We start from the raw sequence: 57671 nt of genomic DNA on the forward strand, positions 1-57671 counted from the left end.
GCGACGCGCCATCCTCGATGGCGGCGCCAGACGCAGACAGAGCGCCTCGAAGGGCCGATCGAAGGCGTCCTTTCCAGCTTCTGCATCCTGTCGTGTGGCCGTGATCATGGCCTTTATCGGTCTGTACGTTTACTCGTTCGTCCCCAGCGTCGATTTTGCACTGGCCAGCGCCCTCTTCCTCTTTCTCTTCATCACACCTTTCTATATCGAAAAGGTGGCTCTCATTCCCCTGACACTGGTCGGCGCCGTCATCGCTTGCGTGCTCATCACACTACTGAGCCATCGGCCAACATCTCAGCAGTACGCCCTGGATCTGGTAGCTATCGCCACGCTTCTGACAGTCGCCACCATCGCCTGGTGGTTGCTGCGCCATTCGCCTAGCGAATGCAGGAAACTGCGCACCGTCGTGCTGGTCAGCATTGCCGTTCCCCTGGTGCTGGTACCGATCTTCCGTTTCTTCCTGCTGGTACCACTCCCGGTGGAAGGTCTGGTGATAGACACCATGCAAGCCCTCGTCAGCCACCTGACGGCCCAAGGTTAAGGAGACACTCGCATGGACTTTATCGCGCAGCTTTCGGTATTCGCGCACGCCATCTGGCAGATCCTTACCAACCCCGCCATGGTGGCGCTACTGCTGGGATCGAGCTTCCTGGGTATCATCTTCGGGGCGCTTCCGGGCCTGACCGCGACGCTCGGGGTCGCCCTGCTGACCACGCTGACCTATTCGATGGACCTTCAGACGGCACTGATCTCGCTGATCGCCATGTACGTGGGGGCGGTCTACGGTGGGTCCTACCCGGCCATTCTCATCAATATCCCCGGCACCGCGGCGGGCGCCGCCACCGCCATGGACGGCTACCCCATGGCCCAACGGGGGGAAGGCGGCAAGGCGCTCGGCATGACCACCACCGCGTCCTTTATCGGCACCCTGATCGGCATGGTCGCGCTGATCGCCTTGGCACCGCTGATCTCCGAGGCTGCACTGCAGTTCACGTCCTATGAATTCTTTCTTCTGGCGCTCTTCGGCATCATCATCAGCGGCACCCTGACGAGCAAGGACCTGGTCTACAAGGGATGGATCGCCGGACTGCTGGGCCTTGCGCTATCGACGATCGGTCGCGACCAGCTTCAGTTCTTCCCCAGGTTCACCTTCGGCCTGCCGGAGCTGGACGGTGGCATCGAGGTCGTTCCGGTGTTGATCGGCGCCTTTGCGATCCCGCAGATCATTCGCACCCTGCGCGACAGGGTAGCCCTCGGCAGTCCCCAGCCCGTCAAGCGCGTGCTGCCCGAATTCCGTGCGGTCTTCCGCAATCTGCGCCACGTCATCCGCTCGGCGTTCATCGGCGTGGGTATCGGTGCCGTCCCCGGCGTCGGCGAGGATATCGCCGGCTGGGTGTCCTACGGTACCGCCCAGAACTCCTCTGCCCACCCTGAACGCTTCGGCAAGGGCGAACCTGCCGGCCTGGTCTCGTCGGAAACGGCCAACAATGCCTGTATTGGTGGTGCGCTCATTCCTCTGACGACCCTCGGCATTCCAGGTAGCCCTCCGGCGGTGATGCTGCTTGGCGCGTTGATGCTGCACGGCCTGAACCCGGGTCCGATGATCGCCATCACCCAGCCCAACTTTCTGGTCGAGCTCACCGCCATCATCGCCCTCGCCTCCCTGGCCATGTGGATCAACGGCATGTTTCTGGCCAAGCACGTCATCAAGGTGCTGCGGGTACCCTCGTCAATCTTTCTGCCGATTGTCGCGGTGCTGTCGGTTATCGGGTCCTACGCGCTGGGCCTCAGCCTGCTGAATCTCTACCTGATGGTGCCGATCGGCATCGCCGCCTACGTCCTGGGAGAGATGGACTATCCGATTTCGCCTCTGGTCATCGGCGTCATTCTGGGCCCGATGGCGGACGAAAACCTGCGCCGCGCCCTGATGGTGTCCGAGGGCAGCCTGATGGGATTCTTCGAACGACCGGTGTCGCTACTGCTGATCGCCGTGATCGTGCTGACCATCGCGTCTCAGATCCCGGCCTGGAAGCGCTATCGCAGCCGCCTATGGAAAAAATTCAGAGGGCGTGCGCTAGCTGGCAAGCCAGCGCATGGCGCCGACGACCCTCAGTAGCGTCACATCGACAAGGAGACGGGTGTCGGCACCGAGCTGCCGACACCAACGCGCATCCGCCCCGCTCTCATCAGTCACCGCTCTCATCCAACCCAGACAGGAGACATTCACCGTGCACGCCGTCATCGTCAGTTTTACCCCGCAGCAAGGGTGTGCCGATCGCCTCGAGGCACTACTGCTACGCCAAGCCTCGGATAGCCTGGAAAAGGAACGTCACTGCCAGCGCTTCGATGTGGTTCGACTACGGAACGAGAACACCTTCGTCCTCTACGAGCTCTACCGGGACCAAGACGCCTTCAGATGGCATCTGGACACCGACCACTTTCATGCCTTCGATCAGAAGAGCGCACCGCTGGTGGCGGAGAAGAAGGTTCTTCAAGGAGACCTGCGCCAGGCTTGACGCAACCTGGATCTGCGAGCACACCAACCCTACAGCCACCCCATGGCCTGCATCGCCTGATTGGCAGGCACCAGCACGTAGCGTACGCACACAAACCCCACCAGGCTGAGTGCTAGGGTATAGGGGGCGGCCATCCACACCATGCGGCCGTAGGAAAGGCGAATCAGCGGTGCCACCGCCGAGGTCAGCAAAAACAGGAAGGCGGCCTGACCATTGGGCATCGCCACCGACGGCAGATTGGTTCCGCAGGCCACCGCCACGGCCAGCAGGTCGAACTGCTCGGCGCCGATGCGCGCAGCGCTTAAGGCAGAGTGGATTTCGCTGATGTAGACGGTGCCGACGAAGACGTTGTCCGAGACCATCGACAGCAGACCATTGGTCACGTACACCAGGCCCAGCTGCTCACTGCCTTGGCGTGACAGCACCAGCTCGATCACCGGTGCAAACAGATCCTGCTCGATGATCACCGCCACCACCGCGAAGAACACCACCAGCAAGGCGGTGAAGGGCAAGGCTTCCTCGAAGGCCTTGCCAAGGGCGTGCTCCTCGGTGACGCCGAGAAAGGCGCTGGCCAGCACGATGACGGCAAGCCCGATCAGCCCCACCGACGCCTCGTGGCGAGCCAGCGCCACCACCAGCCAGACCAGCACCGCCGCTTGCACCCATAGCCTGGCCACCTCGATCAGCGACTGGCCTGCCCGCTCCTGGCGATCGTGCTCGACCAGGATGGCGCGTACCTTGGCCGGCAGACGCTGGCCGTAGCCAAAACAGCGCAGGCTTTCCACCAGCAGGCAGGTGGCAAGGCCTGCGACCAGCACCGGCAGAGTGGCAGGCGCCATACGCAGCACAAATTCGCCAAAGCCCCAGCCAGCCTGCTCGGCGATGATCAGGTTCTGGGGCTCACCGACCATGGTCGTGACACCGCCAAGCGCGGTCCCCATGGCGGCGTGGAGCAGCAGCGAGCGCAGAAAGCGACGATAGTCGATCAGGTCCTGGTGGCTGACCTCGGGGAGCCCGCTATCATCGCTGTGGTCATGATCGTCGTGCTGCCCCTTCATCGACGCCACCCGATGATAGATGGCGTAGAAACCCACCGTCACGCTGATCACTACGGCGATCACCGTCAAGGCGTCCAGAAAGGCGGAGAGCGCTGCCGTCGTCACGCAGAAGCACAGCGACAGCAGACGCTTGGACGTGACGCCGATCAGCAGGCGTGTGAACGCCTTGAGCAACAGCTGCTTCATGAAGGTGATGCCCGCCACCATGAACACCAGCAACAGCAGGACATCCAGGTTGAGCGCCACCTCGTGCATCACACTGTCGGGGCCGGTCATGCCGATGGCCACCGCTTCCAGTGCCAGCAGCCCACCAGGCTGCAACGGATAGCACTTCAGCGCCATGGTCAGGGTGAAGATGAATTCGACCAGCAACAGCCATCCCGCGACGAATCCCCCCGACCAGGCATAGACCAGGGGATTGATCACAAGGCAGATCAGGATGGCGGTCTTGTACCAGTCCGGCGAGGGACCGATAAAGTTGCGAAAGAAGGCCTGGGGCAGCGTCGTCACCATCGACCGGCTCCTTGTCGATACGGCGGCGTTTCAGTATGCCGGTGAAAAGCGGCGCAATCCGCGTGACTGCGTCAACAAACCGCCCTGAACCAACGGAGTATCGGCTTGTCACGCCTACCACGCCGGGCTAGCGTGAAAGACGCCACCACACCGATGAGGAATCGCCTGTGAAATGGGCTCGCACCAGCCGTGACAAGATGCACCATCACGCCGATACCATCGGCAACCTGCTCGTGGAAGGCTTTCACTACCTGGGGCTCTTCGTCATCGGCGGGATGATCGCCTGGGCCTCGGTGGTCGCCTTCCTCGACATGCTGACCAGTGGCCACGCCAGCGTCGACGACATCCTGCTGCTGTTCATCTATCTTGAGCTGGGCGCCATGGTAGGCATCTACTTCAAGACCAATCACCTGCCGATTCGCTTCCTGTTGTACGTCGCCATCACCGCCCTGACCCGCTACCTGATCGGTGACATTTCCCACCACCCCAAGCCCGACGCCGGTCTCTTGTACCTGTGCGGCGGCATCTTCCTGCTGGCCCTGTCCGTGCTGGCGGTGCGCTTCGCCTCCTACAAGTACCCCTCCAGCAAGCCCATCGACGCCCTCGGTAAGGTGGTCAACAAGACCAACAGCGATCTGTAGGGCGCCCGGGGCCAGCGCCCCTGCCTTCGCCTACGTTCACGTTCACGTTCAGGTTCACAACTACAGCGACAACAACAGCCCCCGCCAGCCAGCATCGAAAGATACCGGTTGACGGGGGCTGGGTGTTTACGCGAAGGCTGAAGACCGGAACCAAGTTCCCGTCAGGACTTTATCAGGGCTCTATCAGGACTTGTCGGGGGCACCCCGGACCACGTCCCACTGGGGCTGACCCTGCTCGATCAGCACACGCTCGCCATCGGGGGCCTGCTCCAGACGCGCCACCTGACGCACGCCGTCATACTCCCAGGCCACGTCGTAGCCCAGGGTCTTTTCACGGGTGTCGTTGACGGTGTGGCACCGCTGTTCGGTGGTGGTATAGGTCTGGCCGGCCTCGACCCGACGCTGCACTTCGCGTCCGGCGAAGCCACCGCCGATGGCACCGGCCACGGTGGCGATCTTGCGGCCGCTGCCACCGCCGATCTGGTTGCCCACCAGGCCACCGACCACCGCACCGGCAGCGCTGCCCAGAATGCTGTGCGGATCCCGGGTCGGCGCCTGGCGTGTCACCTGAACGTTCTCGCAGACCTCTCGCGGCGTGGAGACGGTCTCGGTGACCGGCGTGACGGCGGTAATATCGGCGAACTGCGGCCCCTGGGGCGCCTGCTGCACCTGCCAGGCGCCAAATGCCAGGCCACCAAGGCCAAAGACCGCGAGGGTGGAACCGACGATGATCGACTTGCTCATGCTGTTCTCCTTGCTCCGCCGGGGTGCTCGCTTAGGGCTTGTCTGAAAAGTGCCTGCGCTCGGTAATACGGCGTTAAAAATCGGATCAACATGCTCATTTACACCCCGTAAACTGCGCTGTCTCACCGATTTTTGCCTTGTCTAACCTTCGCTCGTCGACTTTTCGGCCAGAGCCTAGCGCGCGAGAGGCGCCACGGCAGATGTCTTGGCGATGTGATAACCCTATCCTAGCCGTTATCGAACAGCGTTCGAAGAACCATGGAGCCACTTGCAAGTTGTTTGTGAGGCTGTCGCAACTCACCGACAAAGGTGCCCCCGATCGGCGACGACGGGCGCTGCTGCCCTCGCCTCTCATGCCATTGGCACACTTCTGCCCACACATCACAACGCCTCGCTGCCGGAGGCAGCGAGGCGTTGGGGGAGACGTGCTAATGGGGCTCACAAGCCGGGAGCGCGGGTCACGGAGCGATCCCGCTGCCCGCACTATCAGTGACACCGCCCTGTGGCAGCGGCCTGTGGCAATGCCCCGTGACACCGACCAGCGGCTAGATGCCCAGCTTGTCCCGGGTCTGGTAGTACCAGGCGCCGATGGCGGACAGCGGCACCCTGAGCATGCGGCCGCCAGGGAACGGCAGATGCGGCAGGCCGGCGAAGGCATCGAAGCGCTCGTCACGGCCGGTCATCACCTCGCTGATCAGGCGACCGGCCAGGTGGGTGCAGGTCACGCCATGACCGGAGTAGCCCTGGGCGTAGTAGACGTTGTCATTGATCACCCCGAACTGGGGCAGTCGGTTGAGGGTCATCAGGAAGGTCCCGCTCCAGGCGTAGTCCACCTTGACCGTCTTGAGCATCGGGAAGGTCTTTTCCATCTTGGGACGAATGACCGCCTCGATGTCCTGGGGGTCCTCGCCGCCGTAGTTGACTCCCCCGCCGTAGATCAGGCGGTTGTCGCGGGTCAGGCGGAAATAGTCGAGCAGATAGTTGCAGTCTTCCACCGCCATGTTGTTGGGCAGAAGCTCCCGGGCCAGGTCCTCGCCGAGCGGCTCGGTGGTGATGATCTGGGTGCCGCAGGGCATCGACTTGGCCTCGAGCTCCGGCATCACGCCGCTCATGTAGGCGTTACCCGCCATCACCACACGCTCGGCGCGAACGCTGCCGTTGCGGCTCTTCAGTACCACCGGCTGGCCGTGTACCAGCGACTCCACCGGGCTCTGCTCGAAGATCACACCGCCCAGGGATTCCAGCGCCGCCGCCTGGCCCAGTACCAGGTTCAGCGGATGCAGGTGGCCGCCGGAGTGGTCCACCAGGGCGCCGGTATAGCGATCGCTGCCCACCTCGCGGCGACAGGCGTCGCCTTCCAACAGCTCCAGCCCGTCGTGGCCGTAGCGCTGCCACAGCGCCTGATGCTCGCGCAGCCCCTTGAGCTGGCGCTCGTTGCAGGCGGCGAACAGGTTGCCTTCACGCAGGTCGCACTGGATGTCGTAGCGGGCGATGCGCTCACGGATGATGCGATTGCCCTCGAAGGCCATGTCGCCGAGGGCACGCGCGGTGTCGGCGCCGTACTTGTCCTCGATCACGTCCATGTCGCGGCTGTAGCTGTTGACGATCTGACCGCCGTTGCGCCCCGAGGCGCCGTAACCGACCCTGGCCGCCTCCAGTACCACCACCTTGAGCCCCTGCTCCGCCAGATGGAGCGCGGCGGAGATGCCGGTGAAGCCGGCCCCGACCACGCAGACATCACAGCTCACCTCTCCCTCGAGGGCCGGGCGCTGGGGTGAGGCATTGGCCGAGGCGGCATACCAGGACGCGGCATGCTGGACCTCGGCGGCCCCTCCACGGGGATCGGTAGCGGTGGAACGGCTGGACATGACGGACTCCCAAAGTGGTTATTTTATTCAACACCAGATCGCATTCTACGCGGCGAAAGGAGATATCTTCAAGATAAAGACATGGAATAATCACCACCACGCACCGACGCCATAGCCCCACAACGCAGCGAGCCAGGCACCTGGCCTGGCTCGCTGATGGTGCCTCATGCCACCGTCTCGGGCTTGCGCCACCTTCTCAGGCCTACGCCACTCTCTGAGCTTCGCGCCACCTTCTCAGGCTTGCGCCACCCCGGGACGTCCTCCAAAGCGGCGGCTCACACCCGCAACAGCAGGTGCTCACGCTCCCAGGACGAAATCACCTGAAAGTACTCACGGTGCTCGGCCCGCTTTACCGCCAGGTAGCTGTTGGTAAAGCGCTCGCCGAGGATACCCGCCAGGGCGTCACACTCGTGCAGCAGGTCCAGCGCCGGTCCGATATCGTCGGGCAGCTTGTTGCCGCCGGACCAGGCCGAGCCGACCATGGGCGGGCGGGGCTCCACCTGGCCGAGCATGCCGAGGTAGCCACAGGCGAGTGACGCCGCCATGACCAGGTAAGGATTGGCGTCGGCACCGGCCAGTCGGTTCTCGACCCGGGTGGCCTCGGGCCCGGAGACCGGCACGCGCAGGCCCACGGTACGGTTGTCCATGCCCCACTCGACGTTGATCGGCGCCGAGCCCGAGGTCTCGGTACGCAGCAGCCGCCGGTAGGAGTTGACGTTGGGGGCCAGCAGCGGCATCGCCGAGGGCAGGTAGCGCTGCAGGCCGCCGATGAAGTGGTGGAACAGACGGCTGGGCTGGCCATCCTCGCCGGCAAACAGATTTCGTCCGCTGGCCGGGTCAATCAGGCTCTGGTGAATGTGCATCGAGCTGCCCGGCTCATTGGCCATGGGCTTGGCCATGAAGGTGCCGTACATGCCGTGGCGCAATGCGGTCTCGCGCAGCACCCGCTTGAACAGCACCACCTGGTCGGCCAGCGCCAGCGGATCACCGTGCTGGAAGTTGACCTCCATCTGCCCGGCGCCCTCTTCGTGGATCAGGGTATCCAGATCCAGGTTCATCGCCTCGCAGTAGTCGTACATCTCCTCGAACAGCGGATCGAACTCGTTGACCGCATCGATGGAGAAACTCTGGCGGCTGCTTTCCTGGCGACCGGTGCGCCCCACCGGCGGCTCCAGCGGGTAGTCGGAGTCGGTGTTGGTCTTGACCAGGAAGAACTCCACCTCCGGTGCCACCACCGGGACCCAGCCACGTGCCTGGTACAGCTCCAGCACCCGCTTGAGCACATAGCGCGGCGCCAGCTCCACCGGCTCTCCGCTCAGATAGTGGCAGTCGTGGATGATCTGGGCGGTAGGATCGTCGGCCCAAGGCACCAGGAAGACGGCGTTGGGGTCAGGCACCAGCTCCATGTCCCGCTCGGCAGGATTCCAGAAGCGGATGTCGTCATCGTCGGGATAGCCCCCGGTGACGGTCTGGATAAAGATGGAGTCCGGCAGGCGCGGTCGTCCGCCGTTGAGGTACTTGCCCGCGGGCATGATCTTGCCCTTGAGGATGCCGGTAAGGTCGGTGACCAGGCACTCGACCTCGGTGATGCCGTACTGCTTGAACCAGTCGCTGAGCGCTGGGCTTTCCTGGCGGTTACTCATGAGAGTGTTCCGTTACGTGAGTGTCTCACTCGGTGGCCGAGCCCCGACGTCGCCGGGGCTCTTTCCTTGCAGGGCGGCCCCGGGCGCATCAACGCCCCTGGGCCAATCCCTTCACCGAGCCTTTACCTCTGACCACAGTTGCTGAAAGGTCTGCAGTTGCTGACCGGACAGGCTGGGGGTGAAGACAAGCCGCGCCATGTCCTCTTCGCTGGGCTGGGTCGGCGGCTGGGTCAGCACCTCGTCGAGATGCGGGCGCGCCGCCTCGTTGGGGCTGGCGTAGTAGTTGTAGTTCGACAGCTGGGCACCGATCTCGGCGTCCAGGATGAAGTCGATGAACTTGTGCGCGAGCTCCGGGTTGGGTGCCTCGGAGGGGATGACCATGGAGTCGACCCACATCTCGGCGCCTTCGTCGGGAATCACGAAGTCCAGATGTTCGAAGGTCTCCGGGTCCTCATCCTTGAAGTACAGGTAGTCGCCGTTGAAGGACATGCCCACGTGGGTGACGCCCCGGGCCAGCTGCTGCAGGGTCGGTGTGCCGTCGGTGAAGCCCGAGAAGTTGTCGCGATTCTTGGTCTCGATCAGCAGTCTGGCGGCATTCTTCAGGTCATCCAGGCCGCTGCAGTCGAAGCTCGCGCCCAGATAGGCGCAGGCGCTGCCGGTGGCGACCTGGCCGTCCTGGATCATCGAGAACGGATAGTCGCCGTTGACCTCGGGGTCGAACAGCAACGACCAGCTCTTGGGCGCATCGGGGAAGGTCTCGGTGTTGTAGACAAGGCCCGTGGTGCCCCACTGGTAGGCAGCGGAGTACTCGGCACCGGGATCAAAGCTCGGATCCTTGAACTGCGCCATCAGGTTGTCGAAGTTCGGAATCTGCGAGCGGTCGAGCTTCTGGATCAGGCCGGTCTCGATCATCCGCGGAATGTAGTAGTTCGACGGCACCACGATGTCGTACTGGGAGGTGCCACCGGCATTGAGCTTGGCGATCATCTCCGGGTTCGAGTTGAAGTAGTTGGTCACCACCTCGACGTCATACTTTTCCTCGAAGGCCTCGATGATCTCGGGGTCCATGTACTCGGTCCAGTTGAACAGGTACAGCTTGCCCTCTTCAGCCTGGGCGACGCCTGCGAGCATGGCGGCGGCCACGGCGAGGCCCAGGGCGCTGCGAGTCTTGTTGAGCATCGTTGCTTTCTCCTTGTATTGCTTGGTCTTGTCTGGGTACGTCAGGTGTTGATCGATCTGTTCCGAGATCGCCTCTGTGTCCGCCGATGGCACAGGCATCAGGCCTTGCGCCGATTGACGACGAGGCTTGCCAGGGCGGCCAGCGCCACCGCCGCGATCATCAGTGTGGCGATGGCGTTGATCTCAGGTGACACCCCCTTCTTGATCGCGCCCCAGATATAGATCGGCAGGGTCGCGCTCTCCGGGCCCGAGGTGAAGAAGCTGATGACGAAGTCATCCACCGACAGGGTAAAGGAGAGAAAGAAGGCCGATATCAACGCCGGCTTGATAGTCGGCAGCATGAAGTGCACCACCCGCTTCAAGGGCGAGGCATAAAGGTCCTTGGCCGCCTCGAACAAAGACGGATCCAGGCCGACGAAGCGCGAATAGACGATCAGCGCGACGAACGGAATCTGGAAGGTAACGTGGGCAATGATCATGGTGCCCAGCCCCGGCCCCAGGAGCCCGGTCAGCTCGTGTACCTTGACGAAGAAGGCCATCTCCGAGATACCGAAGACGATATCCGGCAGCACGATCGGCAGATAGATCAGCACGATCAGCCAGCCCAGCTTGCGGTGACGGTGGCGATACATGCCATAACCGATCAAGCAGCCGATCACCAGGGCGATCAGCGAGGACGTCAGCGCCAGCACCAGGGTGTTGCCGAAGGCGCTCATGATCTGGTCATTGGCGAACAGCTGGTGGTACCAGCGCAGTGACAGTCCGGTCATGCTGGCCGCGCTGTTGGCGGCGTTGAAGGAGAACAGCACCACCACCGCCAGCGGCAGGTAAAGAAACACCAGGGTCAGCCACCAGAAGGCACTCAGACCTCGCTTGAGTGTGCGCTTTCTCATATCACCACCTCCTCACCGCCGCCGAGTCGCTTGCCGATCCGGCGCATGGCATAGAGTCCGGCGAAGGTCGCCAGCAGCATCAGGATGGCGCCGGCGGCGCCCAGCGGCCAGTTCGACCCACCGGAGAACTGGTTGGCCACCAGATTGCCGAGCATCAGCGCCTTGCCGCCGCCCAGCAGTTCCGGAATCACGTACATGCCGAAGGCCGGAATCGCCACCAGCACGATCCCGGCGAGCAGACCCGGCAAGGTCTGGGGAAAGACCGCGTGCCAGAACGCCTTCACCGGGGTGGCGTAGAGGTCCTGGGCGGCCTCCACCTGGGCGGTGTCGAGCTTCTCGAAGGCGGCGTACAGCGGCAGCACCATGAACGGCAGGAAGTTGTAGACCAGCCCCAGGGTCACCGCGAAGTTGGACGGATACAGCCCCATGTTGGGGGCGATCAGCCCCAGCGACTCGGCGACGCTGGAAAGCGGCGTCCCCGGCGCCAGCAGGTTCATCCAGCCGAAGGTACGGATGACCTGATTGGTCCAGGACGGCACCACCACCAGCAGCAGCATGATCGGCCGCCATTTCGCCCGGCAGGTGGTGATGTAGTAGGCGATCGGATAGGCCACGATAACCACCAGGCCGGTCGCCACCAGGGTCTGCCACAGCGACCTCAACAGGGTGTAGAGGTTGCCCGGGCTCCAGCCCAGAAAACCGAAGCCGGCAAGCTGCTTGAACGAATCGAGCGACAGCGGCATCTGCGGCAGGCCATAGGGCCCGTTGGTCATGAAGGCCACGCCCATCAGGTAGGCGCTGGGCAGCACCAGAAAGACGATGATCCAGGCCGCGCCGGGTGTCACGGTAAAGAGAAGATGGCGCGCTTCTCTGACCATGCCCTGGCTGCGTCCGAGGACAGCGGTATCGGTCATGACATGCCCCCTCAGTTGGCCACGGTGACGAGGTCTTCCGGGGCGACCACCAGGGTCACCTCGTCGCCGACCTCGGGCAGTCGGCGCCCGCGATTGTTGATGGTGGCCTGCAGGGTGGTGTCACCGACCGCGAGACGGAACTCGGCGTGGCTACCACGATAGAGCCGTTCGGTGATCCGCCCGACCAGGTGGTTCACCCCCTGATGACGACCCAGACGCACGTCCAGCGTCTCGGGGCGAATCAGCAACAGCTCACCGCCTCCCTGCTGTGGCGTGTCGAGATCGGGCTCGAGCTCCAGCTCGCCAAGCTCGGTGGTCACGCGCTGGCCCTGTCGGGCGCTGATCGGATAGAGGTTGGCATGGCCCATGAAACGGGCGACGAAGGCATTGACCGGGCGCTCGTAGACCTCCCGAGGAGGCCCCACCTGCTGGATGGTCCCGCCATTGAGCACGGCGATGCGGTCGGACATCACCATGGCCTCGTCCTGATCATGGGTCACGAAGACGAAGGTCATGCCCAGGCGCTTCTGTACCCTCAGCAATTCGACCTGTAGCTGGCTGCGAAGGCCGGCGTCGAGCGCCGACAGCGGCTCGTCCAGCAGCAGCACGTCGGGCTCGCAGACCAGCGCCCGGGCCAGCGCGATGCGCTGACGCTGTCCGCCGGAGAGCTGATCGATGCGCCGATCGATCAGATCGCCCAACTGGATGAACTCGGCGATGCGCTCGACCCGTGCCTCGCGCTCGGCACGATCGACACCGCGCATCTTGAGGCCGAAGGCCAGGTTGTCGCGCACCGACAGATGGGGAAACAGCGCGTAGGACTGAAACACGGTATTGACGCTGCGATGGTGCGGCGCCACCTCGGTGACGTCGCGCTCACCGATGGTCAGGCGTCCCTGGTCGGCGTCTTCCAGACCCGCCAGGATGCGCAGCAGCGTGGTCTTGCCACAGCCCGATGGGCCCAGCAGGGTAAAGAACTCGCCGGCCTCGATGGTCAGGTCGACGCCATCGAGTGCCACCGTACTGGCGCCGAAGCGCTTGTGCAGGCCCTGCATATGGATCGCGGAGGCGGTCCGCTCGGAGCCGGCGGCAGCGACGCCCGGGCGTGCGCCATCATGGGGTTCATCCCGGCACTGTGAGTGACGCTCGGCGGTGGAGGTCTCGGTCATAGGGGCATTCCTCGTCGTTGTCGGCAGCTCACAGCCGATCGCGAAGCTTGTAGAAGTGGGTGGCCAGCAGCAACAGCGGTGTTCTCAACAGGCGACCACCGGGGAAGCGACGATGGGGCATGGCGGCAAAGACGTCGAAGCGCTCGCTCTGCCCGGCGATGGTCTCGGCCAGCAACTTGCCGGCCAGTCCCGCCATGGCCATGCCATGACCGGAGTAGCCTTGCGCATAGTAGAGGTTGGCGGCCAGTCTGCCGAAGTCCGGGGCGCGATTGAGCGTGATGGCCACGTCACCGCCCCAACGGTAGGCGATCTCGACATCGTCGAGCACCTTGAACAGGCGCCGGATCTTGCCGTCGATGCGCGCCTCGAGCCCCTTGGGCGGGCGCCCGTCGTAGCTGACTTCACCGCCATAGATCAAGCGTCGATCCGCCGACAGCCGATAGTAGTCGAGCACAAAATTGGCATCGGCCAGGGCGTCATTCTTCGGCAGCACCTGGGCCGCCTGCTGCTCGCTCATCGGCTCGGTGGCGATCATGTAGTTGGCACAGCGCATGATGCGCCCGCGCATCTCCGGCAACAGGTCGATGCCGTAGGCGTTGGTCGCCACCACCACGCTATCGGCGGTGACCTCTCCGCCGGCGGTCTTCACCCGTGCAGGCTCGCCTTTGGTCACCGCGGTGACCGGGCTGTGCGAGTGGAAGATAGCCCCCGCCTGCTGGGCGGCCCTGGCCAGGCCGAGGGTATAGTTGAGCGGATGCAGATGCCCGCCCTCGGCCTCCCACAGGGCCGCCGGGTAGGCGTCGGTGACCACATGTTCGCGCAGCGACTGCCCTTCGCGCCATTCCAGCGCCTGGTAGTCGTACTTGTGCGCCATGGTCTCCTGGAAGGCGCGCAACTCGCGCACATGGCGCGGCTTGACCGCCGCATGCAGGTAGCCCCAGGCAAGGTCGCAGGGAATGGCGTGACGCTCGACCAGCTGTGCAGTCAGGCGCACCGCTTCGCGGCTCATTTCCCAGATATCGCGGGCCGCCGACAGGCCAAGCGCCTGTTCCACGGTGTCCATGTCGGTACCGAGCCCGGGCAGGATCTGGCCGCCGCTGCGACCGGAGGCGCCATGGCCGACGTCATGGGCTTCCAGCACCACCACCTTGTAGCCTTGCTCGGCCAGATGCAGCGCCGCCGAACAGCCCGTCACCCCGGCCCCGATCACACAGACGTCAGCGCGAACGTCGCCCTCGAGCCTGGATGTCGGCAACAGCTCGACCCGGACGGAATCGCGGTACCAGGAGGCGGCCTCGGACGTGGAGGAATCTGTCATAGAGAGTCCGTATTGGTTGCGCAATGCGCTTGTTGTTATTGAATCTCGCACCTTCGCATGAAGGTGACACCGACAGTGTGCCACTTTCTCGCCACCAGGCGTCAAGTATCCAATAACACTAAATTCCTGACTTCAACGTCAGCGATTCGATACGCATCGCCTTTAACAGCAAGGCAAGCTGAACGTGCCCCTCTTGCGCTCGACGCACAGGCGCGCCAAGCCGCCGCCCGGCACCGACCAGATCAGGTCGGGTCAGAGGTGGGCCGGACAGGCTCCGGCAGGGACTGTCGAGTATATGCGAGACCGCTGGGGCAAGAAATGTCGGGCAGGAGCGGCGGACGCCCGTTCAAGGGCGCCCTCTCCCGCCACAAGGAAGGGATTTCAGGACAGTTGCCAGGCTGGGTCTAAGATACCGTCGAGCGCAGACATCTTTCAGGCAAGCCTAGGCGCTGTCCGAAAAGTCGACGAGCGAAGGTTAGACAAGGCAAAAATCGGTGAGAAAGCGCAGTTTACGGGGTGTAAATGAGCATTTTGATCCGATTTTTAACGCCGTATTACCGAGCGCAGGCACTTTTCAGACAAGCCCTAGAGTGAAGATCGCTCACTCCGGAGCCCGCCCGTCATCTGACGCATCCGCGCCAGAACATCAACGCCAAGCTGCCGGTAGACATCCAGCAGGTCGACCAGCACCCAGTTCTCACGAATCAGGGCATCCTCGCAACGCCAGAAATCCAGACTCCGCAGACGCACCTGCTGACCGCCCGGAGCGATACCCAGCCAGCCGTCGCCGCTGATGGTCGCCTCCAGCGCTGGCCAACCGCACAGCGCTACATAGTCCCCTTCACTGAACACCACATGATGGCCATCGTTGCGACGATCCGGCATTCCCGCCAGGAAGGGCCGCTGATGCCACTGGCGAAAGCCGGAGACGCGCCGGCCTGAACCGATGCCAGCCGGGCCATACCACATCATGCGCGGATGCCAGTAGCGCTCGAGTTCCATGGCCGCCACACCCCCTTCGGCGTAGCGGCCGAGCCCCTCGAGCATGCGGTTGACCAGATCGAGACTGGCCGCCGCCCTGGACACCCGGCCTTCGGGTTCGATGCCGAGTCCGGGATGAATACCGTCCTGGGTCGCAGGCCCCGGCACCAGCATCTCGCATCCCAGGCTCGGCACCATGGGCCAGGCGTCAGCGCCCAGCATCACCTCGGGGATATCCCACAGCGCCCGCATCTCGACGATGCGACCGGCATCGATGCGAAAGAACTCTGCGTAGCGCAGGGTCATGATATGGCCGGTGGCGGGAATATCCAGCCAGGGTGTCTCGAACACCCCGGTATAGAAGCCGGCGCAACCGACCCAGTGCGCTGTGCTCGGCGGGCCGCCGATGCCCTCGTACGCCGCGCCTGAAATCACGATATAGTCACGACGCTCGAGGTCCGGTACCGCCGCCAGCAGCGGGCGATAGATGCTCTCCAGCAGTTCCTGCGGCCCGACGCTCTCGCCAAGGGGGTACGCAAAATGGCAGTGACATTCGTCGTGCATCAGCTCGGCAAGCGCGCACTCAAGCTCCCCGTCGTCGAAGCCATGCACCTTGTCGTACCACAGCGCGCACCAGCGATCGATCACCTCTCGGCAACACATCATCGATCTCCCTCCTTGGCCAGTGGATGCTCTCCCTCATCACGCTCACCGGTCCGCAGCGCTCGCCGGTGGCTGTCGAATCGTTCCCAGCCATGCCCATCGAACGGGTCCACACCCAGCTGCTGCATTACGTAGGGAAAGTCGACCATCACCCAGTTGTCGACGACCTTGCCGTCCACCACCTTCCAGAAGTCCATGTAACGGATCTCCACCCGTTTACCGGTGGCGGGAATGCCCATGAACTCCCCGCTGTGAACCGCCTCCTGGCGACCGAAGGCGGCACACCACTGCCCTTGCACGACGCGAGCCTCATCGATGCAGACCTTATCGGAAAAGGCATGCTGAAACGGCATCTGCCAATGCCGCTGGAACTGGTCGAGGCCCATCTTGACGCCGCATCCCGCATTGCCAAGCCAGCGAAATTCCTCGTCGAAGAAGCGCCCCATACCCTCGATATCGTGATCATTGAGGCCATCGACCATGGCATCGATCGCGGCCTCGGTCTCGGCGGTTCTCGACAGATCGTTGTCCCGCGTCAACTGGCCCTGCTCGGGTCTCGCTCCGGCCATGTCTGTCTCCTCGCTACGGTGTAGTTGGCTGTGCCCAGTCTCGGCAGCGAGCCAGCACGTCGACGCCCTGCTGGTCGAGCCAGTGGGGCAGATCGATCAACACCCAGTTCTCGGCCAATCGCTCACCCTCACGCCGGTAGACATCGACCACCCGCATGTCGACCCTGCGTTCGCAGGCGGGCAAACCGAGAAAGCCGCCCACAGGCTGATGGGTAAGGTTGGGCCAGCCAAAGAAGGCGGCGTAGTCGCCTTCGGCGAAACGTGCCATATGGCCATTAAAGACCTTGTTCGTGAGGCCACGACGAAACGGCATCTGGTGCTGGGCTTGATAGCGCTCAATGGTGAGCGTGGAACCAATGCCTGCGGGGCCGTACCAGGCCATGTCGTGATGCCAGAAACGCGCCAGTCGCTGTGGCGGGCAGTCATCCGAGCCACTGGCGTTGAGACGCGAAAGATCGTCGACCATGGCCTCGACCAGCGCCAGGGTCTGCGCGCCCTGTTGTGGCGGGCGGTCCTCGAACAGCAGACCATCGTGGTAGCGAGGCCCGGGGACTAGCCCTGCCGCTCCCTGCTGATGGGGCAAGGGGTCGAAGCCCGCCTGTCGCATCACGTCGATCAGGTCGAAGAACAGTGACATGGCGGTAATTCGGCCCGCCTCCACACGGTAGAACTCGGCGTAACGCAGCGCACTCAACTTGCCGTTTGCCGGGATGCCGAGCCAGGGTGCGTCACGCAGCCCGACCAGATGCCCCATGCTGACCACCCATTCTTGCCCATCGGCACCATGGCGGCCGCCAAAGAAGACGTCCTGGCGGCGCTGGACATGTCGCCAGGCGGTCTTGAAGGGTTGCCAGAATCGCCCAGCGACGTCCTCGATACCGGACAACTCACCGAAGGGGTGGACCCCGTACCAGCGCAGATTCGATGAACAGTACCGGGACAACACCTGGCCGACCGTGCTGGCATCGGCCGCATCCAGCGCTGCCTGGAAGGCCCGTACCGACTGTTTTGGGGAAGGATCATTGACCATGCTGCCTCCTTGCGTGACAAGGGAATCCAATAGCAAAGAAGGCCAGGAGGGCTGCCGCCCACGCCGGTGGCTCATCCTCGCTGCGAGGATTTCCACTGGCGCGGACGGCGGCCCCCTGGCCTGTCATCCTCCTGGGTATCGATCAGGCAGAAGCCTCCTGCAGCTTTTTCTTCTCCTTGCGTGAGCGCGTACGGTCGCCGAAGTAGACCTCCAGTACTTCGGTGCTCTGCCTGGGCGCCAGGCGACTGCCGAGAATGCAGGCCAGCGCCGACAACACGAACGACCAGACGAAGGGATGAATACCGAACAGGCTGGTACTTCCCACGGTCACGTACTGCAGCACGAAGGACAGGAATCCCACCAGCATGCCGAGCAGACAGCCCATGCGGTTCATGCGTGGCCAGAAAATGGCGAAAATCGTCGGCCAGGCAAAGGTGGCCCCGAGACCGGCCCCGGCGAAGACCACGATCAACTGCAGCAGCTTGGGGGGATTGAAGGCCAGGATCACCCCCACGATGGTGACGCTGAAGGTCATCAGATGGGTCAGCTTCCTGGCCTTCTCGCCGCTCATGTTGGGCTCGAAGCTATGCTGATAGATGTCGCGCACCAGGGCACCGGCGGTCACCAGCAGGAAGGAGCTAAGCGACGACATGATGGCCGACACTGGTGCTGCGATGATGAAGCCGGCGATCGCGGCCGGAAGTGCCATCATGACGGTCGCGGTCAGGGCATGGTCCGGCGACTCCAGTTCGGGAATCAGCACCCGTCCTGTTACCCCTACCAGCATGATCAACGGGTACATGATAGCGACGTAGAGTCCGGTCATCAGCGCCGCCCGCTTGAGCACGGCAGAGTCGTTGAAGGTCAGAAAACGGCTGACCAGTGCCGGCTGGCCCAGCTGCGACAGCGGCATCAGCACGAAGAACGATACGGCAGCAACGAGTGGCAGGAAGTCCTTGGGTCCCGGCCCGGACACCAGCTCCGGCGACTGTTCGATCAGTCCCGCCTGAATCGCCTCGAGTCCCCCTGCCATCTTGACCGCGAAGTACGCCGTCAGCATGACCCCGAACAGCATGACAATGGCCTGGAAACTATCGGTCCACGCCACCGCCCGAAAGCCGCCGTAGGCGGTATAGAGCGCGACGGATACCGCGAAACCGATCACGCCCCACTGGTAGGGAATACCGACAACGGCTTCCAGCACTCGGGCGCCTGCAGCGTACTGGGCCACCATGAAGGCCAGGTACAGAATCACGATCATGACTGCAGACAGCACGCCGATCATCGGGCTTTCAAACCGATCACGCAGCAGATCCGGGAAGGTCAGCGCGCCGGTCTTGCGCCCGATCTGACCAATTCGCTTGCCAAGAATGCCGAACCCTGTGGTGATGACTACCATGAAACCAGCGATCCACAGAAAGACGATCCAGCCATAGGTATGCAACAGGCCAGGCACGCCGATAAAGGTGCCTCCACTGGCCATGGTGGCGATCCAGGTCAGGCCCAGCACCCAGGGGCCGGTCTGGCGTCCACCGACAAAATACTCCTCCATGAATTCGCCCTTGCTGGTCTTGCGACCGCTGACGAAGGCAAAGATAAAGGTGACTGCCAGATACAAGGCGATCACCAGCGCAACACTCGTTGAATTTTCTGAATACATGGATCAGCGCCTCGAAGCCATCTTGTAGATTGTCATGTTCGGCTCTCGCTACTCGGGATCATCCTGGAGATAGAAGAAGGCATAGATACTGTTCGTCAGCGCGGCGGCGTAGAACGGCACAAGCACTCCCCAGAAGATCCAGGTGGGTATTCCCATGGTTGTCGAAAGGTCGTTGTTGCGGTATCCGAGGATGTAGGACACCCCCACGGTCCAGACCAGAAACACGACCCAGATAATGCCGGCCACCATGGCTTCCCGGCGCGTACGCATGTAGTAGGCACGGCCCATCTTGCTGTCGGATGATTCACTCATTGCACTCTCCTCGATTGTTTTTCTCAGATACAAGTGCCGTGAATTGAACGTAGGGAGAGCCATCTTTCGTCATTCTCTCCCGTCGATGAACTTCGCAAGGCTTTACCGGCGCTTCCCGAACCCTGAACCGCGATAGGTCTCCCTCCTCTCAAGATTTCTACTCAGAATCATTGCGCAAGCGTCGCGCTCACGATCTGCTTCCACACCGCGACTTCATCGACCATGACCCATTCCATGGTGACCCGGCCGCCTGTCAGATGGGCGTGGCTGATCCCCATCACGTACACCGGCGCCCCGGTCGGCTCACCGAAGGCGCCCCATCCCGAATGACTGCCGCGCAAGGACCAGCGCATGGCGATGCGAACGGGCTGTTCCGGCTCGCGATTGATCATCAGGTGTTCGACGCGGAACTCCGCGTCCGGAAAAGAGGCCAGGTAGCCGAGCAGGAAGCGGTCGATATCGGCATGGCCGTTGCGCGATTCCCCACCGGGGGCATGCAGACAAGCGCCCGGATGATAGAGATGCTGGAGCGCCGAGATCTCCTTGCCCCCCCAGATGCGTGTCCAGCCGTCGGCGTAGGCGCGTGCGGTGGAGTCCTCGGCGATAAAGGGACGATAGGTGCCGGCAACGTCCTGCGCCGGGGTAAAGAAGCGCGGCTCGCCGAACTGGCGCATATCACTGTCGACCTGGCGCCGGGCAAGTTCCCGCGGCGAAAGGCCAAGACATCGGGCGAAGGCGGCCTGGTCACGTACCAGCCACTCCTCCTTGACCTGGTTTTCCCGCACCACGCAGTCGGCAATGATGCGCGAGCGAACCAGGCGACCGCTGGCCTCGCCGTAGGCGCCGCCTCCGGTATGGCGCATCACCGAGATCAATCGATGGGACGAGACATGTTCACTGTCGTCATCGCTACGCCAGATCACATCCTCACCCACCAGTTGACGGTCCGGAAACTCGTTGAGGGTCGCCAGGGTGGCGGCGGTGACACCGCTATTGTCGGTAAGGATGCCGCTGGGCGCCCTGACCAGCACGTCATCGGCGTAGTAGCGCTTGAGCGCCGCACCTACGCCACGCTCCTCCCAGATTTCATGGGTGATTCCATGGATGAAATCCGGGAACGTCTCGTAGTCGTCATTGAAACCTTTCATCAGGGGTCCTTGTTGCTCTATCTGCTTTTTTATCAACGGGTCTCGCTATCTGGCGCCTGGATGGGATAGCGCCTGCGTGCGCCACATCGCCAAACCTTTTGCTGCCATCGAGCCAGAGCGGGCGACTACCGCCAGGCAGGGCTATCGGAGCCGCTAGACGCGGCGCTTCTCGAATGCTGCCCAGGCATCCATCAGTCCCTGAAGGTCGAAACCGGGACGACGTATGCGCTCCAGAAGTTCCTGCTCGGCGCCGACGATGCGATCGATGGCCTCGGGCAGTGCCCTGGCCTCATCCGGTGTCAGCCGTACCGCGCCATGGCGGTCGGCGTGGATCAGGTCCCCCGGTGTCACCTCGAGGCCGAATACCGTCACCGGCGTGTCCACCGCGGTGACGCGCACATAGGCGTGGGACGGACCGACACGGCCGCCCAGCACCGTAAATCCCGGCTCAAGGTCATCGAGGTCACGAATTACCCCGTTGGTCAGGACACCGAGCAGACCGAAGCGGTGGTGGAGGCAAGTGTTGACCTCTCCCCAGAAGGCACTGACGGCTTCATCACCATCTTCATCCTCGATCACCATCAGGCTGTCGGCGGGACTTTCGGCGATGTAGCGGTAGTAGGCCATGCGCCGCTCGCGGATGGCCTCGGCAGGCTCATCGGGCGGCGTCAGCCCCCTGATTCGCGCGCACCGTGCGTATCCCACCAGTGGAGGGCGTGACGGATCGGCCGCCACCACCGGGGTGCGGGTAAATCCTTCGGCACTGCGGGTGCCACGCACCAGATCCAGCGCATTTGCGATGGTCGGCGTATCGAATCGACGAAGCTGTTCGAGCAGGTCAGGGATCATGATCATGGGTCTCGTTGTTGTGGTCAGGAAGACGCCTTGGCCGGAGCGGCGTCCTCGCCTGTGGGACGTCTGAGCCACTGCATCAGGGCGTGGTTGACGGCTAGGGGAGCCTGCAGGGTACTGAGGTGCCCTACTCCCTCGAGCACAACCAGCTGGGCATCCGGAATGTGGTCCGCCAGCCAGGTATGCCGGGATACCGGGCATAGCCTGTCGCCGTCACCACACAGCACCAGCGTCGGTTGCCGAACGGAGCCAAGCCACTGGCTGGCGTCGGCACGATCACGCAGCGCCAGGGACTGGCGGCGAAAGGTCTCAAGGCCTTGCCCCCTCGCCATCTTCACTACCAGCTCGGTGTGTTCCGGCGATGGTTCTTGTCCCTGCGCCGGATACAGCGGTGCCAGGACTTCCCGGGCGTAGCGCTCGAGCCCCATCTCCTCGGCCTGGTGGATATCCGCTGCACGCTGAATGCGGCGCTCCTCCACCTCGGCGAAAGGATTGGTATTAAAAAGCGCCAGGCGCTCGATACGCTCACTGGCCTGGCGCACCATCGACATGGCCAGAATGCCACCCATGGACAGGCCCGCCAGGTTGAAGCGAGGCCAGGGGGCCTGATCCAGCAGGTCCCGGGCCAGGGCGTCCATGTCATCGCTGGCGCCGAGGCGAGGCACGTAGGTGTCCACCTCGTGCCCCAGCGCCTCGATCTGAGGACTCCACAGACGTGCATCGCACAGGGTCCCGGGCACCAGCATCAGCGGCAGACGGTTACCGTCGCTGCCTTCTGCCGCCATCGAGCCATTCATGCCGCCACCACCGGTCCGCGCGGCGCCTCGGTGCCTCGGGCCACCACCACTTCGGCGTCCTGATCGGCCATCAGCCGATGGGTCCAGCCCTGGGGCGAGGTAAATGTATCGCCGGGCCCAAGATCGATGGTTCCCTGGTCACTCTTCACCTTGACGCTGCCCCGCTGAACGAACAGCACCTCCGGCTCGTGGCAGTGATAGCCGGGCGTCGCTGCGCCTTTTTGCATACGTAGTACTCGCAGCTGGAAGCCGTGGGGCCACCAGCCCACGATAGGCCCGGGAGAGAAGCCGTCTCCACTGGCCTGAGGGACAATCACCGGGCACTCCTCCACCCCCGGCCCCGCCAGCGCCGCCTGAGGATTGGCGCGCAGTTCATTGCGGCGAACCACGCACTCGGCCAGGCGCTGCGGCGTCGGGGTAATCAAGCGTGCGAGTTCCTCGGCATCCGGCGCGGCTTCGAGTTCGGCACCTTCCGGCACGGATTCTCCGGCGGCCACATCGACCAGACGCCCGCCCTTGAGCAGCACCAGGCCGTGCTCCTTGGCCAGATCGAACACGCTGGGTGCCCACTTGACGCGGCCAGGGTCGTCGCCACCCAGCAGGACGAACAGGAAGCCGATACCTTCGTCGATCTTCTCGAACCCCCGGAACATATGAATCGGTACACTGGCGACATCGCCCGGGCCGACCTCGAGATCACCGTCCTGACCTTCAGGCCCGAAGATCAGGCGCCAGCGGCCACTGTGCACGACAAATACCTCGGCGCTTTCGTGGGAATGCTGGGAGTTCAGGCAGCCCCCCGGCTGTCGCGCCCCGCCCACGTTGAAACCGTGGGGTTCGCTGATGTGCACATGCTGATGGGGGTTCTCTGCGACCCCGGGGCCAATGATGGTGAAGTTTTCCTTGCGATCCGAGCCCGGCGAGCGGGTATCGACGAAGGCGTTGCGGCAGGGAATCAGCTCGTCGTAGCGCACACGGCGTGCCTCGAGGGCGTCCAGGGTCCAGCTCATGTTGTTTCCTCAGCGTTGTTGATGGGCGATCTGGGCATGAATGGCGATCTCGTCGAGCAAGTGCCATTCACGCAGGACCTGACCTCGGACGATTTCGGCGTGGGTGATACCCAGCAGCACCACCTCGGCGCCGCTCGGCTGGCCGAAACGACCTGCTCCCAGATGGCGCGTGTGCAACGACCAGCGCAGCGCCACCCGCCGGGGCATCCCCGGTTCTTCTCGATCCAGATAGTGATGTATGCGATAGCACCCCGCGGGGAAGGCAGCCTTCATCTCGAACCAGAATGACTCGAGCTGGGTCAATCCACGCAGATGTCGCCCGCCCGGCACCTTGGCGTCGATCGCACGCGAATAGCTTTGCCTGAGCCGGTCGAGACAGGCGTCCTGCCACAGATCGCGGTAGCGCTGCGCCACTTCACCCAGGCTGTCAATATCAAGGTCGCCCTGGGCTCCCCGCCAGCGCTCCACCAGAGCCTCGGCATCGGGCCAATCGGCCGTTGTCGCCAGCGCCTGCCCCAGTGTCATCGGGGACGCCCCTAGCTGAAGCGCCAGGCCGGACTGGTCCCTGACCAGCCACTCATCCACGATCCGGTTGTTCTGGCACAGACAGTCAGCGATGGTCATCACCTCGGCGCTGCGCCAGGTGGGCGAGCCGAACTGCCCTTCTCCCATATGTGTCATCTGAGACAGGATGCGATGGGAGGAGTAGTAGCAACCGGACACCGGCCCGCGCTCGATCACGTCTTCACCGAGCAGGGTCCGATCGGGAAACTCCTGAAGCGTGGCCAGGGTGCCCTGAACGACCTTTTCCACCCCGCGAAAGGCTCCGGCTGGCGTTTTCACCGGACAGTCCTCGCTGTAGTAGTGACGAATGAGATCGATACCCCGCCCTTCCCAGATTTCCTCGGTGATCGTCAGGATATAGTCGCGAAGGTCGCAGAAACGCTTGTCGAATCCCTGCAGTCCCATCGATGCGTCTCCTTGTTCCAGGCATTTCATTGATACCATCGCTGCGCGCGGGAAAGACCGTGCGCTCAATGGGCGGTCCAGCCGCCATCCACCATCAGCGCGCTGCCGGAGACCAGCGCCGAGGCCGCAGAGGCAAGAAAGACCAGCGGGCCCATGATGTCTTCCACCTGCCCCAGACGGCCCAGCGGGATCTTGGCCAGCACCTCATCACGAAATCCCGGACGCTCGAAGAAGGGACGCGTCATGGGGGTCTCGACAAAGGTGGGACAGAGGGTATTGGCACGAATCCCCACCGGCCCGAGCTCCACCGCCATGGCTTTGGTCATGCCCTCCATCGCCGCCTTGGAGGCGCAATAGAGGGTCCGGTTGGCCGCGCCCACATGCCCCATCTGCGACGACATATTGATGATCGAGCCGCCGGCCGGCATCCGCCGGGCCACCGTCTGAGCCAGAAAGTAGGCAGCGCGGACGTTGAGGTTCATGACGCTGTCGTAGTCGTCGAAGCTGATCTCGTCGAGCGGCTTGGGACGATTGGTACCGGCATTGTTGACCAGGATGTCGAACGCCTGGGTCGCCAGGGCACGCTGTACGGCGTCGAGGTCGGTGACGTCCAGCGCCAGGCAGTCGACCCGATAACCGGCGTCGGACATTGCCGCGCGCACCCGCTCGAGCTCATCGGCCTGGCGGGCCACCAGGGTCACCGTGGCCCCCGCCTGGGCCAGGGCACAGGCGCAGGCCAACCCAAGCCCCTTGCTGGCCCCGGTGACCAGGGCCCGCTTGCCTTCCAGACGAAAACTCGGCGTCGAGGGCAGAGAAAGCTCGCTCACGGTGCCACCTGTCCGGCGTAGGGAACCTCTTGATGACCGTAGCGCCGGACTCGCTCGTTGGCCTGCTCGCCGTGTCCGGCAAAGCCCTCCAGGGCGCACAACCGTGAACAGTAGCTACCGATGCGTGCCGATGCCTCGTCGCTGACCACGCGCTGGTAGGTGCAGGTCTTCAAGAACTTGCCGACCCACAGGCCGCCGGTATAGCGCGCCGCCTTCTTGGTCGGCAGGGTGTGATTGGTGCCGATGACCTTGTCGCCATAGGCCACGTTGGTCCGCGGCCCCAGGAACAGCGCCCCGTAGTTGGTCATGTTGTCGAGGTACCAGTCGGCGTTCTCTGTCATCACCTGGACGTGCTCGTAGGCCATGTCATTGGCCACCTCGAGCATCTCCTCATGGCTGTCGCAGACGATGATCTCGCCGTAGCTGTCCCAGGCCTGACGGGCGATATCGGCGGTCGGCAGTTTCTCGAGCAGCGTCGCGATGGCCGCTTCGGTGTCGCGAGCCAGAGTCTCGGAGTTGGTCAGCAGCGCCGCCGGCGAGGTCGGTCCATGCTCGGCCTGACCCAGCAGATCGGTGGCGCACAACAGTCCGTCGACGCTGTCGTCGGCGATGACCAGGGTTTCGGTGGGACCGGCGAACAGATCGATGCCGACCCGGCCGAACAGTTGGCGCTTGGCCTCGGCCACGAAGGCGTTGCCCGGCCCGACCAGCATGTCGACGGGGTCGATGGTCTCGGTGCCGATCGCCATCGCCCCCACCGCCTGGACCCCGCCCAGTACCAGGATCTCGTCGGCGCCGGCCAGGTGCATGGCGGCAACGATGGCGGGATGCGGCTTGCCCTTGTGAGGCGGCGCCGCCGCTACCACTCGCTTGACCCCGGCGACCTTGGCGGTCAGCACACTCATGTGGGCAGACGCCACCATCGGATAGGCGCCGCCCGGCACATAGCAGCCGACGGCGTTGAGCGGCAGATGCTTGTGACCCAGGATCACGCCGGGACTGTTCTCGACCTCGACCGGCTGCATCGAGGCCAACTGGGCCTCGGCAAAGTTCCTCACCTGGGCCTGGGCGAACCGGATGTCCTCGAGCGCCTGGGCCGAGACCTCGGCCATGGCAGCCTGGATGTCGTCATCGCTCAGGCGAAAGCTTGTCGGCGACCAGTTGTCGAAGCGCTCGGACAACTCGCGCACGGCGGCGTCGCCGTTGGCTTCGATCGATGCCAGGGTGGTTTCCACCACCTCCCTCACCTTGCGATCGGCTTCGGCGCGGGCTTCCTGGCTGGTGGCGTTCTTCAGATGTCGAATCATGGGGGCTCCGGTCAAGGCGTGTTGTGGATTGTTGTGGGTTACTGTCGGGTGTGACGCGATACGCGGATCGGGATCGCCGATAAAGGGCGGCCAGGGGCAGAGTTGCTCGACCAACGCGATCACTTGCATGTCATTTGATGTTTCTTAGACTGGTCCTTTTTGCATACGAATGCAAATAAGGCATCCCCCGACTTTGGTGGAATGTGACGGCGTGGCATACAGCAGCCAAACCCATAGCCGAACACACCCCGCCGAGGGCGTGATCCTTAAGCTGACAGCACCGCCAGACATCCAATGGTGATGAAGAAGAAGACAATCAACAGCCACGCCGGCGAGTCCACCTTGCCGGGCAGCAGCGACCAGCCGCCCTCGGTGATCGGCCACCCTTCCCGGGCAAACAGCGCCCGCTGGCCTTTCACGGTGTAGGGGGAATATTCTGACTGGCGACCGTCGAGCAGGCGGCTGGCCCCCAGCGACACCACCACATTGACAAAGGCGCCGATGGCGCAATACCAGGGCCAGCTGATGTCGGTCCAGACGGCGACCGCCCACACCGCGACGAAGCCGGCAGCAACGCCAACCAGTAGCCCGCGTTCGGTGGTGTCCCGGGAGAAGAAGCCAAGCGCGTACATGCTGAGCTTGGCGCCGACGAAGAAGGACCCCGCCTTGGTCAGAAGCTCCAGCACCGAACCCTGATTGCCGGCGAAGGCGATGGCCGGACCGACGATCAGCACCGCCCACAGCACCGTGAACCAGCGCGATGCCTTGAGATAGTGCTCGCCGCTGGCACCAGGACGCAGATACTTCTCGTAGAAGTCCACCGTGGTGACCGTGGCCAGGGAGTTGAGGGCGGAATCGAGGCTCGACATCGACGCCGCCACCACCGCCGCAGCGACGATGCCAAGCAGCCCCGGCATGCCGTACTCGGCGGCGAACTCAAGCACGATGGTATTGCTGTTGTCGAACTCGCGACCGCCGTAGTAGCTGTAGAACAGCACCCCCATCATCAGGAACATGAAGTAGATAAAGAAGGCCCCGAACCCCATCAGCATGAACGACTTCTTGGCATCGCCAATATTTCTGGCCGCCAGCGCCCGCTGCACGACCATCTGGTTCGCGCCGTAGACGGTGGTGTGATAGAGCGTCATGGCGATCACCCCGGACCACACGGTGGCGGTGACCTTGGTGTCCAGCGACCAGTCGAGGATATTGAGCTTGTCCTGGTCGCGCAGCGCATCAAGCGTCAGCGACAGCGATTCGGGCATCCTGTCGATCAAGGCAAACAGGATGATGATGGCGCCGACCAGCAGGATCAGCGCCTGCAGCACGTCGGTCCAGATGACCGCGGTGATCCCCCCCATCATGGTGTAGACCAGAGCGATGAGGGAGATGGCGATGATGGCGTGCACCACGTCAAAGCCGGTCATGTAGCTCAGAACCAGCGCGGTGGCGTAGAGCACCGCGGCCGAGGACAGCGTCTGGGTCATCATGAAGATGATCGACATGACCGCCCTGGCCTTCTTGCCGAAGCGACGCTCCTGGTACTCGTAGATGGAGACCACGCCACTGTTGTAGAAGAACGGCAGGAAGAAGGTGATGACCAGAAACACCACGAGGGGATAGTTGATCTGGATCATCATCACCCCCAGACCGCTCTGGTACGACCAGGCCGGCCCGCCCAGAAAGGACATGGCGCTGACATAGGTGGCCATCACCGAGAGCCCGATGGCCCACCAGGGAGTGGTCTTCTGGCCGACATAATAGTCTTCGGCGGTGTGGATCTTCTTGCTCAGCATGGACCCCATCACCAGGTTGACGACCAGGTACAGGATCACGATGGACCAGTTCAACGCTCCCAGATTTTCCATGGCGGTTACCGTCGTTGTTGTTGTGCTTGTTGCTGTGCTTGTCGTTGCCGGCAGCGTCGGGACAGAGATCGATCAGCCGCCGGTGCCTACGTCTGAGGCTGGCATTAATTGCATACGCATGCAATGCGTCAAAGACAGCATCTTCTAGAGATATCTCTGAGCTGCAGTGCAACAGAAACGCAGGCAAGCCAGGGCTCACCATGATCAATGGCCGGCTATTCAGAGAACGGTAGTTTGGGGAAAGCCAATTCGGGGAAAGGGAACTCGGAGGAAGACAGCAACGTGAATATCGCCAAACGACGGCACAACCTGCAGGGGCTAGCGGTAAGCTCCCTATAGGCCTCGCGCGGCGATCAGGACAGAACGCAGCGACGCATCTCACACCACGGGGCTAGCCGGGCTCCTGCGCAAGGACTGGCATCGCAATCAGGCCGAGTCGGGCCGCCGGGCGGTCTCGCGCAGTACTGGAATAACCGGCAGTACACGGCTCTCGGCTCCTCCGCCCTCATGAATCTGACGCATGAGCAGCGAGGTCGCCACCTCGATCATCTGGTCGATGGGCTGGCGAACGGTGGTCAGCGAATAGCTCGGCCAGGCTGAGACCGGGGTATCGTCGAAGCCGATCACCGACACGTCCTCCGGAACTCGCTTGCCGAGCTCATGGCGCAGGGTCTCGAGCACCGCCACCGCCATATGGTCGCTGGCGGCGAAGATGGCGTCGGGCACGACGGTTTCAGCGAACAATCGACGGGTCTGCTGGCGTGCCATCTCGAAGTCGTAGTCGCCGTGAACAACCGCGTGGGGCTTGAGCCCGTGGGCTGCGAGGCCGTCGACGAAGCCTTCGAAGCGACGCCGGCTGGTCGAGGAACGCTCGACACCGGCGACAAAGGCGATATTCCGGTGCCCACCCATGGCCAGATAGCTGCCAGCCCAGTAACCGCCGTGATAGTTATCACTGTAGACCTGGCCAATTCCTTCGATGTCGACGCTACGGTTGAGCAGCACCAGCGGCACGCCGGCGTTCACGCACTCTCTGGCAAGGCTCGAGGTCAACAGCGCCGACAGCATCAGGATTCCGTCCACCTGGCTCTGCAGGATACGGTCCATAACCCCCGGGAAATCATCGCTTTCCGGAACCACGAACAGCAGCAGATGGTAGCCCTCATCCTGGAACCGTTGAGACGCCATCTGCACCGCCATTGGGTAGAACATGTTGTCCAGCGAGGACAGCACCAGGGCGATCGTCCGTGTCGATCGCATGATCAGCGAGCGCGCCACGGTATTGGGCCGATAGCCCAGCTCCTGGGCCGCGCGCAATACCTTTTCCCGGGTCTTCTCGGAAATACTTGCATTGGGGGAGAAACACCGACTTACGGCGGACTGAGAGACCCCCGCCAGCCTTGCCACTTCCTTCGAGGTTACCGCCGGCCTTTGTTTCATCGTTGACGACTCAATCATTTCTGCATACGTACTCAGACTAACAGCATCGAGACCTCGAGGCGCGTCTCAATGCTCCCCCAGCGCCGCCAGGAAGGCTTCCAGCACCCGATGGGGGCGGCGGTCACGGCGGGTGATGGCGACGAACGGCGTCTCGTAGGCGGCACTCTCGGAGCACAGCTCGCGCAGCCTACCCTGCGCGACCCAGAGATTGGCGTGGTGATCCGGCAGATAGCCGATGTAGGCCCCGGTCAGGATAAGAAAGGCCGCGCCTTCCCGGTCGGACGCGGTGGCGCTGGGCTTGAGCCCGACATGGCGCTCACGGCCGGCTTCCGACAGCGGATAGGACGGTACCACGGCGTCCCACTGCCCCAGCGCCTGCCACCCGCCCAGCGCCTCCAGCGCCGTCGATGGCTCGGCAAACAGCGGATGCCCCCGGCCACAGTAAAGCCCGGAGCGTTCGCTGTAGAGCGCCTGGCTATCGACGCTGGCAGGCAGGTTGACCGCCGGAACGACACCGACATGCAGGCGTCCGTCGAGCACCCCCCGGGCGATCTCGCCGGGAGGATCCATGTGCATGTTGATGCGCACCTCTGGGCCCTGGGCCTTGAGGCTTGCCAAGGCATGGGTGATACGCATCTCGGGTGAGCTGACCAGGGTATCGGTGATGCCGATATTGAGTTCGCCGCGCAGGCTGTGGTGCAGCGCATTGACCTCGGTGCGAAAGGCTTCCAGTCCCGACAGCAGACGCCGGGCCCCTTCCAGCACCTCCCGTCCTTCCTCGGTCAGGGCGAAGCCGCCCCGCCCCCGCCGACAAAGCTTGAGCCCCAGGCGCTTTTCCAGGTCGCCCATATGCAGGCTGATGGCCGAACGACTGATGCCAAGCTCGTTCTCGGCGGCGGAAAATCCACCACACTCGGCCACCGCCTTGAACACCCGCAATAGACGAATATCGAAGTCGGTGACCGGGCTCTGCCGGCTCACGCGCTTGCTCCGCCGGACCGCCCCCGGTCTGCGCAGGCAGGACAGCGTGGATCGCGCCCCAGCCGATAGTGACGCCACTCGCCACTCAGGCCGTCGAAGGTGGCAAGCCCCCGGTGGGGCCTGCCGGCCCCGGACAACAGCTTGACCGCCTCCAGCGCCTGGAAGCAGCCGATCAGCCCCACCAGCGGCGAGATGACGCCACTCTCGGCGCAGGACAGGGCCTCGTCGCCCTGGTCATCCGGCGGATACAGGCAGGCGTAGCAGGGACTCGTCTCATCGCGTGGGTCGAACACCGCCAACTGCCCGGAAAAGCGGATCGCAGCGCCGGAGACCAGCGGCACCCCGGCGGCGACGCTGGCCGCATTGATGGCGTAGCGGCTGGAAAAGCGATCGGTGCAGTCGAGGATGACGTCGGCCTCCCGCGACGCCTGGACCAGCTCTTCGGCGTCCAGATGGCGCTCGATGGCGCTGACCCGGCAGCCTGCATTGAGGGCGATGGCAGAGTCGGCGGCCGACAGGGCCTTGTTGCGTCCCAGGTCCTGCTCCTGGTGGGCGATCTGGCGCTGCAGGTTGGAGATCTCGACCACATCGGCGTCGGCAATGGTCAGCTGTCCGACTCCCGCGGCGGCCAGGTACAGCGCCACCGGCGAGCCCAGGCCACCGGCACCGACGATCAGTGCGCGCGACGACAGCAAGCGCTCCTGGCCTTCGATGTCCACCTGGGGAAGCATGATCTGGCGGCTGTAGCGCAGCAGGTCCTGGTCATTCATGAAAACTCACTTGTCCTCGAACTCTTCGATATCCGGCACGTGCAGGGCAAAATCTTCCTTCACTTCTTCCATCACCACGTAGCTCTTGGATTCCTTGACCCCGGGCAGGGTCAGCACCACGTCGCCAAGCAGCTGACGATAGGCGGACATCTCGGGAATTCTGCACTTGAGAATATAGTCGAACTGCCCGGACACCAGGTGGCACTCCTGGATCTGCGGCAGCTTCGACACGGCTCGACGGAACTCGTCGAACACCGCCGGAGACTGGGTCTCCAGACTGATCTCGACGAACACCAGTAGATTGGCCTTGAGCATGCGCGGGTTGAGGATCGCCTTGTAGCCACGGATCACCCCGGAGCGCTCGAGGCGCTTGACGCGTTCCAGACACGGCGTGGTGGACAAGCCCACCTGGGCGGCGAGATCCACATAGGACACCCGGGCGTTTTCCTGCAGGCAACGCAGAATCTTCAGATCGATACGGTCGAGGGAGCGGTTCTTGGTTTTCATTGTGGTCCTGAACGCTGGTCTGACGGCGAGGGGCACGCAAGGAAAGAATCGACCAAAAAGGCCTGGTCGCAAAGCATTTCACGACAATCTCTCGCGCCCAATCGCTTGGTGGCAAAACATTTTACTGATAATCAGTATCACATGCCCCCAACAGACTCCAGTCCCGGCTTCAACGTTGCATGCCCCACTGCCCCAGCGTCACCCGAGGGTGCCCCCCCAGGTCATGCACGCTGTCGCAGCGAACATAGCCCAGCGCTTCAAGATGCTCTCGCACCCGCTCAGCCTGCTCGTAGCCGTGTTCCATCAACAGCCAGCCGCCCGGCCGGAGGAAGCTCCGGGCGCGCTCGGCGATGGCAAACAGATCGGCCAGGCCATGGTCGGCGGCCACCAGCGCCGAGCTTGGCTCGAAGCGCACATCGCCCTGCCCCAGGTGAGGATCCTGCGGGTCGATATAGGGCGGGTTGGCCACGATCAGGTCGAAGCGCTCGTCATCGAGCGCATCGAACCAGTCGCTCTGGCGAAATCGTACCGCCAGACCATGTCGCTCGGCGTTGCGCCGCGCCAGCGCCACCGCCTCAGGGGACAGATCGACGCCCTCGACCCGCCAGCCGGGGCGCTCGCTGGCAAACGCCAGGGCGATGGCACCGGTGCCGGTGCCCAGATCGAGCAAGGCGCCGGGATTGGCATCGGCCCGGGCCAGCGCGGCCTCCACCAGGGTCTCGGTATCGGGCCGGGGAATCAGGGTGCTGGGCGAGGTCGCCAGGGCCAGCCCCCAGAATTCGCGTTCACCGGTCAGGTAGGCCACCGGCATGCCCTGGGCACGCGCCGCCACCCAGGCCTCGAAGCGGGCCCGGGCCAGCGTCGCCATGGGCTTGTCGCCCCAGGTGTAGAGCCAGGTGCGGTCGACCTTCATCGCCGCCATGGCCAGCACCTCGGCGTCGAGTCGCGGCGTCGGGCTGCCAGCGGCCTCGAGGCGGCGGGTCGCCCGGGCGATCAGCACATCACAGCGCATCAGCCGTCCTGTTGCAGAGCGGCGAGCTGCTCCGCCTGATACTCGTGGATCAGCGGGTCGATGACCTCGTCGAGGCCGTCGCCGGTGACCACTTCGTTGAGCTTGTACAGGGTCAGGTTGATGCGGTGATCGGTGACTCGCCCCTGGGGGAAGTTGTAGGTACGAATGCGCTCGCTGCGATCACCGGAGCCCACCAGCGAGCGACGGGCGTCGGCCTGCTCCTGGCGCTGACTGTCCTGGGCCGACTGCTTGAGCCGCGCCGCCAGCAGCGACATCGCCTTGGCCCGGTTCTTGTGCTGACTGCGCTCCTCCTGACACTCCACCACCACACCGCTGGGCAGGTGGGTGATGCGGATCGCCGAGTCGGTGGTGTTGACGTGCTGACCGCCGGCGCCGCTGGAGCGAAAGGTGTCCACCCGCAGGTCGGCCGGATTGATGTCGATGTCGCTGACCTCGTCGGCCTCGGGCATCACCGCCACGGTGCAGGCCGAGGTATGGATGCGGCCCTGGGATTCGGTGGCGGGAACCCGCTGAACGCGATGGGCACCGGACTCGAACTTGAGCCGGGCGTAGACGCCCTCGCCCTTCACCCGAGAGATGATCTCCTTGTAGCCGCCCTGCTCGCCGTGGCTGGCACTGACCACCTCGACCTTCCAGCCCTGGTTCTCGGCGTAGCGCGAGTACATGCGAAACAGGTCGCCGGCGAACAGCGCCGCTTCGTCACCGCCGGTTCCCGCGCGCACCTCGAGAAAGACGTTACGCCCATCATCGGGATCCTTGGGCACCAGCAGACGCTTGAGTTCGGCCTCCAGCTCCTCGAGCTTGGCCACGCCCTCCTCGCGCTCCATCTGGGCGAGCTCGCGCATGTCGGCGTCGGCGTCCTCGGCCATCTGCTCTGCGGTGGCCACGTCTTCCTCGACGCCACGATAGCGGCGCCAGGCGTCGACCAGCGACTCGAGCTCGGCGTATTCGCGGGAGTAGTCGCGAAAACGTGGCTGATCGCTGATCACGTCGGGCTCCGACAACAGGGAAGAGAGTTCCTCGAAGCGGTCGACGAAGGCATCGAGGCGCTCACGCAGAGAAGCTTTCATCGGCAAATCCTTGAAATCATGTAAGAAGGCGCATTGCGGTCAAGCCAGGCCCGGCTAGTTCCGGGACTCGGGCTCGCCCAGCAGCAGTTCGACGGCAGCCTCGAGCAGGTCCTGGCGCTCATCGGCGGCGGCACCCCGCAGGGCCAGGGTGGGCTGATGCATCAGGCGGTTGGTCAACTGGTGGGCCAGGCGACGCACCACGGCCTCGGGATCCTCACCCTTGGCCAGGCGCTCCAGCGCCTGGGTCTGGGCCTCGTCACGCAGCCGTTCACCCTTGGCACGCACGTCGCGGATCACCTCGCCGGCCCCGCGCACCCGGCGTTCCTTGTGCCAGTGGGCCACGCCGTGCTCGATCAGCGCCTCGGCCTGGTCCGCCGCCACCTGGCGGTGACGTCGGTTTTCCTCGATGACCTCGTGCAGGTCATCGACGGTATAAAGGAAGATGTCGCTGAGCTCGCCGACCTCTGGCTCGATGTCGCGCGGCACGGCGATATCGACCATGAACACCGGACGGTGGCGGCGACGCTTGAGCGCCCGCTCGACCATGCCCTTGCCAAGAATCGGCAAGGGCGCCGCGGTGGACGAAATGACGATGTCGGCCTTTTCCAGGGCGACGGGGATCTCATCGAGGCTGATGGCCTGACCGCCCAGGCTGCCGGCCAGAGCACTGGCCCGCTCGCGGGTGCGGTTGGCCACCGTCAACTGGTGCACCCCGGCTTCATGCAGGTGGCGCGCCACCAGCTCGATGGTCTCGCCAGCACCGATCAACAGCGCCCTGGCGCGCGAGAAATCGTCGAAGATTCGACTGGCCAGACTGACCGCCGCGTAGGCCACCGAGACAGGGTTCTCGCCGATGGCGGTCTCGGTGCGCACCTGCTTGGCCACCGCGAAGGTATGCTGGAAGAGCCGCTCCAGCTCCCCGCCGAGCCCGCTGGCGTCCCTGGCCGCCTGGTAAGCATCCTTGAGCTGGCCCAGGATCTGGGGTTCACCCAGCACCATGGAATCGAGACCCACGGCGACGCGCATCAGATGGCGCGCGGCGTCGCCTTCCAGATAGTGGTAGGCGCAGTGCAGCAGGTCCTCGCGGGGCAATGCATGAAACCGGCTCAACCAGTCGAGCACCTCGTTCTCCCCGCTCGACTCGGTCACGCAATAAAGCTCGGTGCGATTGCAGGTCGACAGCACCGCAGCCTCATGCACACTCGGCAGCGCGCGCAGCTCGGAGAGCGCCCGGGTGAGTTGCGAGGGGCCAAAGGCCACCTTTTCGCGCACCTCGACGGCCGCGGTTCGATGGTTGATGCCAAGGGCAAGCAGGGTCATGCGTTCGACGTCTTCATCAGATGATGTCCGGAGCGGCCAACCAGGCCGCTCCTGCAAGGCGCATATCCTACCATAGGCAGCTCTGACCTCGCTCCCCCGGGCATTGACCTTTGCCAAGACTCTCCAAGCCGTTATGCTGAGAATTCTCATGGAGAAGATGACGCCTCAATGCCCCCGAACGCGCGCCACGGAAAGCTGACCTGCACTCTGGCCACCCTGTCACTGACGGCGTGGCTCGCCGGCTGTCAGAGCTTTTCCTACAGCCCAGGCAGCGCGTCACAGGCTGACCCCATGGCCGGTGCTCCACCGATCACCCGTGGACTCGATGCCGACGGCCTGTCGACGCTGCTGATTGCCGAAATGGCCGGTCAGCGGGGCGACTATCGACGCGCCACCGAAGGCTACCTCAAGGCAGCCGAGCGCTATCACTCCGCTGCCCTGGTCGAACGCGCCACCCTGGCTTCACGCTTCACCGATGACACCACCCTGATCGAACGCGCCGCTCGACGCTGGCAGGAGCTGGCGCCCGAGGCGCCGGTGGCCGCCCAGATCCTGGGCAACCTCGCCGGTGGTCGCGGCAACTGGGACGAAGCCCTGAAACAGCGGCTGATCGCCGCCGATGACGGCACCGACATCACTCGCTTCGTCGATACCGCCCTGTCCAGTGGCGGCGATCCGGTGGCGCTCGCCGCCACCCTCGAACAGGCGCTCGACGAGCCCACACTCCCAGAGTCGAGGAAAGACGACCTGCGCCTGGCGCTGGCCCTGACCGACTCGGCCCAGGGGGATCATGAGGGCGCCCAGCGACGAATTGCCGCACTGGGAAACGACAGTCGCGATAACCCCCAGCGGATTCTCGCCGAATCACGCATCGCCCTGGACGCCGGCAAGTACCACCAGGCCCGCCTGGCGGCCAAACGCGGCCTCAACCTCTCTCCCGGCGACCCCCGCTTTCTGTTGCTGATGGCGCGGGCCGACATTCGCCTGGGCAACCTGGTGTCGGCCGAGAGCAGCACCGACACCCTGCTCGAGACCCGTGGCGACAACCCCCTCTTGCGGGTCGGCCTGGCCCAGCTCTATCTGGAAGAAGGCCACCACGACCCGGCGCGCCGGCTGCTGCTGCCGCTGGTCGATGATCCCCAGGCACCCAGCGCCCTCTATCTATTGCTTGGCAGCATCGCCGAGCAGGAAGACGAGGTCGACAACGCCCTGCTCTACTATCGCCGGGTACCGCCGGGCCCTGACTTCCTGCTGTCGCGACAGCGCGCGGCCAGCATGCTGATCGAGGCCGACCGACTGCTGGACGCCCGGGCCTTTCTGCGGGTAGAGCGGCTGCGTCACGACGACGCCTATACCGGCCTGGTCATCACCGAAGTGCAACTGCTCGACCAGCAAGGTCTCGAGCCCGAGGCCGAGGCGCTGCTCAACCGTGAGCTGGCGCGCAGCCCCGAGGATGGCGACCTGCGCTACTTCCGCGCTATGCGTGCCTGGAGCGAAGGCGACCTGGACACCTCCGAACAGGATCTGCGCACCCTGGTCGAACAGCAGCCGGACAACGCCGTGGCGCTCAATGCCCTCGGCTACACCCTGGCCGATGCCGGCGATCCGGATGATCTTGACGAGGCCAGGCGACTGATCCAGCGGGCCTACGAGCTCTCGCCGGACAACCCCGCCATCCTCGACAGCCTGGGCTGGGTCGCCTACCGTGAGGGCAAACCGGAGGTTGCGCTACCCTGGATCGAGCGCGCCTGGCGCGAGATCGCCGACCAGGAGGTCGCCGCCCACCTGATCGAGGTGCTGTGGGACCTGGGCCAGAAGCAGCGCGCACGCGAGCTGTTGCAAGAAGCCCAGCAACGTTTCCCCGAACGCCCGCTGATCGTCGATCTCCTCGATCGGCGCCCCGAAATCAGGCCTGAGCCAACGGCAACAGCGCCTTGACCGCCCCGACACCACGACCACTACCCGCAAGGACCCCGCGATGATGTCTTGTTTTCGCCTGACCGCCGCCGCCCTGGGGCTCGGCCTGCTGGCCGGCTGCGCCACCTCCCAGAGCGTCACCGAGCCGCGCCAGGAGCGCCAGGCCGGTGACTGGGAAGCCCAGACCGAACAGGTGGAAGCCTTCACCTCCTGGAACCTGACCGGAAAGGTGGGCCTGCGCACTCCCCAGGAATCCACCAGCGCCAACCTCGACTGGCGCCAGACCCCCTACCACTATCGCCTGCTGGTCACCGGCCCCATGGGCGCCGGCCGCAGTACCCTGGAAGGACGCGACGGTCGCGTCTCGCTGACCACCAGCGAGGGTCGCTTCGAGGCCGACAGCCCCGAAGCCCTGATGGAACAGCGCCTGGGCTGGTCGCTGCCGGTCTCGAGCCTCACCGACTGGGTGCGCGGCCTGCCCGCCGACGACAGTGACTTCGAGATGACCGACGACGAGCTCGGCTTCCCCGCTTCACTGGAACAGGACGGCTGGGAGATCGACTATCGCGGCTGGAAGGATGTGAACGGTACCTGGCTACCCAACCGGCTGGTGATGACCTATGACGACCTGCGCGCCACCCTGGTGGTGAACCAGTGGCAGCCACTGGAACAGTAGTCGCGCCGGCTCCCGCCCCGGGTGGCGGGAGCCTGTCTCCCGGGTAAAATGAAGCACCATCGCCCTCTGCCTCCTGTCGACGTGCTCCTTGCAGCAAGCTCCCTATAGAGAGAAGCAACGAGAGCCATCATCGATCCCGGTCGCCGATGGCAGGCGCCGCCCCCAGTCACCGATCGCCATCACTTCGGTCAGTCGATCCCTGGACAGCACCCTTTATAGACTCCCCCATGCCCGACACCTCTTTCTCTTCCGATGCCAGCGCGCAGCAGACCCTGACGTTGCCGGCGCCGGCCAAGCTCAATCGCATGCTGCATATCGTCGGCCGTCGCGACGACGGCTACCACGAGCTGCAGACGCTGTTCCAGTTCCTCGACCACGGTGACGATATCCACCTGCGCCTGCGCCTGGACGGTGAGATAACCCTGACCGACCGTCTCGAGGGCGTACCCCGCGAGGCCAACCTGCTATGGCGGGCCGCCGACCTGCTCAAGCGCGAGACCGGCTGCGCGCTCGGTGCCGATCTTGGCGTCACCAAGCGCCTGCCCATGGGTGGTGGCCTGGGCGGTGGCAGCAGCGACGCCGCCAGCGTGCTGGTCGGGCTGAATCATCTGTGGGGCCTGGAACTGACGACCCGGCGTCTGGCCGAACTGGGCCTGACGCTGGGCGCCGATGTGCCGGTATTCGTCCACGGCCAGGCCGCCTGGGCGGAAGGCGTCGGCGAGCGCCTTGTCGCGGTGGCACTCGACACCCCCTGGTTCGTGGTCGTGCACCCGGGTGTGGCGGTCTCCACCCCTGCCGTGTTCACTGCGCCGGAATTGACACGGGACACCCCCGCCATTACCATGGCGCGCGCACTCAAGGGGGGAGCGTCAAGTTGGCGCAACGATTGCGAGGACACCGTCAGGCAAGCCTATGCTGAGGTGGCTCGTGCCCTGGACTGGCTCAACGCCCGGGCGCCGTCAATGTTGACGGGTACCGGCGCGTGCGTTTTTGCCCGTCTGGAGTCGGAGGCCGAGGCCGTCCAGTTGCTGGACGATGTCCGATGCCAACAGCCGACCTGGCACGCCTTCAAGGCCCTGGGCCTGAATCGATCGCCTCTCCTCGACGCCCTGCCCGCGTGAGGCAGGACGTATGCTGGGGTATAGCCAAGCGGTAAGGCAGCGGTTTTTGGTATCGCCATGCGGAGGTTCGAATCCTCCTACCCCAGCCAACTTCCTTCTGAGTCCTGGACTCACTCCCCCAGGCTCACACTGAAGACCCAACACAGCAAAGGTGGCTGCGCGTGTCAAAATTGATGGTTTTCGCCGGGAACGCCAACCCCGAACTCGCCCGTAAGGTCGCCGAGAGCCTGGACAGCCGACTGGGTAATGCCACGGTCGGCCAGTTCAGCGATGGCGAGGTCGCGGTCGAGATCAACGAGAACGTGCGCGGCAAGGATGTCTTTATCCTGCAGTCCACCTGTGCACCGACCAACGACAACCTGATGGAACTGATCCTGATGGTTGACGCCCTGCGCCGGGCCTCGGCCACCCGTATCACTGCGGTGGTGCCCTACTTCGGCTACGCCCGCCAGGATCGCCGCGTGCGCTCCGCCCGGGTGCCGATCTCGGCCAAGATCGTGGCCGACATGATGGTCAAGGCCGGAGTCGACCGGGTCATGACCATGGACCTGCACGCCGACCAGATCCAGGGCTTCTTCGACGTGCCCGTGGACAACGTCTACGGCTCGCCGATCCTGCTCGACGACATCGAGCGTCAGAACTACGACGACCTGGTCGTGGTCTCCCCCGATGTCGGCGGCGTGGTCCGTGCCCGTGCCATCGCCAAGCAGCTCAACGCTGACCTGGCGATCATCGACAAGCGTCGCCCCCAGGCCAACCAGGCCCAGGTGATGCACATCATCGGTGATATCCAGGACCGCACCTGCGTGGTGGTGGACGACATGATCGACACCGCCGGCACCCTGTGCAAGGCGGGCGAAGCGCTCAAGGAACACGGCGCCAAGCGCGTGGTCGCCTACGCCACCCACCCGATCCTGTCGGGCCCTGCGGTGGACAACATCTCCGAGTCGGTGCTGGACGAAGTGGTGGTGGCCGACACCATCCCGCTGTCCGACACCGCGCGTCGCAGCGGACGTATCCGCCAGCTCAGCGTGGCCGGCCTGATCGCCGAAGCGATCCGCCGCGTCAGCAACGAGGAATCCGTCAGCGCGATGTTCCACTAAGCGACATATCGCGCGGGAAACGCGCCCCGACAACCGGGGCATCTGGAACCACCGAGGTCTGGTCGCGGGCTCGGTGGCTTCCTTACTTTAGCCAAGAGGCAATTTCATGTCTGACTACAAACTTACCGCCAATGTTCGTAACGACCTGGGGAAAGGTGCGAGCCGCCGCCTGCGTCGTGCGAACCAGCAAGTCCCCGCCATCATCTACGGTGGTGAAAAGACGCCGCAGCCGATCGCCGTCGACAAGACTGCGTTCTACAAGGCGCTGGAAGACGAAGCCTTCTTCTCTTCCGTCATCAACCTTGAGGTTGACGGCAAGTCCCAGCAGGTCGTGGTGCGTGACCTTCAGCGCCACCCGTACAAGCCGCTGGTGACCCACGCCGACTTCCTGCGCGTCGATGCGACTCACGAGATCACCATGCGCGTTCCGCTGCACGTGGTCGGTCAGGACGAGTCCAAGGCCATCAAGGAGCAGGACGGTGAACTGCACCAGCTGGCCAACGAAGTCGAGATCAGCTGCCTGCCGAAGGACCTGCCCGACTACCTCGAGGTCAACATCGCTGACCTCGAGATCGGCAGCACCCTGCACCTGTCCGACCTCAAGGTTCCGGCTGGCGTGACCATCGTCGAGCTGAGCCACGGTGAAGAGCACGACCAGGCCATCGTCAACGTGACCAAGGCCAAGGTCATGCAGTCCGAGGAAGAAATCGCCGAGGAAGAAGCCGCCGCCGCCGAGGCCAGCGAAGAAGCTGCCGAGGAAGCGAAGGACGAAGCCAAGGACGAAGACGAAGAAGGCGACAAGGAGTAATCCTTTTCTGCCGGATTCAGGGGCCACTGCGGTGGCCCTTTTCGTTTCCGAGGGCTTTGCCCATGGCCTCGTCGCCAAGGCCCTGAGCAAAGCGCTTGCCCCGCACCGCTGACCGGAGAGACCACCATGACAAGGATCAAGGCGCTGATCGGCCTTGCCAACCCTGGCACCCAGTACGAGGCGACGCGTCACAACGCCGGCGCCTGGCTGGTGGAGGAAGTCGCGCGTCAGTCCAGCGCCGAGCTGCGCCCGGAGAAGAAGTTTCTCGGCCTCTACGCCAAGGCCTTTGTCGAAGGCAGCGACCTGCACCTGCTGGTGCCGACCACCTACATGAACCGCTCCGGTGCCTCGGTGGCGGCGCTGGCCAACTTCTTCAAGCTGGCCCCCGACGAGATGCTCATCGCCCACGACGAGCTCGACCTGCCCCCCGGCAGCGCGCGCTACAAGCAGGGCGGCGGCCACGGCGGCCACAATGGCCTGCGCGACATCATCAGCGCCCTGGGCAACGACAAGTCCTTCCATCGTGCGCGCATCGGCATCGGTCATCCCGGCAGCGCCAAGCTGGTCACCAACTACGTGCTGGGCCGTCCCGGCAAGACCGAGCGCGAGGCCATCGACGGCGCCCTGATCGAGTGCCTGGCGACTTTGCCCCTGGCGCTATCCGGCGACTGGGCCAAGGCCATGAACCGCCTGCACAGCCACTCTGCCTGACCCGGCGGGCGCCAACAGGGACAGCAGGTGGTTGCACCGCCCGGGCTGTCCCCGCCTGGCCCGACGTCATACACTGTGCGCCGACTTCTTTCACTTCACGCCTTCAGGAACCACCCATGGGATTCAACTGCGGCATCGTTGGTCTGCCCAACGTCGGCAAGTCCACCCTCTTCAACGCCCTGACCAAGTCCGGCATCGATGCCGAGAACTTCCCGTTCTGCACCATCGAGCCCAATGTCGGCATCGTCCCCATGCCGGACCCGCGCCTCGACAAGCTCGCCGAGATCGTCAAGCCGGAGAAGGTGGTGCCCACCACCATGGAATTTGTCGATATCGCCGGCCTGGTCGCCGGTGCCTCCAAGGGTGAAGGTCTCGGCAACCAGTTCCTCGCCAATATCCGCGAGACCCAGGCCATCGCCCACGTGGTGCGCTGCTTCGACAACGACAACGTCATCCACGTGGCCAACCAGGTCGACCCGGCGGCGGATATCGAGACCATCAACCTGGAGTTGGCCCTGGCCGACCTCGACACCGTGGAGAAGGCCATCCAGCGCCTGGTTCGCGTGGTCAAGGGCGGCGACAAGGACGCCATTGCCACCAAGGCGGTGCTCGACAAGATCCAGCCGCACCTGGCCGAAGGCCAGCCGCTGCGCAGCTTCGATCTGAGCGATGACGAGAAGAAGCAGATCAAGAGCTTCGGCTTTTTGACCCTGAAGCCGACCATGTACATCGCCAACGTCAACGAGGACGGCTTCGACAACAACCCCTACCTCGACGTGGTCAAGGGTATCGCCGAGGCCGAGGGCGCCGTGGTGGTTCCCGTATGCAACCAGCTGGAAGCCGAGATCGCCGAACTCGATGACGAGGAACGCGAGATGTTCCTGGCCGAGATGGGCATGGAAGAGCCCGGCCTCGACCGGGTGATCCGCGCCGGCTACGCCCTGCTGGGTCTGCAGACCTACTTCACTGCGGGGGTCAAGGAAGTGCGTGCCTGGACCGTCAAGGTCGGCGCTACCGCCCCGGAAGGCGCCGGTGTCATCCACACCGACTTCCAGAAGGGCTTCATCCGCGCCGAAGTGGTGGCCTATGACGACTTCGTCAGCCTGAACGGCGAACAGGGCGCCAAGGACGCCGGCAAGTGGCGCCTGGAAGGCAAGGACTACGTGCTCAAGGACGGCGACGTGGTGCACTTCCGCTTCAACGTCTGAGGCTCACCGCAGCGTCCGACGTAACATCACGTTTCCTGTGTCAACACCGAGGCATGCCTCGGTGTTGTCGTTTACATGCCAGTCACATGCAGCAACTCTATCGCAAAGAGGTTATATTCGAGAGATGTCATCAAGCGCAGGAACAAGAGCGTGACACTCTCGAATGATTCTCCACCACTCAAGGCAACGGCGCCTGAGCTATGGATAGCGGATGGGCCCGTCATCAGAGGCAAGCTGCTGCCCTATCCGACACGCATGGTGGTGGTACGCCTGAGCGGCGACCGGCTGTGGGTGCACAGCCCCGTCCCACTGACCGAGCCACTGCGTGACGCCCTCGACGAGCTGGGCCAGGTACACTTCCTGATCGCTCCCAACCATTGTCACCACCTGTTCATGCGCGAATGGCAGATGGCCTACCCGATGGCTCGCAGTTTCGGCACCCGGGAAGTCATCGCCAAGCGCGGCGACCTGGTGTTTGAAAGCACCCTGGATGGCACTCCCAACCGCTTCTGGGGTGACGATATCGACCAGTGCCTGTTCACCGGCTCATCGCGCATGCAGGAAGCGGTGTTCCTGCACCGTTCCAGCCGCAGCCTGATCGTGGCCGATCTGATCGGCAATCTACCCCCTGCTTCCCTGACGCCCTTGCAGCGTCGACTGGCCAGGCTCTCGGGCATCCTGGCGCCGGATGGCAGGATGCCGCTGGAGTGGCGACTGAGCTTCCTCGGCCGACGCTACCTGGCGAGCGAACATCTGCGCACCCTGCTCTCCTGGCGGCCCGCTCGAATCATCATGGCCCACGGCGAGATCATCGAGCATGACGCCAGCGACTTTCTCGCTCGCGCTTTTCGCTGGTTAAAAGAGTAAGGGCCAAGCATGGCGCTGTTTGCATACAGTGCATAATGTTTGTATAACATTGAGGCAGGTTCTGAACGCAAAGGATCTGCGCTCATGCTTGGTTCACCTCGGCTACTGCTGATCGGTTATCTGTTGGCAGTAGGCCTGCTCGGCATCTTTTGTCTACCGACATCCCCGCAACAGCTCTGGTGGTGGCTACCGCTGGCGGCGCTGGGGGTGGTCGGCGTGCTGGACCTTCGCTCCAGCCACAACGTGCTGCGCAACTACCCCATCGTCGGCCATCTGCGCTACATGATGGAATTTCTGCGTCCGGAACTGCGCCAGTACTTCTTCGAATCGGAGACCAGCGGCCGGCCGTTCAATCGCGAACAGCGCCAGATCATCGGCGCCCGGGCCGAGGGACGCAGCGACACCGCCCCCTTCGGCACCCGCCAGGACGTGCTGCGCCAGGGGCGTCGCCAGATTGCCCACGCCATGATCCCCACTCGCGTCGACCCGCAGCAAGCCTGGGTGACGATCGGTGGCCCCCAGTGCCACCGCCCCTACCGCTCTTCACGGCTCAATATCTCGGCCATGAGCTTCGGTGCCCTGTCAGGACGAGCCATCACCGCCCTCAACCTGGGGGCCAGGCGCGGCGGCTTTGCCCAGGACACCGGCGAGGGCGCCATCAGTCCTTATCACCGGAGGCACGGCGGTGACCTGATCTGGCAGATCGCCAGCGGCTACTTTGGCTGCCGCGACCAGGCCGGGCGCTTCAACCCGGAAGCGTTCAGCGTCAAGGCCCGCGAGGATCAGGTCAAGATGATCGAGATCAAGCTGTCCCAGGGCGCCAAGCCGGGACACGGCGGCATGCTCCCCGGCTCCAAGGTCGACCAGGAGATCGCCGAGACACGCCAGGTCCCGGTGGGGGAAGACTGCTATTCACCGGCGGCCCACCCGGAATTTTCCACCCCGCTGGAACTGATGCAGTTCATCCAGCGGCTGCGCGATCTGAGCGGCGGCAAGCCGGTGGGCATCAAGCTGTGCCTCGGCCACACCCGTGACATGCTGGCGATGTGCAAGGCCATGCTGGCGAGCGGCATCCAGCCGGACTTCATCACCGTGGACGGCGCCGAGGGCGGCACCGGCGCGGGACCGGCGGAGTACGCCGACCATGTGGGCCGCTATATCGATGAGGCGCTGCCGATCGTCGACGCCTGCCTCAAGGGGATCGGCAAGCGCGACGAAATCAGCGTGATCGCCAGCGGCAAGGTGGCACTTGCCATCGACATGGTCGAGAAGTTCGCGCTGGGCGCCGACGTCTGCAACGCCGCGCGCCCGTTCATGTTTACCCTGGGCTGCATCCAGGCCCAGCGTTGCCACACCAACACCTGCCCCACCGGGGTGGCGACCCAGGATCCGGCCCGCAGTCGCTCCATCGATGTCGACAGCAAGGCCGACAACGTCCAGCGCTTCCATCGGGCCACCCTGGACGCCTGCCTCGACATGATCGGCACCATGGGCCTGTCGGGCCCAGGCGAGCTGCGCCCTGAGCACCTGCTCGAGGGCCCGGCCACCGCCACCCGGGTATGGCAAGTCGCCAGCCTGGAGGTCGGCGCCTTGCTCGACCACCAGAAAGCGCAACAACTCCCCGCCTGCTGGCGAGACGACTGGCATGAAGCCAGTCCCCACCACTTCTTGCGTGGACCGGGAGGCTCGCACCAGGAAAGCCACCACAGGACGGCCCCCGGCCCCCATCGAGACGGCGGCGAAGGAGACCGCCATCATCCGCCAAAGGAGGTGCAACGATGATCGTACGTAGTCACAAGGATGCGGAGAAGTCAGCCGTAGAGGACGACAAGTGGATCAGCCGGCGCTACACCCTGCGCAAGGACGGCATGGGGCATTCGGTCCACGAGACCTGTATCAAGCCCGGCCAGGAACTCCACATGTGGTACAAGAACCACACCGAGACGGTCCTGTGCATCGAAGGCGAGGGCCAGATCGAGGACCTGACCGAGGGCGGCAAGTGGGAACTCAAGCCCGGTGTGCTCTACGCCCTCGACAAGCACCAGCAGCATATCCTGTCGAGCGAAAAGGGCATGACCGTGATCTGTACCTTCTCGCCGGCGCTGGTCGGTCCCGAGACCCACGATGAACAGGGCTCCTATCCCCTGCTCGACGACGACGGCAGCGTGCTCAAGCGCTGAGCCATGGCCCGACACCGGGGCGGCACCAAGCACAGGACGGCTCAGCAAGCAGACGGAAAGACCTAGGCGCTGTCCGAAAAGTCGACGAGCGAAGGTTAGACAAGGCAAAAATCGGTGAGAAAGCGCAGTTTACGGGGTGTAAATGAGCATTTTGATCCGGTTTTTAACGCCGTATTACCGAGCGCAGGCACTTTTCAGACAAGCCCTAGCGGAAATCCCGCGAGGGCACGCCAAGTTCGGCCCATAAGCCGCTCAAGTCCTCGAGCCGTCCGGCGATCACATGGATCACGCTGCCCTCGCGCTCCAGATGGCCGGTGACCTTCAACAGCCGGGCGTTCAACAGCGCCTGGCGCTGGGCCTTGGCGGTGTCCTTCCACACCACCACGTTGACGTTGCCGGTCTCGTCTTCCAGGGTCACGAAGGTGACCCCGGAGGCGGTGCCCGGCCGCTGGCGGGTGGTCACCAGCCCCGCTACCTGGACCAGATGACCGTGGTCCAGCTCGGCAAGCTCAGTGGCCTTGAGGCAAGGCGCCAGTCCTTGCCGCCCCATGGCAGCCTGCTCGCGCAGCAACGCCATGGGATGGCGGGCAAGGCTAAGCCCCAGATGGCGAAAGTCCTCCTCGAGGTCGGCCTGCTCGCTGGGGGGCGCCAGCTCTGGGGTGGTGTCGTCGAGGATATCGGTCTCGCCCAGCGCCAGTGCCGGATCCGGCGCCAGCAGATTCCAGCGTGCCTGGTAGCGATGGCCGCCGAGGCTCGACAGCGCCCCGGCCGCCGCCAGCGCTTCCCACTCGCGGGCCGACATCGGCGCGCGACGCCTGGCCTCGGCGACGCTGGTATAGCCGTTGGCCGGACGCCTCGCCAGCAGGCTGTCGATGGCACCACGCCCCAGCCCCTTGACCAGGCGAAAGCCCAAACGCAGGGCGCCGTCCGGCTCCAGGGTGGCGTCCCAGTGGCTGGCATTGAGATCCACCGGACGCACCTCGACGCCGTGGCGGCGGGCATCCTGCACCAGCTGTGACGGGCTATAGAAGCCCATCGGCTGGCTATTGAGCAGGCCGCAGCAGAAGGCCGCGGGGTGGTGGCACTTGAGCCAGGCCGAGACGTACACCAGGTGGGCGAAGCTGGCCGCGTGGGACTCGGGGAAGCCGTACTGGCCAAAGCCCTCGATCTGGCGACAGATGGCGTTGGCAAACTCGTCTCTGTAGCCCCTGGCACGCAGCCCGGCGGTCAGCCGCTGCTGGTGTTCGGCGATGGTACCGGCCCGTCGCCAGGCCGCCATGGCCCGCCGCAACTGGTCGGCCTCGCCACCGGAATAGCCCGCCGCCACCATGGCCAGCTTGATCACCTGCTCCTGGAAGATCGGCACCCCCAGGGTCCGCTCGAGCACGCCCCTGACCTCGTCGCTGGGATAGCTGACCTCCTCGATGCCGTCGCGACGCCGCAGGTAGGGATGCACCATGTCGCCCTGGATCGGCCCCGGACGAACGATGGCGATCTCGATCACCAGGTCGTAGTAGTTGCGGGGCTTCAAGCGCGGCAGCATGTTCATCTGGGCACGGCTCTCCACCTGGAAGACGCCGACGCTGTCCCCGCGACTGAGCATGGCGTACACCTCGGGATCATCCCGGGGCACCCGAGACATCGCCATGGCCTGATGCTCGCCCTCGCTCTCGCTCTCGTCGTCGCTCTCGCCCGTGCTCTCGTAGCAGCGCCTGTCGTCGTCCCGGTGTTCGCCTCCGTCTGACAGCAGCGCCAGGGTCTTGCGAATGGCGGTCAACATGCCCAGCGCCAGCACGTCGACCTTGAGCAGCCCCAGACTCTCCAGATCGTCCTTGTTCCACTGGATCAGGGTGCGCCCTTCCATCGCGGCGTTCTCCACCGGCACCAGCTCGTGCAGCGGCCCGCGCGAGATAACGAAGCCCCCCACGTGCTGTGACAGGTGTCGCGGAAAGCCCAATAGCTGCTCCACCAGTTCGACCAGATGGCGCAGCAGTTCCGGGACGGCAGTGGAGGCGGCCTCTTCACCTCCCGCGCCCACCGTTTCCCCCACCGTCTGCTTGAGCGCCTCGAGCCAGGCGCCCTCGCCCTCGCGTCGATCCAGCCGACTGGCGAGCCAGGCCAGATAGCCCGGTTGCAGCCCCAGCGCCCGCCCCACGTCCTTGAGTGCACTTCTGGGGCGGTAGCTGATCACGGTGGCGGCAAGCCCGGCCCGCTCGCGGCCGTAGCGCCGATAGATGTACTGGATCACCTCCTCGCGGCGCTCGTGCTCGAAGTCCACGTCGATATCCGGCGGCTCGTCGCGCTCCTCGGAAATAAAGCGTTCGAACAGCAGCTGCACCTGACGCGGGTCCACCTCGGTGATAAACAGGCAGTAACAGACCACCGAATTGGCCGCCGAGCCCCGCCCCTGACACAGGATGCCCTGGCGGCGGGCGAAGGCGACGATGTCCTCGATAGTCAGAAAGAACGGCTCGTAGGCCATCCTGGTGATCAGCTCAAGCTCGCGGGCGATCTGCTCGGCGATATCCGAAGGCGTACCCTCAGGGAAGCGCAGCCGCTCGCCCTGGCGCACCTTGTGCGCCAGCCAGGACGACGGCGTATGGCCGTCGGGGACCAGTTCCTCGGGGTACTCGTAGCGCAGCTCACCGGGGTCGAAGCGACAGCGCTCGGCGATACACAGGCTTTGTTCGAGCAGCGCAGGCGCAAAACACTGCGCCAGCCGTGACAGGGGGCGCAGGCAGCGCTCGGCGTTGGGCTCAAGCAGAAAACCGGCGCGCTGCACGCTGGTGCCATGCCGGAGTGCGGTCAGTACATCCTGCAATCGCTTGCGGCTCGGCTGGTGCATCAGGACGCCACCGCTGGCGACCAGCGGCAGGCCGGCGGCACTCGCCAGCCTCATCCGCCTTGTCAATCGCTCCTCCTCGTTAGCCAGAAAGTGGCGCTGGACCATCACCCAGCAGCGCCCGTCGAAGCGTTGCTTTAGCCCGTCCATTCTCTCCCGAGTCCGGGCGTCGTCGTTGCCCGGCAGGTACAGCAGCAGACAGTCCTCGAGCGCCTCCAGGTCCTCCCAGTCGAGACGATAGCTGCCCTTGGGCGCACGGCGACGGCCCAGGGTGATCAGCCGGCACAGGCTGGCGTAGCCGCTGCGGTTCTCGGCCAGCACGACCACGACCTCGTCGGCCAGGCGAAACTCGGCACCGACGATCAGCGCGATCCGGTGGTCTCGGGCAGCCTCCCAGGCGCGCACGATGCCGGCCACCGAGCATTCGTCGGTGATCGCCAGGGCGTTATAGCCAAGCTCGGCGGCGCGGGCGACCAGCTCATGGGGGTGAGACGCGCCCTTGAGAAAGGTGAAGTTGGACAGGCAATGTAGCTCAGCGTAGCCAGGGCCCGGGGCGACTTCGGCAGCGTCAGGTGGCTCGCCGACACGCTCAACCGAACCAGCCATGCAACCACCATTGCGACTCGGCGTCGCGAAAGACCCAGCCGTGGCGACCGTCCGGCCAGCAGGCCACGTGATAGTCACGTCGCGCCGGGGCCTGGTCCCACCAGCCGCTGGCCAGTCGCTCGGGCCCGGCGACCCAGACCAGACGCTCGAGGGTCGCCGGCGTCAGCGGCTCGGGGTGTTCCAGCAGCCAGGCCGGATGGTTGGCGGTCCGGGTTTCAGGCAGTGGCCTGCGGGCGGTCCCCGGCAGCGCTACCAAGCGGGAGGCCCGTTCGGGGCGATGATCCTCCAGCGCCATGGGCTGCAACACGGCGCCATCACCGAGACGAGAACGCAACCGGCTGAACAGTGCCTCGGGGGTGTCTCTGGGCGGCGCCGCCTGAAACAGGTCCGTTGCCACCTCTTGCAGGCTAGCTACCTCGCTGACCTCCAGGCGCAGGCGCAACACCGGTGCTTCGAGTACCACTGATTCCAGGCGCAGCCGGCACAGCTCGAGCCAGGCCTCCGCCGCCTGCTCGCCCCCGGCGTGCCCCACGCTCAGGTGCTGGGCCCCTTCCCGGTGATACAGGGTCAAGGTCAACGACAATGCCTTGACGCAACGCACCTTGAGAAAGCCCTCGAGCTCCGCCAGCAGGCGCCGCAGGGGAAACACGATGCCGGCGGCCAGCTCGATCTCATGGACCAGCTCCCGCTCACGATCGAAGCGAGGCGGCGGCGCGAATACCGGCGGGGGATCGGCGACCTCGCCGGTCAAGCGCTGAAGGTAGCGCCGCAGGTCTGTCCCCAGGCGCGAGGCCAGCGAGGCCAGCGGCAGCACAAGCAGGTCGTTGAGGTGCGTAAACCCGAGTCCCTTGAGGCGCGACTGCTGGCGTGCGGACAGCCCCAGCCGGTCGAGGCGAAGCCTGCCGAGCCTGGCCATATGCTCAGCCTCGCCCTGACCACAATAGCCCCCCGTCCGGGCAAGCAGGCAGGCGGCCAGCGGGGTATGCCCGGTGGCGCTGGACACCTCAAGCTCCAGGGTCGCCAATTCTTCGTGCAGGCGCCGCCACAGTCCCTCGAGTCCGCCGAAGTAGTCGAGCATCGAGGCGATCTCCATCACCACGCCCCAGGACGCGGCGTTCTCCCCCGTCGGCTCGAGACTGACCCGGGCGCTGAAGCGGGCACACCACAGCGCCAGCCCTTCGAGACGACGTCGGTTCACCTCAGGATCCGGCGTCAACAGCCGGAGTCCTGGCTCCAGACACAGTGCGGCATTGATCGTCATGCCCGGCCGCACACCGGCCTGCCAGGCCCCGGCCGAGGCCAGGGCGATACGCTCCCCGTCCTCGCACAGCAACGCGAGAGGTCCGTCATCGCCGGCGCTCAGCACCTCCAGCCCAAGCTGCGGACAGTGAAGGCATAGCCACAGCCCCTTCATGATCGCCCCGCCCCCTTGCGCTCGGAGACGAGTAACACGGGGCGGGATCGACGTTCCCCACTGGGGACGCACGGCAGCGAAGTCGGCCGCGGGCACGGGGGCGACAGCCTAGAGTCGGCCAGGGTGATATCGATGGCCCTGGCAGGCATGGCCCCCTTGCGCTTGAAGGCATGGACCTTGATGCGGCTCGACAAGGGCGCCGTCTCGTCACCGCTGCTCTGATCAGGAGCCGACAGCCGCAGTCGCCAGGGGGCCACTGACCCTTGCCTGGCGAAGTCGGCCGGTCGCATCAGCGCGCCATGGCCGCCCCCTGCCGCCACGGCGAGCTGCAGCCGCCGCAGCCATTGCCCCTGCACCGCGGCGAACCAGCCCAGCACCAGATCGCAGCAGCCGCTCTTCAATGCCTGCTCCATGGCCCACAGCCGCTGCCTGGGATGGCGGGTACGCACGATGACCAGATGCGACAGATCCAGGCCCGCCGCCGCCAGGGCCGCCGCATGAGGCTGCCAGGGTGGGTCGAACCACACCACCCGCTCGCAGTTGCGCATCAGCGGAAGCAACAGACGAACCTCACCGCAACCCGCTCGATCCAGCAGCAGTTCCAGCAGCTCTCCCCGGGGCCAGCCACCGCCGAGCACCTCGTCCAGGGCCTCCACCCCGGTGGAGATCCCGCGCCTCGTGTCGCCCTCCGGCTGATCACGGTGCCACTGTCGCCGCGCCCGCCAGACGCTGCCTCGCTGCATCAAGCGCGAGAGGTCATCACTTGCGTTGTCACGGGCCTGGTTGTCTGCTGCCTTCATCGCTCCTCTCCCGCTCCTGTCCCGCTCCGCTCTTGGTCTGCTCAACTGGCCTGCTCTGCTGGCGTTCGCTGCTGGCGTTCTCTGCTGAGCTGCGCTCCTGGCCCGCTAGATACACCAGCCCGGCCCAGATTTCTGGCCCAGGTTTCAGGTCCAGGTTTCTAGACCACGCCCTGGCCTTAGCGGCCAGACGCCGAGATACCGAATACTGTTATTTTATACAGTACTCGTCCAATGCCAAGTCGGCAATGCAGCGCCAGGGCAATCTGACGATGGGTCAGGAAAGCGGCACACCCGCTCACACCAGCACAGAAGCACCACGGAGGCTCCCCGGGGGAGGGGTATGGTGGTCGTAGAAGGTTGTCACAGCTCAAGTTTGGCTTGCGATAGCTGTGAAATAGTCAGGCAGGTCTTTTCTTCACCGCTGGACGTCATGACCATTCACCCCCCCACGGCACCGCCATGCACCCCAGAGACCACGGTAGAAATCCGGGTCCGCGGCTGCGTGCAGGGTGTGGGGTTTCGTCCGACGGTATGGCAACTAGCCAACCGGCTAGCGCTGGTCGGTGAGGTGCTCAACGACGGTGAAGGCGTGCTGATCCGGGCAGCCGGCCCCAGTGAAAGCCTCGAGAGCCTGATCGAACAACTCAAGCGCGACCCGCCCCCACTGGCACAGATCACCGACATCGAGGTTCGCTCGGGCCTGGCACCGCTGCACCGAGTCGGCTTCACCATCGTCGATAGTCTCGAGGGCGCAACGCGCACCGATATCGCCGTGGACGCCGCCATCTGCGCAGCCTGCACAGAAGAAATACTGAGCCAGCACCAGCGACGCTCCGGTTACGCCCTGACCAACTGCACCCACTGTGGCCCACGCCTGTCGATCATTCGTGACATGCCCTACGACCGGGCGGCCACCACCATGGCTGACTTTGCGCTATGCGAGTGCTGTCGCGCCGAATATCTGGATCCCGGCGACCGTCGCTTCCATGCCGAACCCATCGCCTGTCCGGCCTGCGGGCCCCAGGTGCGTCTGGTGGCGCTGGACGGCGGGCCCGCCATCCAGGGCCCGCCATCCAGGGCCCGCCATCCAGGGCCCGCCGGCCTGCGGGCCCCAGGTGCGTCTGGTGGCGCTGGACGGCGGGCCCTGGATGGCGGGCGAAGACGCCATCGACGCTCACACCACCCCCGCCATTGAGGCTCCCATCGACCAGGCCGTAGCGCTGATCCGCCAGGGCCAGATCCTCGCCATCAAGGGACTCGGCGGCTATCAGCTTGCCTGCGACGCCACCAGCACCGAGGCCCTCGAGCGCCTGCGTCGGCTCAAGCATCGCCCCACACGACCGCTGGCGTTGATGGCAAAAGACCTGGAGATGGTCAGGCGCTATTGCCTGCTCGATGAGCTCGAACAACAGGCACTCTGCTCAGCCGCCGCGCCCATCGTGCTGCTCGAGCGGCGCCGTGACGAGGCCACAGGTCGGCCCCTCGCCGAGGCCCTGGCCCCGGGGCTCGACCGACTCGGCGTGATGCTGCCATCGACCCCCTTGCACGTGCTGCTGTGCCAACGGCTGTCCTTTCCCATCGTGATGACCAGCGGCAACGTCTCCGGGGAGCCCCAGCTGATCGACGATGGCCAACTGGCTGACCGCCTGTCGACGATCGCCAGCCACGCCCTCACCCACGACCGCGCCATCGCCCGGCGTATCGACGATAGCCTGGTACAGCTGGCCGCCGGCAAGGTGCGCATGCTGCGTCGTGCCAGGGGCTACGCCCCGGCATCACTGCCGCTGCCGCCTGGCTTCGAGGACATCTCGCCGGGGCTTGCCCTGGGTCCGCAACAGAAGGCCACCTTCTGCCTGGTGGATGGCCAGCGCGCGATCCTGTCCCCGCATCAGGGTGACCTGGACGACGCCGCCACCCTCGACGACTACGAACGCAACCTCGACGACTTCCTGGCGCTTTACGACCACCATCCCGCCTGGCTGGCCTGCGACACTCACCCGGACTACCGTACCAGCGACATGGCTCGTCACATGGCTCGTCACATGGCTCGGCGAATGGCCGACGACGCCGGCCTGCCACTCGATGCCATTGGCCATCACCACGCCCATATCGCCGCCTGTCTGGCCGACAACGGCTATCCTCGCGACGCCGCTCCGGTACTGGGGATCGCCCTGGACGGCCTGGGCCTTGGCGAGGATGGCGGCCTGTGGGGCGGTGAGTTCCTGCTGGCGGATTATCGCCATTGCCAGCGGTTGGGTTCTCTCAAGTCCGTGGCCATGCCGGGAGCCGGCGCCGCCTCCCGCGAGCCCTGGCGCAACCTGCTGGCGCAGCTCATCGCCGGTCCCGGCCTTGCCGCCCTCAAGCGCCGCCACCCAAACCTTGGCGTACTGAAGCGACTGCAGCAGAAGCCGATCGACACCCTCAGCGGGATGATCGAGGCCGGGCTCAACAGCCCCCTCGCCTCCTCCTGCGGGCGCCTGTTCGACGCCGTCGCCGCCGCCCTGGAGCTGTGCTTCGATCACCAGCACCACGAAGGCGAAGCGGCCATGGCCCTGGAAGCCCTGGCCGCCCGCGCGCTGACACCGACCCCGCCGCCTACGTCACGCACGTCTGGTGCCATTGCGCCCTATCCCTTCGCCCTTCACAGGGAGCAAGGCGGTCACCGGATCCTCGATCCGGCACCGATGTGGACGGCGCTGTTTGACGACCTGGCCGCCGGCAAGGACCCCACGCTGATCGCGGCGCGCTTTCATCTGGGACTGGCCAAGGGGCTTGGCGAGGTCATTGGCGAGATGCTGGACGACGTCGTAGGCGACATGCAGGACGACGCACTCGACGAAGTCTCTAACGACAATGCCCGGCGACTCTCCAGCACGCGCAACGTCAAGGCCATCGCGCTGAGCGGCGGCTGCTTTCACAACCGCACCCTGCTGGAACTGACGCTTAAGTGCCTCGCACCCCTGCCTGTTCAGGTGCTGACCCACCACCAGGTGCCGGCCAACGACGGCGGCATCGCCCTGGGCCAGGCGCTGATCGCGGCGGCGCGGCGGCATCCGCTGGCCTCCGACCAGGCATCGGATAGTCCGACCTCGGCAACCTCAACGATCTCGGCAACCTCAACGATCTCGGCAACCTCAGCAACCTCGACGATCTCGACAACAACAACCGTTCCCTCCATTGCCACTGTCACTACCGCCACCACGGCATCCAATAACGCACAGGAGACCGCCCATGTGTCTGGGAATTCCAGGACAGATCATTTCCCTCGATGACGCCGACGCGCGGCTCGCCACGGTGGACGTGAGCGGGGTCCGACGCCAGATCAACATCGCCTGCATCGTCGATGACGACCACCCGCCCGAACGCTGCGTGGGCGACTGGGTACTGGTCCATGTGGGCTTCGCCCTGAACCGTATCGACGCCGAGGCTGCGGCGCGCACCCTCGAACTGCTGGACGAACTGGGCGACACCCACGAGTTCGACGCTCTGACCTTGACCGGCGACCAGGAGGTCTCTTCATGAAATTCATCGACGAATTCCGCGATCACGCCCGCGCCCGGCAGATCCTTGAACACATCACCACCCTGGTCGCCCGCCTGGCCGAGCAGCGCGGCGGCCCGGTGCGCATCATGGAGGTCTGTGGCGGCCACACCCACGCGATCTTCCACTATGGGCTGGAGGCCATGCTGCCGCCGGAACTGGAGCTGATTCACGGCCCCGGCTGCCCGGTGTGCGTGCTGCCGATGGGTCGCGTCGATGACTGCGTCGCCATCGCCGAGCGTCCCGAGGTGATCCTCGCCACCTTCGGCGACGCCATCCGGGTTCCCGGCTCACGCAAGAGCCTGATGCAGGCCAAGGCCGATGGCGCCGACGTGCGCATCGTCTACTCCCCCACCGACGCCCTGGCACTGGCACGCAAGCATCCGGATCGGGAAGTGGTGTTCTTTGGCCTGGGCTTCGAGACCACCATTCCCTCCACCGCCCTGACCATCGCCCAGGCCGAGCGCGAAGGGGTCGGCAACTTCTCGGTGTTCTGCAACCACATCACCATCATCCCGACGTTACAGGCGATCCTCGACAATCCTGACCATCGCCTGGATGGCTTCCTCGGGCCGGGACACGTGTCGATGATCATCGGCACCGACCCCTACCGCTTCATCGCCGAGCGTTACGGCTGCCCGGTGGTGGTCGCCGGCTTCGAGCCCCTGGATATCCTGCAGTCGCTGCTGATGGTTGTTCGCCAGCTCCACGATGGCCGCGCCGAGGTCGAGAACCAGTACCAGCGTCTGGTGACCAGCGACGGCAACCTCACCGCGCTGGAGTCCTTCCATCGGGTCTACAAGCCCCGCGAGAGCTGCGAGTGGCGCGGGCTCGGCTCGATCGCCGAGTCAGGTGTCCAGATCAAGGACGCCTATCGCGCCTTCGATGCCGAACGCAAGTTCGCGGTGCCCAATCAGCAGGTGGCCGACCCCGACAACTGCCGCTGTGGTGACGTGCTCACCGGCAACCTCAAGCCCTGGCAGTGCGAGCTGTTCGGCAAGCGTTGCACACCGGATCAACCCCGGGGCGCGCTGATGGTCTCCAGCGAAGGCGCCTGCGCCGCCTACTATCAATACGGCGGGGGCAACGTCGATAGCCCGAACCACAGCACAAGCCAGGCCGAATCATGAGCGATACGACACGACGACAGCTTCCCACCCTTGCCGCCCGCGCGGTGACCCAGGCCCACGGAGGCGGCGGCAAGGCCATGAAGGACCTGATCGATGACGTCTTCGTCAGGGAATTCACCGCGCTTCCCGAGGTGCTCGAGGACCAGGCGCGGCTGGAGCTGGCCGAGCTGGCATGCCAGGGCGACCGCCTGGCCATGACCACCGACGGCTTCGTGGTCGACCCGCTGTTCTTTCCCGGTGGTGACATCGGCAAGCTGGCGGTGTGCGGCACCGTCAACGACCTGGCCGTGGGGGGCGCCCATCCCCGCTACCTGTCCTGCGCGGTGATCCTGGAAGAAGGCCTGCCGATCGATGACCTGAGGCGTATCGCCCGCTCCATGGCTACTGCCGCCCGCGAGGCCGGCGTCGAGATCGTCACCGGTGACACCAAGGTGGTCGAGCGCGGGGCCTGCGACGGCGTCTTCATCACCACCACCGGCATCGGCGTCATTCCAGCCGAGCGTAAGCTCGGTATCGAGCGCATCCAGGCCGACGACGTGATCATCGTCAACGGCTGGCTCGGCGATCACGGTGCCGCCATCCTGGCGGCCCGTGGCGACCTGTCACTGGACACCGACCTTGAGAGCGACTGTGCAGCGCTCAATGGCCTGATCGAGGCGCTGCTGGCCGCCGCCCCCGACACACGCTGCCTGCGTGACGCCACCCGGGGCGGCGTCGCCACGGTGCTCAACGAGATGGCCGAGGCCTCCAGGCTTGCCATCGAACTCGACGACCTGGCCCTGCCGCTGCGCAAGGAGGTCCGGGGGATGTGCGAGATACTGGGGCTGGACCCACTTTACCTGGCCAACGAAGGCAAGCTGGTGGCGGTAGTGCCCGCGGCTCAGGCCGAGGCGGCCCTGGCCGCCCTGCGCGGGCATCCGCTGGGAAAGGAAGCCGCGATCATCGGTCAGGCGCTGGACGGCAAACCGGGACGGGTGACGCTGCGCACCGGCTTCGGTGGCCAGCGCATCGTCGACATGCTGGTGGGAGAGCAGCTACCGCGCATCTGCTGATGCGGTACTGACACGCTGATGGTGGTCTGCTCCGGGCCGAGTCCACATCTCGGCCTATTCGGGGTCGCCGGCCGCCTCGCCGATCCCGTAGCGTTGCAGCTTGGCCCTCAGGCCGATGCGCGATAG

General features: G+C 64.7%; 52 protein-coding genes and 1 tRNA gene (2 of these 53 only partly in view). 20 read left to right on the forward strand and 33 right to left on the reverse strand.

Going from position 1 to position 57671, the window contains the following annotated elements; genetic code table 11:
* The 3 genes from KUV74_RS13935 to KUV74_RS13945 all read left to right on the forward strand — a co-directional run.
* On the forward strand, nt 1-541 hold the 3' portion of the coding sequence (locus tag KUV74_RS13935) for a tripartite tricarboxylate transporter TctB family protein (protein ID WP_213227268.1). 263 nt of this gene lie to the left of the window's left edge; the window shows 541 of its 804 coding nt (coding positions 264-804); its start codon lies beyond the left edge, outside the window; the stop codon is at nt 539-541.
* A gap of 12 nt (nt 542-553) precedes the next feature.
* Nucleotides 554-2116, forward strand: coding sequence for a tripartite tricarboxylate transporter permease (locus KUV74_RS13940; protein WP_213227270.1), 1563 nt, complete (start codon nt 554-556; stop codon nt 2114-2116).
* 112 nt (nt 2117-2228) lie between these two features.
* Entirely contained in the window at nt 2229-2516 is a 288-nt protein-coding gene (locus KUV74_RS13945) for a putative quinol monooxygenase (RefSeq protein WP_162816462.1), read from the forward strand.
* A 29-nt stretch (nt 2517-2545) separates the two neighbouring features.
* On the opposite strand, the gene nhaB is transcribed toward KUV74_RS13945, so the two are convergent.
* Nucleotides 2546-4087: a sodium/proton antiporter NhaB gene (nhaB, locus tag KUV74_RS13950; RefSeq protein ID WP_222516619.1), complete on the reverse strand. Its 1542-nt coding sequence runs from the start codon at nt 4085-4087 to the stop codon at nt 2546-2548.
* A 167-nt stretch (nt 4088-4254) separates the two neighbouring features.
* Here nhaB and KUV74_RS13955 point away from each other — a divergent pair, with 167 nt between their 5' ends.
* The gene (locus KUV74_RS13955; RefSeq protein ID WP_197037120.1) at nt 4255-4728 is read left to right on the forward strand and encodes a phosphate-starvation-inducible protein PsiE; all 474 of its coding nucleotides are present in this window, start codon (nt 4255-4257) and stop codon (nt 4726-4728) included.
* Nucleotides 4729-4911: 183 nt separating this feature from the next.
* Here KUV74_RS13955 and KUV74_RS13960 read toward each other — a convergent pair whose 3' ends face one another.
* The 28 genes from KUV74_RS13960 to hemA all read right to left on the reverse strand — a co-directional run bounded on the left by KUV74_RS13960 (nt 4912) and on the right by hemA (nt 35570).
* Nucleotides 4912-5472, reverse strand: coding sequence for a glycine zipper 2TM domain-containing protein (locus KUV74_RS13960; RefSeq protein WP_045995242.1), 561 nt, complete (start codon nt 5470-5472; stop codon nt 4912-4914).
* A 545-nt stretch (nt 5473-6017) separates the two neighbouring features.
* Nucleotides 6018-7340: an NAD(P)/FAD-dependent oxidoreductase gene (locus KUV74_RS13965; protein ID WP_045995152.1), complete on the reverse strand. Its 1323-nt coding sequence runs from the start codon at nt 7338-7340 to the stop codon at nt 6018-6020.
* A gap of 275 nt (nt 7341-7615) precedes the next feature.
* Entirely contained in the window at nt 7616-8983 is a 1368-nt protein-coding gene (locus KUV74_RS13970; protein ID WP_045995153.1) for a glutamine synthetase family protein, read from the reverse strand.
* 111 nt (nt 8984-9094) lie between these two features.
* On the reverse strand, nt 9095-10162 hold the full coding sequence (locus tag KUV74_RS13975; RefSeq protein WP_052704559.1) for a PotD/PotF family extracellular solute-binding protein: 1068 nt from the start codon (nt 10160-10162) through the stop codon (nt 9095-9097).
* Between the two features lie 98 nt (nt 10163-10260).
* Entirely contained in the window at nt 10261-11055 is a 795-nt protein-coding gene (locus KUV74_RS13980; RefSeq protein ID WP_045995154.1) for an ABC transporter permease, read from the reverse strand.
* Entirely contained in the window at nt 11052-11969 is a 918-nt protein-coding gene (locus tag KUV74_RS13985) for an ABC transporter permease (protein ID WP_052704560.1), read from the reverse strand. Before KUV74_RS13985 ends, KUV74_RS13980 begins: the two co-directional genes overlap by 4 nt.
* An 11-nt stretch (nt 11970-11980) precedes the next feature.
* Nucleotides 11981-13138, reverse strand: a complete 1158-nt coding sequence (locus tag KUV74_RS13990) for an ABC transporter ATP-binding protein (protein ID WP_222516620.1) — start codon at nt 13136-13138, stop codon at nt 11981-11983.
* A 28-nt stretch (nt 13139-13166) separates the two neighbouring features.
* Entirely contained in the window at nt 13167-14456 is a 1290-nt protein-coding gene (locus tag KUV74_RS13995) for an NAD(P)/FAD-dependent oxidoreductase (RefSeq protein WP_222516621.1), read from the reverse strand.
* Nucleotides 14457-15041: 585 nt separating this feature from the next.
* Nucleotides 15042-16103, reverse strand: coding sequence for an ester cyclase (locus KUV74_RS14000; protein ID WP_261395446.1), 1062 nt, complete (start codon nt 16101-16103; stop codon nt 15042-15044).
* A complete protein-coding gene (locus KUV74_RS14005) occupies nt 16100-16669 on the reverse strand; it encodes an ester cyclase (protein ID WP_222516622.1) in 570 nt (189 codons plus the stop codon). The genes KUV74_RS14000 and KUV74_RS14005 overlap by 4 nt, the downstream gene beginning before the upstream one ends.
* Before the next feature lie 13 nt (nt 16670-16682).
* Nucleotides 16683-17699 (reverse strand): ester cyclase, encoded by a 1017-nt coding sequence (locus tag KUV74_RS14010; RefSeq protein WP_222516623.1) that lies wholly within the window; start codon nt 17697-17699, stop codon nt 16683-16685.
* 142 nt (nt 17700-17841) lie between these two features.
* Nucleotides 17842-19359 (reverse strand): sodium/pantothenate symporter, encoded by a 1518-nt coding sequence (locus tag KUV74_RS14015; RefSeq protein ID WP_222516624.1) that lies wholly within the window; start codon nt 19357-19359, stop codon nt 17842-17844.
* 48 nt (nt 19360-19407) lie between these two features.
* Complete coding sequence (locus KUV74_RS14020; protein ID WP_222516625.1) at nt 19408-19671, reverse strand: DUF997 family protein; 264 nt, start codon at nt 19669-19671, stop codon at nt 19408-19410.
* A gap of 167 nt (nt 19672-19838) precedes the next feature.
* Entirely contained in the window at nt 19839-20819 is a 981-nt protein-coding gene (locus tag KUV74_RS14025) for an ester cyclase (RefSeq protein ID WP_222516626.1), read from the reverse strand.
* A 153-nt stretch (nt 20820-20972) separates the two neighbouring features.
* Complete coding sequence (locus KUV74_RS14030) at nt 20973-21674, reverse strand: RraA family protein (protein WP_222516627.1); 702 nt, start codon at nt 21672-21674, stop codon at nt 20973-20975.
* Between the two features lie 17 nt (nt 21675-21691).
* Nucleotides 21692-22468, reverse strand: a complete 777-nt coding sequence (locus KUV74_RS14035) for an alpha/beta fold hydrolase (protein WP_222516628.1) — start codon at nt 22466-22468, stop codon at nt 21692-21694.
* Nucleotides 22465-23478 carry a cupin domain-containing protein gene (locus tag KUV74_RS14040; protein ID WP_108448951.1) on the reverse strand — a complete coding sequence of 338 codons (1014 nt, stop codon included), beginning with the start codon at nt 23476-23478 and terminating at the stop codon, nt 22465-22467. Before KUV74_RS14040 ends, KUV74_RS14035 begins: the two co-directional genes overlap by 4 nt.
* Nucleotides 23479-23487: 9 nt before the next feature.
* A complete protein-coding gene (locus KUV74_RS14045) occupies nt 23488-24447 on the reverse strand; it encodes an ester cyclase (RefSeq protein ID WP_222516629.1) in 960 nt (319 codons plus the stop codon).
* Between the two features lie 65 nt (nt 24448-24512).
* The gene (locus KUV74_RS14050; protein WP_222516630.1) at nt 24513-25274 is read right to left on the reverse strand and encodes an SDR family NAD(P)-dependent oxidoreductase; all 762 of its coding nucleotides are present in this window, start codon (nt 25272-25274) and stop codon (nt 24513-24515) included.
* A complete protein-coding gene (hisD, locus tag KUV74_RS14055) occupies nt 25271-26581 on the reverse strand; it encodes a histidinol dehydrogenase (RefSeq protein ID WP_222516631.1) in 1311 nt (436 codons plus the stop codon). Before hisD ends, KUV74_RS14050 begins: the two co-directional genes overlap by 4 nt.
* Nucleotides 26582-26847: 266 nt before the next feature.
* Nucleotides 26848-28449, reverse strand: coding sequence for a sodium:solute symporter family transporter (locus KUV74_RS14060; RefSeq protein WP_222516632.1), 1602 nt, complete (start codon nt 28447-28449; stop codon nt 26848-26850).
* 426 nt (nt 28450-28875) lie between these two features.
* Nucleotides 28876-29889: a LacI family DNA-binding transcriptional regulator gene (locus KUV74_RS14065; RefSeq protein ID WP_222516633.1), complete on the reverse strand. Its 1014-nt coding sequence runs from the start codon at nt 29887-29889 to the stop codon at nt 28876-28878.
* Between the two features lie 66 nt (nt 29890-29955).
* On the reverse strand, nt 29956-30870 hold the full coding sequence (locus KUV74_RS14070; RefSeq protein WP_222516634.1) for a LysR family transcriptional regulator: 915 nt from the start codon (nt 30868-30870) through the stop codon (nt 29956-29958).
* Entirely contained in the window at nt 30867-31640 is a 774-nt protein-coding gene (locus tag KUV74_RS14075; protein WP_222516635.1) for a HesA/MoeB/ThiF family protein, read from the reverse strand. Before KUV74_RS14075 ends, KUV74_RS14070 begins: the two co-directional genes overlap by 4 nt.
* 6 nt (nt 31641-31646) lie before the next feature.
* Nucleotides 31647-32147 carry an Lrp/AsnC ligand binding domain-containing protein gene (locus KUV74_RS14080; protein ID WP_045995158.1) on the reverse strand — a complete coding sequence of 167 codons (501 nt, stop codon included), beginning with the start codon at nt 32145-32147 and terminating at the stop codon, nt 31647-31649.
* Nucleotides 32148-32316: 169 nt separating this feature from the next.
* Nucleotides 32317-33159: a peptide chain release factor N(5)-glutamine methyltransferase gene (prmC, locus tag KUV74_RS14085; RefSeq protein WP_222516636.1), complete on the reverse strand. Its 843-nt coding sequence runs from the start codon at nt 33157-33159 to the stop codon at nt 32317-32319.
* Nucleotides 33159-34250 carry a peptide chain release factor 1 gene (gene prfA, locus KUV74_RS14090; RefSeq protein ID WP_222516637.1) on the reverse strand — a complete coding sequence of 364 codons (1092 nt, stop codon included), beginning with the start codon at nt 34248-34250 and terminating at the stop codon, nt 33159-33161. Before prfA ends, prmC begins: the two co-directional genes overlap by 1 nt.
* A 54-nt stretch (nt 34251-34304) precedes the next feature.
* Entirely contained in the window at nt 34305-35570 is a 1266-nt protein-coding gene (gene hemA, locus KUV74_RS14095; RefSeq protein ID WP_108448941.1) for a glutamyl-tRNA reductase, read from the reverse strand.
* A 168-nt stretch (nt 35571-35738) separates the two neighbouring features.
* Between hemA and KUV74_RS14100 the strand changes: the two genes are divergently transcribed.
* The 11 genes from KUV74_RS14100 (at nt 35739) to KUV74_RS14150 (ending at nt 46161) form a co-directional block, all read left to right on the forward strand.
* A complete protein-coding gene (locus KUV74_RS14100; protein ID WP_261395448.1) occupies nt 35739-37508 on the forward strand; it encodes a tetratricopeptide repeat protein in 1770 nt (589 codons plus the stop codon).
* A gap of 40 nt (nt 37509-37548) precedes the next feature.
* Nucleotides 37549-38163: a lipoprotein insertase outer membrane protein LolB gene (gene lolB / locus KUV74_RS14105; RefSeq protein WP_108132915.1), complete on the forward strand. Its 615-nt coding sequence runs from the start codon at nt 37549-37551 to the stop codon at nt 38161-38163.
* A 227-nt stretch (nt 38164-38390) separates the two neighbouring features.
* Nucleotides 38391-39284, forward strand: a complete 894-nt coding sequence (gene ispE / locus KUV74_RS14110) for a 4-(cytidine 5'-diphospho)-2-C-methyl-D-erythritol kinase (RefSeq protein WP_108448939.1) — start codon at nt 38391-38393, stop codon at nt 39282-39284.
* A gap of 14 nt (nt 39285-39298) precedes the next feature.
* Nucleotides 39299-39373 (forward strand) — tRNA-Gln (locus KUV74_RS14115).
* A 72-nt stretch (nt 39374-39445) separates the two neighbouring features.
* A complete protein-coding gene (locus KUV74_RS14120; protein ID WP_181248623.1) occupies nt 39446-40387 on the forward strand; it encodes a ribose-phosphate pyrophosphokinase in 942 nt (313 codons plus the stop codon).
* 106 nt (nt 40388-40493) lie between these two features.
* Nucleotides 40494-41195: a 50S ribosomal protein L25/general stress protein Ctc gene (locus KUV74_RS14125; RefSeq protein WP_045995166.1), complete on the forward strand. Its 702-nt coding sequence runs from the start codon at nt 40494-40496 to the stop codon at nt 41193-41195.
* Nucleotides 41196-41321: 126 nt separating this feature from the next.
* Nucleotides 41322-41906, forward strand: coding sequence for an aminoacyl-tRNA hydrolase (gene pth / locus KUV74_RS14130; RefSeq protein ID WP_222516638.1), 585 nt, complete (start codon nt 41322-41324; stop codon nt 41904-41906).
* A gap of 116 nt (nt 41907-42022) precedes the next feature.
* Entirely contained in the window at nt 42023-43114 is a 1092-nt protein-coding gene (ychF, locus tag KUV74_RS14135; protein WP_045995168.1) for a redox-regulated ATPase YchF, read from the forward strand.
* Nucleotides 43115-43264: 150 nt separating this feature from the next.
* Complete coding sequence (locus KUV74_RS14140; protein ID WP_045995169.1) at nt 43265-43981, forward strand: DUF4336 domain-containing protein; 717 nt, start codon at nt 43265-43267, stop codon at nt 43979-43981.
* An 84-nt stretch (nt 43982-44065) separates the two neighbouring features.
* On the forward strand, nt 44066-45763 hold the full coding sequence (locus KUV74_RS14145) for an FMN-binding glutamate synthase family protein (protein ID WP_222516639.1): 1698 nt from the start codon (nt 44066-44068) through the stop codon (nt 45761-45763).
* Nucleotides 45760-46161 (forward strand): ectoine synthase, encoded by a 402-nt coding sequence (locus tag KUV74_RS14150; protein ID WP_222516640.1) that lies wholly within the window; start codon nt 45760-45762, stop codon nt 46159-46161. The genes KUV74_RS14145 and KUV74_RS14150 overlap by 4 nt, the downstream gene beginning before the upstream one ends.
* A 205-nt stretch (nt 46162-46366) precedes the next feature.
* On the opposite strand, the gene KUV74_RS14155 is transcribed toward KUV74_RS14150, so the two are convergent.
* From KUV74_RS14155 to imuA, 3 genes are read right to left on the reverse strand one after another with little or no spacing between them, the layout of a single operon-like run.
* On the reverse strand, nt 46367-49609 hold the full coding sequence (locus KUV74_RS14155) for an error-prone DNA polymerase (protein WP_222516641.1): 3243 nt from the start codon (nt 49607-49609) through the stop codon (nt 46367-46369).
* Nucleotides 49593-51023, reverse strand: coding sequence for a Y-family DNA polymerase (locus KUV74_RS14160; protein WP_222516642.1), 1431 nt, complete (start codon nt 51021-51023; stop codon nt 49593-49595). The genes KUV74_RS14155 and KUV74_RS14160 overlap by 17 nt, the downstream gene beginning before the upstream one ends.
* Nucleotides 51020-51823 carry a translesion DNA synthesis-associated protein ImuA gene (gene imuA / locus KUV74_RS14165; protein WP_222516643.1) on the reverse strand — a complete coding sequence of 268 codons (804 nt, stop codon included), beginning with the start codon at nt 51821-51823 and terminating at the stop codon, nt 51020-51022. Before imuA ends, KUV74_RS14160 begins: the two co-directional genes overlap by 4 nt.
* A gap of 430 nt (nt 51824-52253) precedes the next feature.
* Between imuA and KUV74_RS14170 the strand changes: the two genes are divergently transcribed.
* From KUV74_RS14170 to hypE, 5 genes are read left to right on the forward strand one after another with little or no spacing between them, the layout of a single operon-like run.
* The gene (locus tag KUV74_RS14170) at nt 52254-53018 is read left to right on the forward strand and encodes an acylphosphatase (RefSeq protein ID WP_222516644.1); all 765 of its coding nucleotides are present in this window, start codon (nt 52254-52256) and stop codon (nt 53016-53018) included.
* A complete protein-coding gene (gene hypF, locus KUV74_RS14175) occupies nt 52948-55095 on the forward strand; it encodes a carbamoyltransferase HypF (protein ID WP_222516645.1) in 2148 nt (715 codons plus the stop codon). The genes KUV74_RS14170 and hypF overlap by 71 nt, the downstream gene beginning before the upstream one ends.
* Nucleotides 55055-55345, forward strand: coding sequence for a HypC/HybG/HupF family hydrogenase formation chaperone (locus KUV74_RS14180; RefSeq protein ID WP_045994052.1), 291 nt, complete (start codon nt 55055-55057; stop codon nt 55343-55345). The genes hypF and KUV74_RS14180 overlap by 41 nt, the downstream gene beginning before the upstream one ends.
* Nucleotides 55342-56493: a hydrogenase formation protein HypD gene (gene hypD / locus KUV74_RS14185; RefSeq protein ID WP_222516646.1), complete on the forward strand. Its 1152-nt coding sequence runs from the start codon at nt 55342-55344 to the stop codon at nt 56491-56493. Before KUV74_RS14180 ends, hypD begins: the two co-directional genes overlap by 4 nt.
* Complete coding sequence (hypE, locus tag KUV74_RS14190; protein WP_222516647.1) at nt 56490-57545, forward strand: hydrogenase expression/formation protein HypE; 1056 nt, start codon at nt 56490-56492, stop codon at nt 57543-57545. Before hypD ends, hypE begins: the two co-directional genes overlap by 4 nt.
* Nucleotides 57546-57599: 54 nt before the next feature.
* Here the strand turns inward: hypE and KUV74_RS14195 are convergent, their stop codons facing one another.
* Nucleotides 57600-57671: the end of a sigma-54 interaction domain-containing protein gene (locus KUV74_RS14195; RefSeq protein ID WP_222516648.1), read on the reverse strand. Its footprint extends 1494 nt past the window's final position; the window shows 72 of its 1566 coding nt (coding positions 1495-1566); its start codon lies beyond the right edge, outside the window — the gene reads right to left on this strand; its stop codon occupies nt 57600-57602.

The sequence above is a fragment of the Halomonas sp. DP1Y21-3 genome, from assembly GCF_019801245.1.
Taxonomy (GTDB): Bacteria; Pseudomonadota; Gammaproteobacteria; order Pseudomonadales; family Halomonadaceae; genus Halomonas; species Halomonas litopenaei.

Coding starts and splice junctions, on each gene's coding strand:
- KUV74_RS14100 (WP_261395448.1), top strand. CDS start 35,739: ATGCCCCCGAACGCGCGCCACGGAAAGCTGACCTGCACTCTGGCCACC.
- KUV74_RS13940 (WP_213227270.1), top strand. CDS start 554: ATGGACTTTATCGCGCAGCTTTCGGTATTCGCGCACGCCATCTGGCAG.
- KUV74_RS14060 (WP_222516632.1), bottom strand. CDS start 28,449: ATGGAAAATCTGGGAGCGTTGAACTGGTCCATCGTGATCCTGTACCTG.
- KUV74_RS14020 (WP_222516625.1), bottom strand. CDS start 19,671: ATGAGTGAATCATCCGACAGCAAGATGGGCCGTGCCTACTACATGCGT.
- KUV74_RS14150 (WP_222516640.1), top strand. CDS start 45,760: ATGATCGTACGTAGTCACAAGGATGCGGAGAAGTCAGCCGTAGAGGAC.
- hypD (WP_222516646.1), top strand. CDS start 55,342: ATGAAATTCATCGACGAATTCCGCGATCACGCCCGCGCCCGGCAGATC.
- KUV74_RS14155 (WP_222516641.1), bottom strand. CDS start 49,609: ATGGCTGGTTCGGTTGAGCGTGTCGGCGAGCCACCTGACGCTGCCGAA.
- hemA (WP_108448941.1), bottom strand. CDS start 35,570: ATGACCCTGCTTGCCCTTGGCATCAACCATCGAACCGCGGCCGTCGAG.
- KUV74_RS13985 (WP_052704560.1), bottom strand. CDS start 11,969: ATGACCGATACCGCTGTCCTCGGACGCAGCCAGGGCATGGTCAGAGAA.
- hisD (WP_222516631.1), bottom strand. CDS start 26,581: ATGATTCGACATCTGAAGAACGCCACCAGCCAGGAAGCCCGCGCCGAA.
- nhaB (WP_222516619.1), bottom strand. CDS start 4,087: ATGGTGACGACGCTGCCCCAGGCCTTCTTTCGCAACTTTATCGGTCCC.
- KUV74_RS14160 (WP_222516642.1), bottom strand. CDS start 51,023: ATGAAGGGGCTGTGGCTATGCCTTCACTGTCCGCAGCTTGGGCTGGAG.
- KUV74_RS13980 (WP_045995154.1), bottom strand. CDS start 11,055: ATGAGAAAGCGCACACTCAAGCGAGGTCTGAGTGCCTTCTGGTGGCTG.
- KUV74_RS13960 (WP_045995242.1), bottom strand. CDS start 5,472: ATGAGCAAGTCGATCATCGTCGGTTCCACCCTCGCGGTCTTTGGCCTT.
- KUV74_RS14045 (WP_222516629.1), bottom strand. CDS start 24,447: ATGGGACTGCAGGGATTCGACAAGCGTTTCTGCGACCTTCGCGACTAT.
- KUV74_RS14000 (WP_261395446.1), bottom strand. CDS start 16,103: ATGATGTGTTGCCGAGAGGTGATCGATCGCTGGTGCGCGCTGTGGTAC.
- KUV74_RS14075 (WP_222516635.1), bottom strand. CDS start 31,640: ATGAATGACCAGGACCTGCTGCGCTACAGCCGCCAGATCATGCTTCCC.
- KUV74_RS14015 (WP_222516624.1), bottom strand. CDS start 19,359: ATGTATTCAGAAAATTCAACGAGTGTTGCGCTGGTGATCGCCTTGTAT.
- ispE (WP_108448939.1), top strand. CDS start 38,391: ATGCCCGACACCTCTTTCTCTTCCGATGCCAGCGCGCAGCAGACCCTG.
- prmC (WP_222516636.1), bottom strand. CDS start 33,159: ATGCGCTGTGATGTGCTGATCGCCCGGGCGACCCGCCGCCTCGAGGCC.
- KUV74_RS13970 (WP_045995153.1), bottom strand. CDS start 8,983: ATGAGTAACCGCCAGGAAAGCCCAGCGCTCAGCGACTGGTTCAAGCAG.
- KUV74_RS14065 (WP_222516633.1), bottom strand. CDS start 29,889: ATGAAACAAAGGCCGGCGGTAACCTCGAAGGAAGTGGCAAGGCTGGCG.
- KUV74_RS14005 (WP_222516622.1), bottom strand. CDS start 16,669: ATGGCCGGAGCGAGACCCGAGCAGGGCCAGTTGACGCGGGACAACGAT.
- imuA (WP_222516643.1), bottom strand. CDS start 51,823: ATGAAGGCAGCAGACAACCAGGCCCGTGACAACGCAAGTGATGACCTC.
- KUV74_RS13995 (WP_222516621.1), bottom strand. CDS start 14,456: ATGACAGATTCCTCCACGTCCGAGGCCGCCTCCTGGTACCGCGATTCC.
- KUV74_RS14030 (WP_222516627.1), bottom strand. CDS start 21,674: ATGATCATGATCCCTGACCTGCTCGAACAGCTTCGTCGATTCGATACG.
- hypE (WP_222516647.1), top strand. CDS start 56,490: ATGAGCGATACGACACGACGACAGCTTCCCACCCTTGCCGCCCGCGCG.
- KUV74_RS14170 (WP_222516644.1), top strand. CDS start 52,254: ATGACCATTCACCCCCCCACGGCACCGCCATGCACCCCAGAGACCACG.
- KUV74_RS14035 (WP_222516628.1), bottom strand. CDS start 22,468: ATGAATGGCTCGATGGCGGCAGAAGGCAGCGACGGTAACCGTCTGCCG.
- lolB (WP_108132915.1), top strand. CDS start 37,549: ATGATGTCTTGTTTTCGCCTGACCGCCGCCGCCCTGGGGCTCGGCCTG.
- KUV74_RS13975 (WP_052704559.1), bottom strand. CDS start 10,162: ATGCTCAACAAGACTCGCAGCGCCCTGGGCCTCGCCGTGGCCGCCGCC.
- KUV74_RS13965 (WP_045995152.1), bottom strand. CDS start 7,340: ATGTCCAGCCGTTCCACCGCTACCGATCCCCGTGGAGGGGCCGCCGAG.
- KUV74_RS14040 (WP_108448951.1), bottom strand. CDS start 23,478: ATGAGCTGGACCCTGGACGCCCTCGAGGCACGCCGTGTGCGCTACGAC.
- KUV74_RS14025 (WP_222516626.1), bottom strand. CDS start 20,819: ATGAAAGGTTTCAATGACGACTACGAGACGTTCCCGGATTTCATCCAT.
- KUV74_RS14180 (WP_045994052.1), top strand. CDS start 55,055: ATGTGTCTGGGAATTCCAGGACAGATCATTTCCCTCGATGACGCCGAC.
- KUV74_RS14125 (WP_045995166.1), top strand. CDS start 40,494: ATGTCTGACTACAAACTTACCGCCAATGTTCGTAACGACCTGGGGAAA.
- KUV74_RS13990 (WP_222516620.1), bottom strand. CDS start 13,138: ATGACCGAGACCTCCACCGCCGAGCGTCACTCACAGTGCCGGGATGAA.
- ychF (WP_045995168.1), top strand. CDS start 42,023: ATGGGATTCAACTGCGGCATCGTTGGTCTGCCCAACGTCGGCAAGTCC.
- KUV74_RS14080 (WP_045995158.1), bottom strand. CDS start 32,147: ATGAAAACCAAGAACCGCTCCCTCGACCGTATCGATCTGAAGATTCTG.
- pth (WP_222516638.1), top strand. CDS start 41,322: ATGACAAGGATCAAGGCGCTGATCGGCCTTGCCAACCCTGGCACCCAG.
- KUV74_RS14145 (WP_222516639.1), top strand. CDS start 44,066: ATGCTTGGTTCACCTCGGCTACTGCTGATCGGTTATCTGTTGGCAGTA.
- prfA (WP_222516637.1), bottom strand. CDS start 34,250: ATGAAAGCTTCTCTGCGTGAGCGCCTCGATGCCTTCGTCGACCGCTTC.
- KUV74_RS14010 (WP_222516623.1), bottom strand. CDS start 17,699: ATGGTCAATGATCCTTCCCCAAAACAGTCGGTACGGGCCTTCCAGGCA.